This window comes from Pantoea sp. JZ29 (assembly GCF_035190385.1).
Classification (GTDB): Bacteria; Pseudomonadota; Gammaproteobacteria; order Enterobacterales; family Enterobacteriaceae; genus Pantoea; species Pantoea stewartii.
The window spans coordinates 4204622-4262292 of the sequence record NZ_CP045241.1 but is presented as its reverse complement, the minus strand read 5'-3'; the positions used below and the strand labels follow the sequence as shown (position 1 = coordinate 4262292).

Annotated in this window: 44 protein-coding genes and 4 tRNA genes (2 of these 48 running past the window's edge); 39 read left to right on the top strand and 9 right to left on the bottom strand. The window is 53.9% G+C overall.

Going from position 1 to position 57671, the window contains the following annotated elements; genetic code table 11:
• From bcsO to GC090_RS19675, 10 genes are all read left to right on the top strand, one after another.
• A protein-coding gene (gene bcsO / locus GC090_RS19720; RefSeq protein WP_324020656.1) for a cellulose biosynthesis protein BcsO crosses the window boundary here: on the top strand, nucleotides 1–528 show its 3' portion. It extends 51 nt beyond the left edge of the window; only the last 528 of its 579 coding nucleotides appear in the window; its start codon lies beyond the left edge, outside the window; the stop codon is at nucleotides 526–528.
• Nucleotides 519–1322: a cellulose biosynthesis protein BcsQ gene (gene bcsQ / locus GC090_RS19715; RefSeq protein ID WP_033737319.1), complete on the top strand. Its 804-nt coding sequence runs from the start codon at nucleotides 519–521 to the stop codon at nucleotides 1320–1322. The genes bcsO and bcsQ overlap by 10 nt, the downstream gene beginning before the upstream one ends.
• Nucleotides 1323–1375: 53 nt before the next feature.
• Nucleotides 1376–3484, top strand: a complete 2109-nt coding sequence (gene bcsA, locus GC090_RS19710; protein WP_324020655.1) for a UDP-forming cellulose synthase catalytic subunit — start codon at nucleotides 1376–1378, stop codon at nucleotides 3482–3484.
• Nucleotides 3481–6453, top strand: coding sequence for a cellulose biosynthesis cyclic di-GMP-binding regulatory protein BcsB (gene bcsB / locus GC090_RS19705; RefSeq protein ID WP_324020654.1), 2973 nt, complete (start codon nucleotides 3481–3483; stop codon nucleotides 6451–6453). Before bcsA ends, bcsB begins: the two co-directional genes overlap by 4 nt.
• Before the next feature lie 11 nt (nucleotides 6454–6464).
• Nucleotides 6465–10271: a cellulose biosynthesis protein BcsC gene (locus GC090_RS19700; RefSeq protein ID WP_039339203.1), complete on the top strand. Its 3807-nt coding sequence runs from the start codon at nucleotides 6465–6467 to the stop codon at nucleotides 10269–10271.
• Nucleotides 10271–10717 (top strand): cellulose biosynthesis protein BcsD, encoded by a 447-nt coding sequence (gene bcsD / locus GC090_RS19695; protein ID WP_039339205.1) that lies wholly within the window; start codon nucleotides 10271–10273, stop codon nucleotides 10715–10717. Before GC090_RS19700 ends, bcsD begins: the two co-directional genes overlap by 1 nt.
• 9 nt (nucleotides 10718–10726) lie before the next feature.
• Nucleotides 10727–11734, top strand: coding sequence for a family 8 glycosyl hydrolase (locus tag GC090_RS19690; protein ID WP_033737323.1), 1008 nt, complete (start codon nucleotides 10727–10729; stop codon nucleotides 11732–11734).
• 186 nt (nucleotides 11735–11920) lie between these two features.
• Nucleotides 11921–13930 carry a biofilm formation regulator HmsP gene (gene hmsP, locus GC090_RS19685; RefSeq protein WP_263757234.1) on the top strand — a complete coding sequence of 670 codons (2010 nt, stop codon included), beginning with the start codon at nucleotides 11921–11923 and terminating at the stop codon, nucleotides 13928–13930.
• 215 nt (nucleotides 13931–14145) lie between these two features.
• Nucleotides 14146–15435 carry a dicarboxylate/amino acid:cation symporter gene (locus GC090_RS19680; protein WP_172677667.1) on the top strand — a complete coding sequence of 430 codons (1290 nt, stop codon included), beginning with the start codon at nucleotides 14146–14148 and terminating at the stop codon, nucleotides 15433–15435.
• A 246-nt stretch (nucleotides 15436–15681) separates the two neighbouring features.
• Nucleotides 15682–17190, top strand: coding sequence for a M16 family metallopeptidase (locus GC090_RS19675; RefSeq protein ID WP_033737328.1), 1509 nt, complete (start codon nucleotides 15682–15684; stop codon nucleotides 17188–17190).
• A 4-nt stretch (nucleotides 17191–17194) separates the two neighbouring features.
• Here GC090_RS19675 and GC090_RS19670 read toward each other — a convergent pair whose 3' ends face one another.
• Both GC090_RS19670 and GC090_RS19665 read right to left on the bottom strand, forming a co-directional pair.
• Entirely contained in the window at nucleotides 17195–18067 is an 873-nt protein-coding gene (locus tag GC090_RS19670; RefSeq protein WP_006121422.1) for an alpha/beta hydrolase, read from the bottom strand.
• 899 nt (nucleotides 18068–18966) lie between these two features.
• A complete protein-coding gene (locus GC090_RS19665) occupies nucleotides 18967–19899 on the bottom strand; it encodes a 2-dehydro-3-deoxygluconokinase (protein ID WP_039339208.1) in 933 nt (310 codons plus the stop codon).
• A gap of 268 nt (nucleotides 19900–20167) precedes the next feature.
• On the opposite strand from GC090_RS19665, the gene pdeH reads away from it, so the two are divergent.
• Both pdeH and GC090_RS19655 read left to right on the top strand, forming a co-directional pair.
• Entirely contained in the window at nucleotides 20168–20941 is a 774-nt protein-coding gene (pdeH, locus tag GC090_RS19660; protein ID WP_172913517.1) for a cyclic-guanylate-specific phosphodiesterase, read from the top strand.
• 63 nt (nucleotides 20942–21004) lie between these two features.
• On the top strand, nucleotides 21005–23065 hold the full coding sequence (locus GC090_RS19655; protein ID WP_039339211.1) for an AsmA family protein: 2061 nt from the start codon (nucleotides 21005–21007) through the stop codon (nucleotides 23063–23065).
• On the opposite strand, the gene ppiC is transcribed toward GC090_RS19655, so the two are convergent.
• Entirely contained in the window at nucleotides 23066–23347 is a 282-nt protein-coding gene (gene ppiC, locus GC090_RS19650; protein ID WP_039339212.1) for a peptidylprolyl isomerase PpiC, read from the bottom strand. It abuts the gene before it with no gap.
• A gap of 141 nt (nucleotides 23348–23488) precedes the next feature.
• Here ppiC and rep point away from each other — a divergent pair, with 141 nt between their 5' ends.
• Nucleotides 23489–25510, top strand: coding sequence for a DNA helicase Rep (gene rep, locus GC090_RS19645; RefSeq protein WP_033737343.1), 2022 nt, complete (start codon nucleotides 23489–23491; stop codon nucleotides 25508–25510).
• A gap of 28 nt (nucleotides 25511–25538) precedes the next feature.
• On the opposite strand, the gene gppA is transcribed toward rep, so the two are convergent.
• Together gppA and rhlB are read right to left on the bottom strand one after the other, a co-directional pair.
• Nucleotides 25539–27023 (bottom strand): guanosine-5'-triphosphate,3'-diphosphate diphosphatase, encoded by a 1485-nt coding sequence (gene gppA, locus GC090_RS19640; protein WP_324020653.1) that lies wholly within the window; start codon nucleotides 27021–27023, stop codon nucleotides 25539–25541.
• A 7-nt stretch (nucleotides 27024–27030) separates the two neighbouring features.
• Complete coding sequence (rhlB, locus tag GC090_RS19635) at nucleotides 27031–28323, bottom strand: ATP-dependent RNA helicase RhlB (RefSeq protein ID WP_033737345.1); 1293 nt, start codon at nucleotides 28321–28323, stop codon at nucleotides 27031–27033.
• Nucleotides 28324–28440: 117 nt separating this feature from the next.
• On the opposite strand from rhlB, the gene trxA reads away from it, so the two are divergent.
• From trxA to GC090_RS19555, 16 genes are all read left to right on the top strand, one after another.
• Nucleotides 28441–28773, top strand: a complete 333-nt coding sequence (trxA, locus tag GC090_RS19630; RefSeq protein WP_006121430.1) for a thioredoxin TrxA — start codon at nucleotides 28441–28443, stop codon at nucleotides 28771–28773.
• A gap of 341 nt (nucleotides 28774–29114) precedes the next feature.
• Nucleotides 29115–30374 (top strand): transcription termination factor Rho, encoded by a 1260-nt coding sequence (rho, locus tag GC090_RS19625; RefSeq protein ID WP_006121431.1) that lies wholly within the window; start codon nucleotides 29115–29117, stop codon nucleotides 30372–30374.
• 279 nt (nucleotides 30375–30653) lie between these two features.
• Nucleotides 30654–31730: a UDP-N-acetylglucosamine--undecaprenyl-phosphate N-acetylglucosaminephosphotransferase gene (gene wecA, locus GC090_RS19620; protein WP_039339214.1), complete on the top strand. Its 1077-nt coding sequence runs from the start codon at nucleotides 30654–30656 to the stop codon at nucleotides 31728–31730.
• A gap of 25 nt (nucleotides 31731–31755) precedes the next feature.
• A complete protein-coding gene (wzzE, locus tag GC090_RS19615) occupies nucleotides 31756–32805 on the top strand; it encodes an ECA polysaccharide chain length modulation protein (RefSeq protein ID WP_033737408.1) in 1050 nt (349 codons plus the stop codon).
• Nucleotides 32806–32815: 10 nt separating this feature from the next.
• A complete protein-coding gene (gene wecB / locus GC090_RS19610; protein ID WP_110268649.1) occupies nucleotides 32816–33946 on the top strand; it encodes a non-hydrolyzing UDP-N-acetylglucosamine 2-epimerase in 1131 nt (376 codons plus the stop codon).
• Nucleotides 33943–35202: a UDP-N-acetyl-D-mannosamine dehydrogenase gene (wecC, locus tag GC090_RS19605; protein ID WP_054634728.1), complete on the top strand. Its 1260-nt coding sequence runs from the start codon at nucleotides 33943–33945 to the stop codon at nucleotides 35200–35202. Before wecB ends, wecC begins: the two co-directional genes overlap by 4 nt.
• 35 nt (nucleotides 35203–35237) lie before the next feature.
• Nucleotides 35238–35945, top strand: a complete 708-nt coding sequence (rffC, locus tag GC090_RS19600) for a dTDP-4-amino-4,6-dideoxy-D-galactose acyltransferase (protein WP_006121436.1) — start codon at nucleotides 35238–35240, stop codon at nucleotides 35943–35945.
• On the top strand, nucleotides 35932–37062 hold the full coding sequence (rffA, locus tag GC090_RS19595) for a dTDP-4-amino-4,6-dideoxygalactose transaminase (protein WP_058708550.1): 1131 nt from the start codon (nucleotides 35932–35934) through the stop codon (nucleotides 37060–37062). Before rffC ends, rffA begins: the two co-directional genes overlap by 14 nt.
• A complete protein-coding gene (gene wzxE / locus GC090_RS19590; protein ID WP_039339227.1) occupies nucleotides 37062–38312 on the top strand; it encodes a lipid III flippase WzxE in 1251 nt (416 codons plus the stop codon). The genes rffA and wzxE overlap by 1 nt, the downstream gene beginning before the upstream one ends.
• Nucleotides 38309–39376, top strand: a complete 1068-nt coding sequence (locus tag GC090_RS19585; protein WP_058701513.1) for a TDP-N-acetylfucosamine:lipid II N-acetylfucosaminyltransferase — start codon at nucleotides 38309–38311, stop codon at nucleotides 39374–39376. Before wzxE ends, GC090_RS19585 begins: the two co-directional genes overlap by 4 nt.
• The gene (gene wzyE / locus GC090_RS19580; RefSeq protein ID WP_006121440.1) at nucleotides 39373–40716 is read left to right on the top strand and encodes an ECA oligosaccharide polymerase; all 1344 of its coding nucleotides are present in this window, start codon (nucleotides 39373–39375) and stop codon (nucleotides 40714–40716) included. Before GC090_RS19585 ends, wzyE begins: the two co-directional genes overlap by 4 nt.
• Nucleotides 40717–40758: 42 nt before the next feature.
• Nucleotides 40759–41499: a lipopolysaccharide N-acetylmannosaminouronosyltransferase gene (gene wecG / locus GC090_RS19575; protein WP_324020652.1), complete on the top strand. Its 741-nt coding sequence runs from the start codon at nucleotides 40759–40761 to the stop codon at nucleotides 41497–41499.
• A gap of 157 nt (nucleotides 41500–41656) precedes the next feature.
• A tRNA-Arg gene (locus tag GC090_RS19570) sits at nucleotides 41657–41733 on the top strand.
• Between the two features lie 95 nt (nucleotides 41734–41828).
• Nucleotides 41829–41904: transfer RNA gene (locus GC090_RS19565), tRNA-His, on the top strand.
• A gap of 16 nt (nucleotides 41905–41920) precedes the next feature.
• Nucleotides 41921–42007, top strand: a tRNA-Leu gene (locus tag GC090_RS19560).
• 21 nt (nucleotides 42008–42028) lie between these two features.
• Nucleotides 42029–42105 (top strand) — tRNA-Pro (locus GC090_RS19555).
• Nucleotides 42106–42906: 801 nt separating this feature from the next.
• Here GC090_RS19555 and hemY read toward each other — a convergent pair.
• From hemY to hemC, 4 genes are read right to left on the bottom strand one after another with little or no spacing between them, the layout of a single operon-like run.
• Nucleotides 42907–44103, bottom strand: coding sequence for a protoheme IX biogenesis protein HemY (gene hemY / locus GC090_RS19550; protein WP_033737352.1), 1197 nt, complete (start codon nucleotides 44101–44103; stop codon nucleotides 42907–42909).
• A gap of 2 nt (nucleotides 44104–44105) precedes the next feature.
• Nucleotides 44106–45239, bottom strand: coding sequence for a uroporphyrinogen-III C-methyltransferase (hemX, locus tag GC090_RS19545; RefSeq protein ID WP_058701511.1), 1134 nt, complete (start codon nucleotides 45237–45239; stop codon nucleotides 44106–44108).
• A 24-nt stretch (nucleotides 45240–45263) separates the two neighbouring features.
• Entirely contained in the window at nucleotides 45264–45992 is a 729-nt protein-coding gene (gene hemD / locus GC090_RS19540; protein WP_006121445.1) for a uroporphyrinogen-III synthase, read from the bottom strand.
• Complete coding sequence (gene hemC, locus GC090_RS19535) at nucleotides 45989–46930, bottom strand: hydroxymethylbilane synthase (protein WP_054634795.1); 942 nt, start codon at nucleotides 46928–46930, stop codon at nucleotides 45989–45991. Before hemC ends, hemD begins: the two co-directional genes overlap by 4 nt.
• Before the next feature lie 311 nt (nucleotides 46931–47241).
• Here hemC and GC090_RS19530 point away from each other — a divergent pair, with 311 nt between their 5' ends.
• The 10 genes from GC090_RS19530 to GC090_RS19490 all read left to right on the top strand — a co-directional run.
• Nucleotides 47242–49800, top strand: coding sequence for a class I adenylate cyclase (locus GC090_RS19530; RefSeq protein ID WP_033737355.1), 2559 nt, complete (start codon nucleotides 47242–47244; stop codon nucleotides 49798–49800).
• Between the two features lie 135 nt (nucleotides 49801–49935).
• Complete coding sequence (gene lptM, locus GC090_RS19525) at nucleotides 49936–50145, top strand: LPS translocon maturation chaperone LptM (RefSeq protein WP_033737356.1); 210 nt, start codon at nucleotides 49936–49938, stop codon at nucleotides 50143–50145.
• 29 nt (nucleotides 50146–50174) lie between these two features.
• A complete protein-coding gene (gene dapF / locus GC090_RS19520; protein WP_033737412.1) occupies nucleotides 50175–50999 on the top strand; it encodes a diaminopimelate epimerase in 825 nt (274 codons plus the stop codon).
• Nucleotides 50996–51700, top strand: a complete 705-nt coding sequence (locus GC090_RS19515; RefSeq protein ID WP_006121450.1) for a DUF484 domain-containing protein — start codon at nucleotides 50996–50998, stop codon at nucleotides 51698–51700. The genes dapF and GC090_RS19515 overlap by 4 nt, the downstream gene beginning before the upstream one ends.
• A complete protein-coding gene (xerC, locus tag GC090_RS19510; RefSeq protein WP_033737359.1) occupies nucleotides 51697–52602 on the top strand; it encodes a tyrosine recombinase XerC in 906 nt (301 codons plus the stop codon). Before GC090_RS19515 ends, xerC begins: the two co-directional genes overlap by 4 nt.
• Nucleotides 52599–53315, top strand: coding sequence for a 5-amino-6-(5-phospho-D-ribitylamino)uracil phosphatase YigB (gene yigB / locus GC090_RS19505; RefSeq protein WP_033737361.1), 717 nt, complete (start codon nucleotides 52599–52601; stop codon nucleotides 53313–53315). Before xerC ends, yigB begins: the two co-directional genes overlap by 4 nt.
• A gap of 54 nt (nucleotides 53316–53369) precedes the next feature.
• Nucleotides 53370–55532 carry a DNA helicase II gene (gene uvrD / locus GC090_RS19500; protein WP_039339236.1) on the top strand — a complete coding sequence of 721 codons (2163 nt, stop codon included), beginning with the start codon at nucleotides 53370–53372 and terminating at the stop codon, nucleotides 55530–55532.
• Between the two features lie 67 nt (nucleotides 55533–55599).
• Nucleotides 55600–55656, top strand: a complete 57-nt coding sequence (gene ysgD / locus GC090_RS23290) for a YsgD/CorL family protein (protein WP_349887138.1) — start codon at nucleotides 55600–55602, stop codon at nucleotides 55654–55656.
• Nucleotides 55657–55823: 167 nt separating this feature from the next.
• A complete protein-coding gene (gene corA / locus GC090_RS19495; RefSeq protein ID WP_006121454.1) occupies nucleotides 55824–56777 on the top strand; it encodes a magnesium/cobalt transporter CorA in 954 nt (317 codons plus the stop codon).
• Nucleotides 56778–56874: 97 nt separating this feature from the next.
• A protein-coding gene (locus GC090_RS19490; protein WP_054688546.1) for an AbrB family protein crosses the window boundary here: on the top strand, nucleotides 56875–57671 show its 5' portion. The gene runs 256 nt beyond the window's last position; only the first 797 of its 1053 coding nucleotides appear in the window; its start codon is at nucleotides 56875–56877; its stop codon lies off the right edge, out of view.

The following is a 57671-nucleotide window of genomic DNA, read 5'->3' as shown; positions in this document are numbered from 1 at the left end:
GATATCGCCTTTCAGGATATGTCAGGCCAATCGCAGGAAGCGGCGGAGAAAAGTAAATGGTCTCTCATTCGTCAACTGGCGAGTGACGATCAGCAAATGCCGTTTAGTGGTGGCCAGCGTATTGATTTACCCCAGCCACAACCGATTCAGGGTGATGAGTTTAGTCTGGACATGGGTTCAGCGTTAACTCAGAGCGCGCAGGTGTCGACGCCTGCATCTGCCTCTTCCCGTTCCCTCATAAACAGCCTGTCAGCCAGCGAGCCGCTTCCTGACGTGACTGAGCCTGCTTCACACGCTTCCTCTTCCCTGTTCCCGACATCCTCAGCAACGCCTCAGGCCGGGGCCGCTGTACAGAAGACGCATGCGCCGGTAACGGCACCTGACACTGCCCCCTCAATCCCGGCACGTCCTGAAGCAGAGAACGGTCGCTTCAGCGATCTGTTCCGTGCGCGTAACAGCGCGTCAGAGAATTTACCTAAAGAAACGTTATTAAAACCGTTACTGGAGAAGATTGCCTTATGCCGTTAGTTTGTGTGTGCTCGCCCAAAGGTGGGGTGGGAAAAACTACGTTGGCAGCCAATCTGGCCTGGAGTCTGGCCCGATCGGGTAGCAAGGTATTGGCAATTGATTTTGATGTACAGAATGCATTGCGTCTTCATTTCGGCGTTCCCCTGAATGACGGACGGGGTTTCGTTGCTCGCTCAGAAGAGCAGGCTGACTGGAGCCAGTCTATTTTGACGACCGGAGGGAACATTTTTGTTCTGCCTTACGGCAATGTTACCGAAGCCCAGCGTGAGCGGTTCGAAGAGAATCTGACTAAAGACCCGCATTTTCTCAAGCGAGGCCTTGATACGTTACTGAACTATCCCGGCCTGGTGATGGTAGCGGACTTTCCTCCCGGACCCGGACCTGCGCTTAAAGCCATCAGGGCATTAGCCGATATGCATTTGGTCGTTATGTTGGCGGATACCGCCTCCGTGTCACTGTTACCCCATATTGAAGAAAACCGCCTGATTGGGCAGCCGCTGAACAGCCGGCACGGTCACTATTTTGTCCTCAACCAGTGCGACAATCGCCGGAATATCAATCGCGATGTGACCGCTTTTCTTCAGCAACGGCTGGGCGATACGCTCCTGGGGCAGATTCATCGTGATGAAAGTGTGGGTGAGGCCAACGCCTCGCAGCAATCCGTTTATGATTTCAGCCCTGCCTCTGCTGCTGCCTTTGATATCGAACTGATCACCAAGCGTGTCGCCAGTATTCTGAATATCACGGTGGGGAATGGCGAAGTTCAGGCGCAAATTAACACCGGTAACTACTAAATGTAATGACCTGCTCCGGCAGGTTAAAAAAAACAGCTCTTTCAGGGTGGGTCATGGGTAAACTTGGGTTTTACCTGCTGCTGCTGGTGCTTGCACCTGTTGCTGCGGTGATTATTATCACGCCGATGGATAGTCAAAAACAGTATATTTTTGGCTTGATTAGCATTGGTATGGTGTTTTTATTGGGGTTCAGTAAAAGCCGTAAAATAACGGTAGTGATGGTTATTCTTTCTGCCCTGATGTCATCCCGCTATATATGGTGGCGGACGACGGAAACACTGTATTTTAATTCTGAAATCGAAGCGATTCTTGGCATTGGCTTATATATTGCGGAACTGTATGTCTGGCTGATCCTTATACTCGGCTTCCTGCAAACCACATGGCCATTAAAGCGAACGATTGAACCCCTGCCGGAGGACACCAGCCTGTGGCCAACGGTTGATGTCTATATCCCCACGTATAATGAAAGTCTTGATGTCGTACGTGACACTGTTCTGGCCGCACAGTGCATTGACTATCCGCGTGACAAGATAAAGGTTTACCTGCTTGACGATGGAAAACGCCGGGAGTTTGCTGTATTCGCGGCCGACGTGGGTGTGGGCTACATCACGCGCGACGATAACAGCCATGCCAAAGCCGGTAATCTTAATCACGCAATGAAGATCACAAAAGGTGAACTGATTTGCGTGTTTGACTGCGACCACGTAGCGACCCGCACATTTTTACAGGCAACGGTGGGCCCGTTCCTGAAAGATCCTAAGCTGGCGCTGTTACAGACGCCGCACTATTTTTATTCGCCCGATCCTTTTGAACGCAATCTGCGCGCAGCGCGCAGCATTCCTAATGAGGGTGCGCTGTTCTATGGTCCGGTGCAGCAGGGTAATGACAACTGGAACGCGACCTTCTTCTGCGGTTCCTGTGCCGTCATTCGTCGTTCTGCGCTGGAAGAGATTGGCGGTTTCGCCGTCGAAACGGTGACCGAAGATGCCCATACGGCGTTGAAAATGCAGCGTCGTGGGTGGGGATCGGCCTTTCTGGCCATTCCTCTGGCTGCAGGCCTGGCGACTGAACGTCTGGGCCTGCACGTAATACAACGTACCCGCTGGGCCCGCGGAATGACGCAGATTTTCCGCGTCGATAACCCACTTTTGGGTCGTGGCTTAAAGTGGCAACAGCGGCTTTGCTATCTCAATGCCATGCTGCATTTCCAGTTTGGTCTGCCGCGCGTCATCTTCCTGACCGCCCCGCTGGCTTATCTGTTGTTCAATCTGAATATTATCCATTCGTCAGCATCGCTTATTTTTGCTTATGTCCTGCCTCATCTGGTGCTGTCGTTGTCGGTAAACTCGCGTATGAATGGCCGTTTCCGCTACACCTTCTGGGGGGAAATTTATGAAACCGTCATGTGTTTCCACCTGGTGATTCCGACGATTTTGACATTGCTGTCACCTAAGCATGGCAAATTTAACGTAACGGACAAAGGCGGCGTACTGGATCAGGGCTTCTTCGATTTCCATATTGTTCGCCCGCACGTCATCGTTGCGCTATTGCTCAGCATTGGCATCGTAGCGGGTATCGTGCGTGCGACGATGCATGACTATTTTGGTGTCGATCCTTACGTGATTGCCCTTAACGTAGGCTGGGCGATCTTCAGCTTAATTATTTTAATGGCCGCGATTGCGGTCGCGCGTGAAACCAAGCAGGTACGAAAAACGATTCGTATCGAGGTGCAAATTCCGGCCATTATTCATTACGCCAGCGGTATTTCCTCGCGCACTATGACCAGCGATCTCTCAATGGGTGGCGCGCATCTGGACGCACCGGATAACCGTCATGAGCATGACACGATTGAAGAGATCGATCTGTTGCTGAAATCCGGCACGATTACTATCCCGGCAAGCAAAATTTCCGGCGATGAAGAGAGCATTCGTCTCAGCTTTGGCGCAATGCCGCTGTCGCGTCGTCGCGAACTGGTGCGTGTGGTACTGGCGCGAGCGGATGCATGGATTCAGCCTGAATATAAGCAAGATAACCCCCTTACTTCTTTGGGTACCATTATTCGTACTGTTTTCGAACTGTTCTGGCTGACCTGGTTAGATCGCCGTGAGAAACGTAAAAGCGGAGCGCAAAACGTGGCGGTGAAAGAGGACAGTGCAGTATGAGAATGTTGATACAGTTGATGCTTGCAGGGTCGCTTTCGGCTGCATTGTGGGCTCTGCCGGCGTCGGCAGAGGCGCCCGTTGCCGGTAATAACGCCAGCCTTACTGCGGTAAATAACGGCCAGATCACGGACAGCAATGCGGTGTTAAACAACAGCGCGGCACCAGAAAGTGGCGCGGTGCCGAATAACAGCGCAGTAATCAACAACAGCCCTGCGACAGGTAACAGTGCTGCCCCGATCATGAGGACTGCAGCGGATGGTAATACCACCCTCAACAACAGCGCCGCACCTGGCAGCAACGCAGTAATCAACAACAGCCCTGTGCCAGATAGCAGTGCTGCCCCGATCATGAGGACTGCAACGGATGGCGATACCACCCTCAACAACAGCGCCGCACCTGGCAGCAACGCAGTAATCAACAACAGCCCTGTGCCAGATAGCAGTGCTGCCCCGATCATGAGGACTGCACCGGATAGCAATACCACACCAAACAACAGCCCAGCGCCAGACAGCAATGCCGGGCTGAATAACAGCGCAGCCCCAGCAGCCAGCACCGGGGCAGAGAACCCTGCGGTATCAACCTCAACTCATGAGGCGGCTTCCGGATCGGCGATGCCGAATGGCGGGACAGCCGCTGCGCCGTCTGCCAGCAGCCCTGCTACCGTCACCCATGACAGCAGCGCGCTGTCGAGCGTACCGCCACCGGCGGGGCTTGATAACGCAGAACCGGCCCTGGAAGCGGCGGCGGGTGCAACCCCTTATGCACCGGGTCAGGCTACGGCGACCGCGATGGCCAGCAGCATGCTCAATCAGCCCGTCAGCAGCACGCTGAGCGTGGCGCAAATGGGGCAGCGGCAGGGGATTACGCTGACCGGTGGTCAACTGCAATCGGGTATCCTGTTTACGTTGCCAGGCGATGAGGTAGTGACCAACGCACGCCTTAACCTGTCGCTGCGCGTTTCCCAGGCGCTGGCGGCACGTAATACCTCTCTGCAGTTAATGTTAAACGGCCAACCGCTCGGTACGCTGCCGTTAGGTTCGGGCGACAGTGATGAAAGCGATTACCAGCTGGACATTCCGGCGGCCATGATCGTGTCCAACAACAACCTGAGTTTTAAAATTAACGACGCCGATAAGCTGTTGTGCGAAAAAGACAGTGCGGAACAGTATCAGGTGACTATTCTGCCCAAAACGATGTTGAGCCTTGAAGGCCAGCAGTTAAATATTGGTACCAGCCTGCGTAACTTCCCGCGGCCATTTATTGACCCGCAACGTATGACCGCAGCGGATGTCACGTTTGCCTTTACCAACAGCGTTTCACCCGACACGGTCACTGCGGCAGTGCTGGTGGCATCCTGGTTGGGCATTCAAAGTGATTACCGCGGCATCAGCTTCCCGGTCGTCCGCGGTACGCTGCCGGAAAAAAACGGCATCTTGTTTGGTCATCCCGGTGACAAGATTGGCACACTGACCTTTCCTGCCGGTTCAGGGCCCACCCTGCAAATGGTCGATAATCCAGGCAATCCGGTGTATAAGCTGCTGCTGGTGAGTGGCGCAGACGAAAATCAGTTGCGCCAGGCCGCGAATCGTCTGACAACCCAGCCCCTGACTACCGATGGCAGCATGTTACAGGTTAAGCCGCAATCCATTGCCAGTCGCAGTCCTTACGATGCGCCTCGCTGGATCAATACGCTCCATCCTGTCCGTCTGGGTCAGCTGTTGCGCAAAGATCAAAGCCTTACCGCGACCGGTATCTGGCACGATGCGATGCGGGTTAATTTCCGCGCAGCGCCCGATCTGTTTTTGTGGGATGGGGATACGGTTCCGCTCCATTTGCATTACCGCTTTCCGTCAGAGACCTGGATTGATGAGAAAAACTCACTGCTCAATGTCACCCTGAACGGAACCTTCCTGCGTAATCTGACCGTCAATAAAGAGGGGCTTCTGGAAAGCGTCTGGCACCGCCTGGGTGGCGATGCGCGTCAGGAGCATTACCAGATTAACCTCGATCCCTATCTGATTTACGGCGATAACCAGCTGGCGCTCTATTTTAATATTAAGCCCAAAGCGGATGCGCCCTGCGGCGTGTTACTCAACAACAATATTAAGAGCCGAATTGAAGAGGACTCCTGGATCGATCTGAGTCACACGCGGCACTTTAGCATGTTGCCTAACCTGTCCTATTTTGTGGGCGCTTCGTTTCCGTTTTCCCGTCTGGCGGACTTTTCACAAACCACACTACTGCTGCCCGGGCAGCCCAGCGATGCGGAAATTTCCACGCTGTTAAATCTGTCCGCTCGCGCGGGAAATGCGACGGGTGTTGTCCTGGCACAGAATCAGGTGTTGTTTGGTCTGCCAAACGGCGGCAATAACCTGGCACGGGTTCAGCAAACGGATTTACTGGCCGTGAGCACGACCGGAAACAGCGCATTCAATCAGGCAATGCTCGAAAACTCGCCTTATGACGCTAACGGCAGCGCGCTGGGTGTGAAAGAACCGACCACGCTTGAAAAACTGCGCAGCTGGCTGATGGGTGACTGGTATCGTCAACCACTGGATGCCGATCGCTATTTCTCTTCGAATGAGTCCTGGCGTGGTTTTCTGAGTTACCGCTCGACATGGAACCCGGATCGTCTGGTCGTGATGGCGGTTGCTACCAGTGACGACCAGTTGCTGAGATTACATGGTGACCTCAGCTCTGCCCGCATTAATGCGGCGGTAAGAGGCGATACTGCCATTATTACCGATGAGAATGGCATCCGAAGCTTCCGGGTTGGGCCGCAGTTTCCCAGTGGGGAAATGCCGTGGTACATGATGGTGGTATGGTATGCCAACCAGCACTCGGTATTAATGGCGCTGGCTGCACTGCTGTTTTCCGCCGTGGTGGGCAGTGCCGCGTGGGCCATGTTGAAACGACATGCCTCGCGTCGACTGCAGGCAAATGATAATCGCGATGCCGGTAAGAAGTAAGGGCCATAATAATGAATAAAAACCAAATCAGTGCCGGGATCTGTCGCGCGTTAGTGCTGGGCGGGACAATCGCCTTATCTCTGCCGCTTCAGGCAGCGGAGAGCAGCAATCCTGCGCTGCAGGCGTTATTTGATCAGGCAACCTACTGGCATCAAAAAGCGCACGATGATCTGGCGAAGGCGTCCCTGCAGAAAGTGTTAATGGTGGAGCCTGATAACACCCAGGCACTTTACCTGCTGGCGCTCTATTCTCAGCAAAGTGGCGATAATGCGGGCGCGATGCAGTACCGTGCGCGCCTCAGCCAGGTTTCGCCCAACGATCCGCACCTGGCTGAACTGGATAACGCTCGCCAGCTGCAAAGCATTCCTCAGGCACAGCTCTCCCTGGCTCGCCAGCAGGCGCGGAGTGGCAATATCGCGGCGGCCTTGCAAACCTGGCGCAATACCTTTAGCGGCAATGAGCCGCCCCCCAGCGTTGCTGCGGAATATTACCTGACCATGGCGGGTGACCGTGCCCTGCTGCCGCAGGCGATTGAAGCATTGCGCCAGTTTTCGGCTCAGCATCCGCAGGATATGGGGGCCAGACTGGCGCTGGGAAAAGCACTGACATATCAGGATTCAACCCGACGTGAAGGGATTGAGCTGCTCAGTACACTGGCCAGCGGCAATCAGGATGCCGATCGCTCTCTTCGCCAGGCACTTTTATGGCTGGGGCCCCAGGCTTCAGATGCGCCGCTTTACCAAACCTGGCAGCAGCGTCATCCCCAGGATACTGCGGTGATGGACTATTACCGTAAAAATGTCGGCGGCGCGGAGAAGGGGGCAGGTTTTAGCGCGCTGAACAGCGGTGATGTGAACAGCGCAGAAACCAGTTTTGGCAAAGTGCTGCAGGCGAACCCCCAGGATGCGGATGCGCTGGCTGGCATGGGTTATGTGGCTCAACGAGAAGGCCGTTATCAGGAGGCGGCGGACTACTTGCAGCGCGCGGCACAACTGGGCGGCGATCAGAGCGCCGATCGGCAGAAGCAGGCTGCTGATGCGCGTTTTTATGCCCAGTTAGCCAACGCCCAACAGGCATTTAAAAACGGTGACAGTGCGCAGGCACTGGCACTCAGCGCCCCCCTTACTCAGGCGGAAGGCGAAAAAGGCGTGGCAGCAGGCTTATTCCGCGCTGATGTGTTACGTCGAAGCAATCAACCTGAGCAGGCTGAGCAGGCTTATCGCACGATCTTAAAAAACGATCCGGATAACCGCAATGCGCGCGAAGGGCTGTTCTATGTGTTACGCCAGCAGAATCGCACTGCGGAGGCCAATACATTACTGGCTTCGCTGCCAGAAAGCGTCAGACAAAGTGTGGCGCCGCGTGGCAGCAGCGTCGATCCTGTTCGCCAGTTGGCGAAGCGGCAGGTAGCAGCGGGCAACATCAGTGCGGCTATCGCCACCTTGCAGCAGGGCATTCAGCGCTATCCGCAGGATGGCTGGTTACGCCTTGATTTGGCGCGACTTTATCGGCAGCAAGGTGATTCAATCCAGGCGGCGAGCGTGATGCAGCCAGTGATGCGCGACGGCGCCAGCACGGCTGAGCTTTATGCCGGTGCGTTAAACGCCAGCGAAAGTGGTGCCTGGCAGCAGGCAAGCGCATTGCTGGCCCGTATTCCTGCCAGTGCACAAACGCGTGATATGCGAGAACTGGCACAGCGGGTAAATTTTAATCTGCAAATGGCCACGGCCGATCAGTATCTGGCTCAAGGATCTGATGCGGCGGCGGCGAATACGTTAAAAGCCCTTGCCGTCAACCCGCCGGATAATCCGGTTGATGCGGGAAATCTGGCACAGAAACTGGCAAAAGCCGGCGATCTTGCCGGTGCCGTAGCGGTCGTGCGTGGCAATATGCAACGGGGTGTTCAGGGCAATGCCGGTGACTATGCTGCACAGGTGGCCGTGCTTAACCAGGCCGGACTTGAGAGTGAAGCACAACGTTTTCTGAGCACGCCTGCGCTGCAGGCACGCAGTACGCCTAAGCAACTGGCCGACTTGCGTGAAGGCTATTTGATTAACGAGGTGGATCGTCTGCGTCAGCAGAAACAGTACGCCGCCGCGTACGATAAGTTAATTGGCGCGCTGCAGCGCGATCCACAAAACCGCGATTTAATGTTTGCCATGGCCCGTCTCTATCAGGACGGCAAAATGAATAAAGACGCGGGCGTCGTCTATGACTACTTAATGACGCAGGATACGCCGTCGCAGGACGCGCGCGTTGGCGCGATCAATGTTGCCCTGGCGCAAAACGATGTGCAGCGTGCCAATGAACTGGCCCGTGGCCTGACGCCCGACCCGACGCCGCAACGTCAGTTGCTCCTCGCGCAGGTGGCAGAAGCCAATGGCGACCATAGCCAGGCCATGCGTTATCTGCGAACGGCGCGGGGACAAATTATCGGTCTGCAAGGTGCGCAGCCCGGCACCACGCCAACCATCGGCGGACTGGCACTCGCCGACAACCCATTTGTGAACCGCAGCACCTCGCCTGTTGGGCGCACGCCGTCGACGTATGGCACGGTATTGCCCTGGCAGGTTGCGCCGGCCTCATCAGGCACATCGCCGGATGCCACCGTGGCCAGTACGACGAATGTTCCCTCTCAGCAGGCTCAGACGTTACATGATATTGATGCCATGATGGAAACCCTCCAGGAAAAAACGGGCACCTGGGCACAGGGCACGGTACAGGTACGCGGACGTGACGGTGAGTCGGGCCTGAGTCAGCTGACGGAAGCGAAAGCTCCACTCACTTTCTCAACTGTGCCGTTCGGCGACGCACGGTTCGACTTTACCATGACGCCAGTGTCACTGACGGCGGGCAGCGCTGCGGGCGATGCATGGCGGCGTTTCGGCACCAACGCGCTGGAACAAGGCAAAGTGGTGGCGGCCAATGGCGCAAAAGTGGACGATGTGCCGACGGCCTCGACCAATTCGCAAACGGCCTCTGGGGTTGAGCTAAGCCTGGCGCTTAAGGGCGACAGCTACAAAGTGGATTTAGGCAGTACGCCGCTGGGCCAGGACCTGAATACGCTGGTCGGTGGTGTGCAGTGGTCGCCCAAAATCACGGACTTCCTGACGCTTATCCTGACCGGGGAACGGCGTGCGATTACTGACAGTCTGCTGTCCTATGTCGGGACTGAAGATAAATCCAGCGGCAAGCGTTGGGGGAACGTCACCAAAAACGGCGGTAATGCCTTACTGAGCTACGATAATGGCGACGCCGGCATGTATGTCGGGGCTGGCGCTTACAGCTATGTAGGTGAAAACGTAGCCAGTAACAACAACCTGCAAGCCAATGCGGGCGTCTATGTTCGTCCATTCCATGCTGACGATCGTGAACTTAAAGTCGGTATGAGTTTATCGTGGATGGATTTCTCAAAAAATCTCAGCTACTTCAGCTACGGACAGGGTGGCTATTTTAGCCCGCAGGATTATGCGTCCATCTCCTTCCCGATCGACTTCACGCGCACCTTCGATGACCTGAAGGTGAATATTGGCGGCGCGTTGGGTTACCAGAGTTACAGCCAGGATAAGAGTGCGTACTTCCCGAACGATCCGTCCCGTCAGGCACAGCTGGAAGCGCTGGCCGCCAACGGGCATGTCAAAAGCGCCTTCTACGAGGGCAACAGTAAAAACGGTGTAGGTTACAACCTGCATGCAGGTGCCGATTATAAAATCGATAAAGATGTCACGATTGGCGGGCAACTGGGTTATGACACCTTTGGTGATTATAACGAAAGCAGCGCGCAGCTCTATTTCCGCTACCTGTTCGGAGACAACTAATGAGTGAAGCTTTGAGTGGGCCGAGCCACCCACATCAGCCTGGCTGGTTTGATCTGGTCAGCGTTCTGGTCGAAGGCATGATTGCCAACGCGGGCCAGGAGCAGGCCACGGCTTTTTTATATAACATGGGTGAATCACTTGCGGCACGTTATGCGTTGCCCGCAGCCCGTACCGTGCAGGATCTGGAGCGTGAATGTAACCTGCAACTGGCCCGCTTCAACTGGGGGTTTGTTCAGTTACAGCCTCAGGATAGTGCCATCTTAATTAAGCACCACGCTGCACCCGCAGGCGACAGTTATCAGCCTGCCGCCGACTGGCAGACGGCATTTGCTGCCATTCTCGCGGGGCTTTTCTCCGGCTGGCTTCAGGGGCAGGGCGGCAGTAAAGCCGTACCGGTGACGCTGGAGCTTAATGACGGCAATACGTTGCATTTCCGATATCAATAAGGTGCTCTGATGAGACTTAAGTCAGTGTGGTCAGGAATTCTGGTCTGTTTTATGGTGATGTTTTTTAGTGCTCAGGCGATGGCCAACGGGTGGGATACCTACAAAAGCCGCTTCCTGCAGTCAGACGGGCGCATTATTGATACGGGAAATAATAATGTCAGCCATACCGAAGGGCAGGGTTACGGCATGTTGCTGGCGGTCGCCTACGATGACCGCGCGGCTTTTGACCGGCTCTGGAAATGGACGCGCACCACGTTGCGAAATCCGCAAAACGATCTGTTCTACTGGCGCTATATTCCCGGAGCACAGGATCCGGTAGCGGATAAAAACAATGCTTCTGATGGCGATGTGTTAATTGCCTGGGCCTTACAGCGTGCGGCGCAAAAGTGGAACGTCGCAGATTACCAACAGGAATCAGACCGCATTCAGCGTGCCATTGTAAAACTGGATGTGGCGAATTTCGGCGGTTACACCGTGTTGATGCCCGGTGCGCAGGGTTTCAACAAAAACAGCTATGTGGTGCTGAACCCGTCTTATTTTCTGTTTGTTGCCTGGCAGGAGTTTGGCCAGCGCAGCCATCTACAGGTATGGAATAAGCTGATTGACGGTGGAATGGCCTTGCTGGGCAAAATGCATTTCGGCAACAGCGACCTGCCGCTGGACTGGGTAGCGCTGAATGCGGATGGTTCCGTTGCGCCAGCGGTGGGCTATTCAAACCGATTCAGTTATGACGCGATTCGCGTCCCGCTCAACATCTGGTGGTACGATCCGCAAAGCCTGGCGCTGGGCCCCTTTCAGCGCCTCTGGCAAGGTTATAGTCGCACGAATACGCCAGCCTGGTTTGATGTTCTGGCCAATACGGCGGCCCCTTATAATATGGACGGCGGCTTACTGGCGGTACGGGATTTGGTGCTGAACCAAACCGGCTACCTGAGCGACAAGCTGTCGCCCGGGCAGAACTACTTTTCTGCCAGTCTCCAGTTGCTGACCTGGACAGCCTGGCAGGAGAAGCACTAAGCGCCTGATGCCCGCTCTGCGGCATGCTGTTCCGGCATGCCGCTTTTCATGTGGTCACTGACGTGACCGCAATTCCGATTCGTCTGCTTCCGCCCCCTTAAGCCACAAATACATCTTGCGATAGGATATACTTGACGCGCTTTTCTTTTCTGATGTCTACGCTCGTCACGAGCCGGGAGTGAATTTTTGCGCGTAAGCCGATCGCTGACGATAAAACAGATGGCGACAGTCTCGCTGATTGCGACAGTGACCATCAGCATTTTTATCGTTATCCAACTGTTTCATTTTGTGCAACAGCGCAGAATCGACTACGCCCAGCAGATGGAGAATATCGCGCATACCGTGCGTCAGCCGCTGTCTGAAGCGGTGCTGAAAGCGGACATCCCTCAGGCTGAACGCATTCTTAATTCGTTAAAACCTGCCGGAATTTTGTCGCGTGCTGATGTGGTGCTGCCGAATGCGTTCCAGGCGCTGCATGCGAACTTCGAAAACGAGAAACCCGTTCCCAGACTGATCGCCAGGATCTTTGAACTGCCGGTGCAAATCACCTTACCGCTCTACTCTGTTGAGCATACCGGTTTACCGAAGCCGCTGGCTTATCTGGTACTGCAGGCGAATTCATTTCGTGTTTACCAGTTTATTCTGAGCACGTTCTCCACGATGATCATCACCTATTTGCTGCTGGCACTCATCCTGTCCGTTTCAATTAGCTGGTGTATAAACCGGTTGGTGGTGCATCCGCTGCGCCGTATCTCCCGTGAAATACAGGAACTGCCACCGCAGGCGATTCTGACCCACAAACTGTCTGTGCCAGCCGATCACCGTGACGATGAAATCGGTATGTTGATTCGCAGCTATAACCGCAACCAGCAGGTGCTTGAGTCCATTCATGATCAGATGAGTCGGTTAACAACGCATTTCGACGTCACCGATCTGCCGAATCGGGCGCTGTTTTTAGCTTTACTGGAACAGTTTATCCGCGCTCGTCGCCATGCTTTTAGTGTGATGGTGATACGCATCGAAACCCTGCAGGAAGCGAATGGTGTACTGAGTGATGAACAGCGCGATACGTTGATGCTGACGCTGGCCGAGAAAATTCGCAGCACCATTGATGATCAGACATTGCTGGCACAGACTGCTACCAGTGATTTTGTCTTACTGATGAAATCAGCCAGCAACCCCTTTCGCGCGATGCGACTGGCCCGCAATCTGATGATTCGCCTTAATCAGCCTGTCACTCTGCATCAGCTACAACTGCGACCCAATGCCAGTATCGGTCTGGCGTTAAGCGAAGAAGATGAAACGACGGGGGCTAATGAGATGCTGGATCGTGCGACCTCCGCAATGATGTCAGCCCGTCGTCAGGGCAAAAATCAGATCCTGTTTTTTGATGCCGCCCTCACCGAACGGGCGCAAAAGCGCTTAACTCAGGAACACGATATCTTACAGGGCTTGCACGACGAGCAGTTTGCCCTCTATTTGCAACCCCAGATTGATATGCGCACCGGCAGGCTGGCGGGTGCGGAGGCACTACTGCGTATGCGTCAGGCGGACGGCCGGTACGGATTACCCGAAGAGTTCATCGCCAGCGCGGAAGAAATCGGGGTGATTTCAGCGATTGGCCGCTGGGTATTTGAAGAAGCATGCCGCATTCTGGCTGGCTGGCAGCGCCATGGGGTGAGGGTCCCGCTGAGTATCAATATTTCTGCCGTTCAGTTACGCGATGTCAGCATTGTGAATCATCTGCAATCCTTGCTGGTGCGCCATTCAATTGCGCCAGGCACATTAGTGCTGGAGATTACCGAAACCGCGCAAATGGGCGATGCTGAGCAGGCTATTTCCCTGCTGCGGATGTTGCAAAAAACCGGCGTTGCCGTTGCACTGGATGACTTTGGGATGGGCTATTCCAATCTTAACTACCTGCATCAGTTTAAAGCCTTACCGGTTAACAAACTGAAAATGGATCGCAGCTTTGTTGCCGCGTTGCCTGAGGACGACACGATGGTGCGTATCGTGGCGGCCATTGCTGACATTATTGACCTGGATGTCATTGCTGAAGGGGTAGAAACCAGTGAACAGCGTGACTGGCTGCTGGCCCGCGGTATCACGATTGGTCAGGGCTATCTTTATTCTGAAGCCGTGCCGCTGGCGCAATTTACTCATCAATGGCTGGATAATGCCCTGGAGGAGGAATAACGACCTGATTCCTTGATTTTGCGAGAAATTTAGTTACAAAACCCCTTGCTGAAGCGTTTCAGTTCAGAATTACGCGCCTATCATTTCCCCTGACTTTGCAGCCCTGTATTAATCACGTAAACAGAGTGTTATTTTCTGTCCACTGCCTGACCTGCCAGCCCTGTCAGACAGTCACAATAAAAAATCCGACAACATTACCTCTCGTTAGTGGATACCTGTTTATGAAACTATTTAAAAGCCTTTATTTCCAGGTTCTGGTCGCCATCGCCATCGGCGTGCTTCTGGGCCATTTCTATCCTGATTTAGGGACGCAGATGAAGCCGCTAGGGGATGGCTTTGTTAAACTGATCAAGATGATCATCGCCCCCGTGATTTTCTGCACAGTCGTTACCGGTATTGCCGGAATGGAAAGCATGAAAGCCGTGGGTCGCACCGGTGCGGTTGCGCTGCTTTACTTTGAAATCGTCAGTACCCTTGCGCTGATTATCGGCCTGATCGTCGTTAACGTTGTGCAACCTGGCGCGGGAATGAACGTTGATCCTGCGACGCTGGATGCCAAAGCGGTTGCCATCTATGCGCAACAGGCTGAGCAGCAAGGCATTGTGGCCTTTTTACTGGATGTGATTCCGGGTAGCGTGATTGGCGCCTTCGCCAGTGGCAATATCCTGCAGGTATTACTGTTTGCCGTGCTGTTTGGCTTCGCATTGCATCGTCTGGGCAACACGGGCACATTGATTTTCAATGTGATCGAGAGCTTCTCAAAGGTCATTTTCGGCATTATCAATATGATTATGCGCCTGGCGCCTATCGGGGCCTTTGGTGCCATGGCCTTTACCATTGGTAAATATGGCGTAGGTTCACTGGTGCAGCTTGGCCAGCTCATTATCTGTTTCTATATTACCTGTGTGCTGTTTGTCGTCGTTGTGCTGGGGCTGATTGCCCGCCTCTTCGGTGGCTTTAGCATCTTCAAATTCATTGCCTACATTAAAGAAGAACTGCTGATTGTTCTGGGAACGTCCTCATCCGAATCGGCGCTGCCGCGTATGCTGGATAAGATGGAGCGGCTGGGTTGTAAGAAATCCGTGGTGGGACTGGTCATTCCCACAGGTTACTCCTTTAACCTGGACGGTACCTCTATCTACCTGACGATGGCGGCCGTTTTCATTGCTCAGGCAACAAATGCGCATATGGATATCTTCCATCAGGTTACCCTGCTGGTGGTATTACTGCTCTCTTCTAAAGGGGCGGCGGGCGTTACAGGCAGCGGCTTTATTGTTCTGGCTGCAACACTGTCGGCAGTGGGACATTTACCCGTTGCCGGCCTGGCGCTGATTTTGGGTATCGACCGCTTTATGTCAGAAGCCCGTGCGCTGACGAACCTGGTAGGTAATGGCGTAGCAACCGTTGTGGTCGCGAAATGGGTTGATCAACTGGATAAAAAACAGTTGGGTGAGACATTAGCGGGAAAAAATGGCGCAAAAGACCCGTCTGAATCCACGATTTAATCCTTGAATGTGATTTAATCCTCTCAAATGCCCGCTGTCACTTGCCCTGACAGCGGGCATTTGGATAATAACCCCACTTGTTTTTTTTCAACGTTTTTCACTTCGTTGCGTGACATCCCGGTCTTCCTGTGGTCAAACCTGTTGTTAATGATCGGCAGCGCGAATCGGCAATGACCGGTTCGCTTATAAACGCGGCTAAACGTGCCAGTGATAACGATTTTTTGAATTGTTTGAGTAGGGGTTCACATGCAGGGCACCAGAATTCGGCTTTTGGTTGGTGGACTAGTGCTGGCAGCGACCAGTTACGGTGCATCCGCTGAAACGCTGCAACCTGATCCAGCCTGGCAACAGGGAAAACTGGACAACGGATTTAGCTGGCAACTGTTGGCAACACCGCAACGGCCAAGCGACCGCATTGAATTGCGTATGGTGGTTAACACAGGCTCACTGGTAGAAAGTGCGCAGCAAACCGGTTTTAGCCACCTTTTGTCACGTCTGGCGCTGGTTCATAACACCGCACTGGATACAAATCAGCAGCGTGCTTTATGGCAGCAGGGCATCGATCCACAGCGCCCGTTACCGCCCGTCATCACATCGTATGATTACACGCAGTATAACTTAAGCTTACCCAATAACCGTCCAGACCTGTTAAAGGAAGCCCTGAACTGGCTGGCTGCGACGGCTGGCGATATGGCGATCACTAATCAGGTGGTGGACACCGCGTTATCTGCTTCCGATCCGGTTAAAACCTGGCCAACGGATACGCAGGATGTCTGGTGGCGCTACAGACTGAAAGGGTCCGCGCTATTAGCACACGATCCGGCAGAGAAACCGCGCGCGCCGGTGGATATCGCACAGCTAAAAAGCTTTTATCAGCAGTGGTACACGCCGGATGCCATCACTCTGTATGTGGTCGGCAATGTCGACAGCCGTAGTTTTTCTGAGCAGATCAATAAAGCGTTCTCCTCGCTGGAAGGCAAGCGCAGTTCGGCTGCGCCGGTGCCGACCTTGTCCCCGTTACCGCATGATCCAGTGAATCTGGTAAGCGGCAGTGGTGCGCAGGACCGCCTTTCTCTGGTGTGGGATACACCCTGGCAGCCTATCCGTGATTCACAAAACCTCCAGCGTTACTGGCGGGGCGACCTGGCGCGTGAGGCGCTGTTCTGGCACGTTCAACGTGCGTTGAGCAACAGCAAAGCGCAGGGCGTTCAGGTTGGCTTTGATTGCCGGGTGCTTTATCAACGCGCCCAGTGTTCCATTAATATGGACACGCGCAACGACAGCCTGGAACAGAATATGAATCTGGTGGCACGTGAGCTGGCCGCCGTACGCGATAACGGTTTGCCTCAGGAAGAGTTTGACGCGCTGATGGCTCAGAAGCTGCTGGAACTGAATAAGCTGTTTACCACCTATGCTCGCACTGATACGGACGTGCTGATCAGTCAGCGCCTGCGCTCGCAACGTAATTCTGTGGTGGATATCGCGCCGGAACAGTATCAAAAGTTGCGGCAGGATTTCCTGGCAGGTCTGACACGTGATCAGATGAATCAGGAATTACGGCAGCAGCTCAGTCAGGAACTCATGATGGTGCTGATTCAGCCGGAAGGCGAAACAGAAACCAATGTGAAAAGCCTTAAAGCTGACTGGGACAAACTGATGGGGGAACCTGCTCCGTCGGCAGCGCAGTCAGGCGGCACTGACGTCAGCCAGCCGGAGAGCAGCCCCGCAGGTGACGCTGCCCCACCGGCCTCCTGATTGATCAGGTTTTTGCCCTGAGCCATTCGGTCACCAGCATCGGCCAGCTGGCAAGGGGCAAATCCGCTACACCACGAATGCCGAAGCCGTGCCCGCCTTTCTGATAAAAATGCACTTCCACGGGGACGTTATGTTCCCGTAACGCGCTAAAAAATACCATGCTGTTATTCACTGGCACGTCATCATCATCGGCGGCATGAATCAGCAACGTAGGCGGCACCTGACTGTGAACCCGGGTCTCGAGTGAATAAGCATCAATAGTTTTTTGATCGGGCCAGGCACCTAATAAGCGTGTGCGTGATCCTTCATGGGCCAGACCATCGCGCATACTGATGACCGGATAAACCAGAACCATTGCATCCGGCCGAGGCGACAGGTTTTCTGCACTGTCCTGAACGGGATAAAGTTTTTCGCCGAAACGCGTACCCAGGCTCGCGGTGACGTGGCCGCCAGCAGAAAAGCCCATCATCACAATATATTTTCCGTTTAGCCCGCGCTGTGCCCGTTCACGTAGTACGCGCACGGCGCGCTGTGCGTCGGCCAGCGGTGCATCTGGTCCTTCGTGATGTCCATCATAGGGCAGGCGATAAGTCATTACCGCCAGGGTATAACCCATCGAAGTAAAGAACGTTGCCAGCGCACTGCCTTCACGATCAATCATGATGCGCTGGTAGCCGCCCCCTGGCGCAACCAGCAAGGTGATGCCATTGGATTCAACAGGATGCCAGATAGCCATTTCCGGGCAGCGTACACCGGTTGCTACGCGGTCGTAGGGTTCATACTCTTTTGCGGTATCCACAATCTGGGGCTGAGCACGAGAATCGCTGGCACCTGGCGCATCACCATTTGGCCAGATATTAATAATTTCTGTATTCATAGCAGTGTCCTGATGCGAGAAATGTTGTCGTTGTTTTGTTCGCGGCCGTGAGAACAGCATCCTGCTGTCGCTGTTTAAAAGATGGCCTGTTTTAATGTAATCGTCCAACCTAAAAGCGGTTTATACATGAGATTCGGACTATGCCTGGCGTTGAAGCTGCCTGGCTAACTTGATAATTTAAAAGGAATAAAAACGCATTAAGATTAGAAACCGTTAACAGATGAGGACCAGAGGCGACGGCGTTAAAACGGCTGAGCTGACTTAAGCTAAATGAACGGTTTTTCATGTTGTCCTGACGGAAATAGCAGGAATTTATTCCCCTGTGATGTTTCAGGAAACATAATGTCTGGATGCCGGACGGTACGATGCCATTGCGGCTCAATATATCGTCCCGCTTCATGGGGGCTTATTAATCGTCAGTGTATCCTGACCGTCAACTCTCCAGAAGGCGTTCAGGTGGCGTTTCAGTAACAGCCCTCCGGATCACGGAACTGTCCCCTTGAGTTACCTTCGTGAACAGTTTTGGCGGCTTTACTACGGTGTCCCACGGTTGTCTGCCAAGGCTGTTAGCGCATCGACGTCATTCTGCGCCTTTGCGTTGATGGCAAAAGCCATGCCATCGAAGCTCCCTTCAGCGAGCGCAGGCGGTACCGTATCGTTGAATATCCTTTGCCTGCGGATAACGTCTGGGCTTCGTACCGCGGTTTTTGAAAAACAGGATGGGGGGATTTGGCTCAATAATCTGCGTCTTACACCCACTCGCTTTGTAAAAGCCTGACGCTTTTTCCCTGTCGCGTATACCAGACAGAACAGATTAATGTGCTTCGTATCCACCCCCGTTTTCCTTCAGGCACAGACATGCTGCCTGTACCGGTGTCCCCGTTATGAGCGACTGGCAATCATTCCGGCATTGCCGAACGCGGAATGATCGCACCGCGGTACTGAATCACTGTGCTGGCGGTGAGATGACCGCGCCGTGCCGCTTCTTCTGTCGTCGCGCCGACAAGTCGCCTGGCCAGGTAGCCCGCACTGAATGAATCGCCGGCGGCCGTGGTATCGACAATCTTTTCTGTTGGCAGCGCGACGGAAGGCACCTCGGCCAATGGCTGGTCTTCAAACGCAATCAGGCACGATTCTGCCCCGCGTTTGATGACGACTTCCTTTACGCCCGCATCACGTGCGCGGGCAATGACGTCCTCAACAGACTGTTCGCCCCATAACTGGTGCTCGTCATCCAGCGTCAGGAACGCCATATCCGTGTTTTCGAGCATTGTCTGGTAAGCCTGGCGAGTAGTGACCTTATCTTTCCACAAGCGCGGGCGGTAATTATTATCAAATATCACTTTCCCCCCGTTTGCCCGACAGTCTGCGAGCAGTTGCATGAGCCGGGCGCGACTGTCGTCAGGCAGGATAGCCAGGCTGATTCCGCTCAGATAAAGATAGTCGTAATGTTTAAGCTGTTGGCAAATGTCGTCGGCACCCGGGCCATCAAGCCAGTAACGGGCTGCCGCATCACTGCGCCAGTACCAAAAGGAGCGTTCGCCCTGATCGTCGGTTTGGATCATGTACAAACCCGGCATTTTGTTTTCAAGGCGCTGGATCAGTGCAGTATTGACGTTTTCCGCCTGCCAGCGAGTCATCATCTCTGCGCTAAAGGGATCAATGCCCAGTGCGGTGACATAATCAACCCGTACATCCTGTTGACTGACCTGCCGGGCCAGATAAACCGCAGTATTCAGCGTGTCACCGCCAAAGCCGCGTTTGAGGTTCTCACCCTTCTCGGACAACTCAATCATGCACTCACCAATAATAGCGATCTTTATCTGCGTCATGGTTTCAGGCCTGTAGTAAAAGTTCGCTTCAGTCTCGCGTTTGTAAGGCCTGTCGTCAACTTTTTAAAACAGTGTTTTAATTTAATTTAGGGCGCTAAAACATGATAATTAACCCGATAACGCGCCCTGTTTCGGCGATTGTCGTGTCAAAACTCGCGTAGACTCGTGGCTCCTATGTGGCCAGATTTTCACTATGTATCGAAATACAAACGATAATTGCCGCTAAGCCGCCCAAATGAAGGCGCTTACTATCAACCAGGAAAAGACCATGGTTATGGAGAATATTAGTCAATGGCTACCTTCTTCAGTTGACATCACTCCCCAGCAGAAAAAGCGCCTCTTCTGGCGACAGTGTCAACGCCAGTATACCTTTCAGCCTATCTACAAAGTCTCTGGGCGGCTGTTGGCGATTGAGTTGCTGACGGCGGTCATGCATCCGTCTGAACCTGAAAAAAAACTCTCCCCGGAAGCGTATTTTGCTGAGCTGGAGATAGCAGAGCGCCTTGACGTTGTGCAGGAGCAGTTAACGTTGCTTAGCCAGTGGGAAGCTTTCTTTGCCGATAATGAGGTCATGGCATCAGTCAATATTGACGGCCCCTCTCTGTCATTAATACAACACCATCTGCCGATTCGCAGCCTTATCACCCGATTGCCCTGGGTGCGCTTTGAACTGACCGAGCACCACGTTTTGCCTCAGGAAGAGATGGTGGCGCAAATGCCGGAGTTGGGGCCGCTCTGGCTGGATGATTTCGGCTCAGGGATGGCAAATTTTTCTGCCCTGACGGAGCTGAAATACGACTACATCAAGTTGTCGCGCGAATTGTTTATTTTGTTGTGTGCATCGGGGGAAGGGCGAACACTCTTTCCTATGCTGTTGTCGCTGATTAACCGCTACTGTAACGGCGTTATTGTTGAAGGCGTGGAAACGCAGGATGAATGGGAGCAGGTAAAAGCCTCTCCGGCCATTGCGGCGCAGGGATATTTTTTCTCACGCCCCGCCCCTTTTTCGGAACTGGTGTACCTGCCTGTCCAGCTTGATTGATCCCTTCCGGCTCGCTCTCGACTATCTTTAACGGAGACCGTGAAAGAGCAGGGAGGATGCCTAATGTCACGCGCTGGAAAAATAGTCAGTTGGATAGCGGGAATTTTAGTCCTGGTGATCGTCGTCGTGGTCATTGTCATTGCCACATTCGACTGGAATCGCCTGAAGCCGACCATCAACAAAAAAGTCTCAGCAGAACTGAACCGACCTTTTGCCATTCGTGGTGATTTGGGTATCGCGTGGCAACGACAACGCGACGAACCGGGATGGCGCAGTTTTATCCCCTGGCCGCATCTGCATGCCGAAGACATCATGCTGGGCAATCCGCCTGATATTCCCGATGTCACCATGATTCATCTCCAGCGCGTCGACGCAACGCTTGCGCCGCTGGCACTGCTGCACAAACAAGTCTTTATCCCCTGGATAAAGCTACAGCAGCCGGATGCCCGGTTGATTCAAACCGCCGACAAGAAAAACAACTGGACGTTTACGCTCGCTGAGAGTGACAGCAAAGACGACAATGCGCCGCCTTCCGCCTGGTCATTTCGGCTGGACAATATTCTGTTCGATCAGGGAACCCTGCTTTATCGCGATGCGGTTAACAAGGCTGATGTCACTGTAAAACTCAATTCGCTTGGCAAACCTGTGCCTTTCGCGCAAATCGCGGGTGGAGACGACAGCCAAAAAGGGGCGGGCGACTTTGTTTTCGGCTGGCAGGCCGAAGGGCGCTATAACAATGAAAAACTCACGGGCCAGGGTAAGCTCGGCGGCATGTTATCACTGAGAAGCCAGACGACACCGTTCCCGGTGCAGGCGGATGTCCGTAACGGTACTACACGGGTACAGCTTTCTGGCGGTGTGCAGGATCCGTTAAATCTGGGCGGACTGGATGTGCGTTTGCGTTTTTCTGGCGACACGCTGGCGAATCTGTATGGCCTGACGGGCGTGTTATTACCGGATACGCCGCCCTATGAAACAGATGGTCGCCTTATTGCTAAATTCACTGGTAAAGATGGGTCTGTTTTCCGCTATCAGGCATTCAATGGGCACATTGGCGATAGCGATATTCATGGCTCCCTGACCTACAGCCAGGGCAAACCTCGCCCTAAACTGGTAGGGGAACTGCGATCTGACCAATTGCGTATGGCAGATTTGGGGCCGCTTATTGGCGTTGACTCCGGCAAAGGCAGTGAGAAAACGCAACAGGCTAAGGCAAAGCGCGGCGAAAAATCGACACAGCCTGCCGATCGTGTTTTGCCTCATGATCAATTCGATACGAAAAACTGGTCGGTGATGGATGCTGACGTGAAGTTCAGTGGCAAACGTATCGAACACAGTAATTCCTTGCCGTTAAGCGATCTTTACACGCATTTGCAGCTTGATAACGGTAATCTACTGCTCGATCCGCTGCGTTTTGGTATGGCCGGGGGCAACCTGAACAGCACTATTCGTTTAGAAGGCGATCGCTCTCCCATGCGAGGCCGCGCGGATATTCATGCGCGCAAACTTCGCCTGCGCCAGTTGTTTCCCAATGTACAGGCAATGCAAAACAGTCTGGGACAGCTTAACGGTGATGCCAGCTTGACGGGCACGGGCAATTCTGTGGCTGACCTGCTCGCAACCAGTAACGGCCAACTCAAGCTGCTAATGAACGACGGGCTGATTAGCCGCAATCTGATGGAGATTGCCGGATTAAATGTCGGTAACTATCTGGTTGGTAAGCTGTTCGGTGATGATGAGGTGCGCATCAACTGTGCGGCAACGGATCTGAAATTGCAAAACGGTCTGGCCACGCCAAACCTGTTTGTGTTCGATACGGAAAATGCGGTCATCAACGTGACGGGAAATGCGAATTTCGCCACTGAACGTCTGGACCTGTCTGTGAATCCAGAGAGTAAAGGCATTCGTATCGTGACCCTGCGCTCACCGCTGTACGTCCGTGGTACGTTTAAAAATCCGGATGCCGGTGTGAAGACCGGGCCACTACTGGCGCGTGGTGCGGCAGCCGTTGCCCTGGGTGCCGTGGTAGCACCGGCGGCGGCCTTACTGGCACTGATTTCCCCCAGCGATAATGATGAAAATCAGTGCAGCCGGGTATTGCAGCAGATGAAAAGCAAAAAATAATCAGTTGCGATAGAGCACTTTGATGATGTGGTAACCAAACGCGGTTTTCACCGGCCCAAAGGGTTGTAACAGTGGGCAGGTGAAGGCCGCTTTATCAAATGCAGCTACCATCTTTCCCCGCCGGAATTCACCCAGATCGCCGCCGTTTCGGCCTGAAGGGCAGATGGAGTGTTTTTTAGCAAGCTGCTGGAAATTCTCCCCTTTTTTCAACTTCTCCAGCAAGACTCTCGCCTCTGCCTCCTGTTTCACCAGAATATGTAAAGCCGCGGCAGTTTTCGCCATGATGGTGTCTCTGTTGTGTATAATTGCCCTCCATTATAAACCCGTCTTTTCAAATCGCAGAGACGTTAACGGCACCGCGTTCATGCCGTTGGCACGCGTGTGAGGCGAAGCGGGTATCTTTTTCCAACAGAGCGATTCCCTATGCGTTTAAACTCCAGCCAACAACGTGCCGTCGAATTTGTCACCGGTCCCTGTCTGGTGCTGGCGGGGGCTGGCTCGGGTAAAACCCGCGTTATCACCAATAAGATCGCACATCTGATTCGGGAGTGCGGTTACCAGGCGCGCCACATTGCGGCCGTGACGTTCACGAATAAAGCCTCACGTGAAATGAAAGAGCGCGTCGCGCAAACGCTGGGGCGTAAGGAGGCGCGCGGCCTGATGATCTCGACATTCCATACCCTGGGACTGGAGATTATTAAGCGCGAATATGCGGCGCTGGGAATGAAGTCTAACTTTTCCCTGTTCGACGACCAGGATCAACTGGCCCTGCTTAAAGACCTGACCAGCCAGTGGCTGGAAGAGGACAAGACCTTACTGCAGCAGTTGATTTCCACCCTTTCCAACTGGAAAAATGATTTGGTTGATCCGCCCAAGGCGGCGGCATTAGCCCGTTCGGAGCGCGATAACGTTTTCGCGCACTGCTATGCCCTGTATGATCAGCACCTTAAAGCCTGTAATGTGCTGGATTTTGACGACCTGATCTTGTTGCCGACCCTTCTGCTACAGCGTAATCAGGAAGTGCGCGAGCGCTGGCAGCAACGTATTCGCTATCTGCTGGTCGATGAATATCAGGATACCAATACCAGCCAGTACGAACTGGTTAAATTGCTGGTGGGTGCCAGAGCGCGTTTTACTGTCGTTGGCGATGACGATCAGTCGATCTATTCCTGGCGCGGAGCGCGTCCGCAAAATCTGGTCCTGCTGAATGAGGATTTCCCGACGCTGGAAGTGGTGAAGCTTGAGCAGAATTACCGATCTTCACAGCGTATCCTTAAAGCTGCCAATATCCTGATTGCCAACAATCCGCACGTGTTCGAGAAGCGCCTGTTTTCTGAACTGGGTATCGGTAGTGAACTGAAAGTGCTGAGCGCAAACAGTGAAGAACACGAAGCCGAGCGGGTAACGGGTGAACTGATTGCTCATCACTTTATCAATAAAACGCAGTATAAAGATTACGCCATTCTGTACCGGGGGAATCACCAGTCCCGGGTATTCGAAAAATTCTTGATGCAGAACCGTATCCCTTACCGGATTTCAGGTGGCACCTCCTTTTTCTCACGGCCAGAAATAAAAGATCTGTTAGCGTATTTACGCGTACTCACTAACCCCGACGATGACAGCGCCTTTTTACGGATTGTGAATACTCCCCGGCGTGAAATTGGCCCGGCGACGCTGCAAAAACTGGGTGAATGGGCCACTATCCGCAGTAAAAGTCTTTTTAACGCCAGCTTCGATGTGGGACTGGGGCAGACCCTGACCGGCCGCGGTCTTGAGCATCTGCAGCGCTTCACTCACTGGCTCAATGAGATTATCCAGCTCAGTGAGCGGGAACCCGTGAACGCTGTCCGTGATTTGATTCGCGGCATCGATTATGAAAGCTGGCTGTTTGAAACCTCCGGTAGCCCTAAAGCCGCTGAAATGCGCATGAAAAACGTCAATACGCTGTTTCAATGGATGACGGAAATGCTGGAAGGGAGCGATCTGGATGAGCCGATGACGCTGGCCCAGGTCGTCACGCGGTTTACGTTGCGCGACATGATGGAGCGCGGCGAAAGTGACGACGAGTCAGACCAGGTGCAGCTGATGACGTTGCATGCGTCTAAAGGGCTGGAATTCCCCTATGTTTTCCTGGTTGGCATGGAAGAAGGATTGCTCCCGCATCAGAGCAGTATTGATGAAAATAACGTTGAAGAAGAGCGCCGTCTGGCCTATGTCGGTATCACCCGTGCGCAGAAAGAGCTGACGTTCACCTTATGCCGTGAGCGCCGTCAGTACGGTGAACTGGTTCGCCCCGAGCCCAGCCGCTTTTTGCTGGAGCTGCCGCAGGATGATGTGGTGTGGGAAACCGAGCGTAAGGTGGTCAGTGCTGAAGAGCGAATGAAAACCGGCCAGAGTCGGGTGGCCGGATTACGGGCGATGCTGGAAAAGGCGAAAAAGGGTTAATGCGCCGATCGGGCGTAACCGCAAGTACTCAGGTCAGCGATAACTGCCAGTGTACATAGGACTGGTAATGACTTTCCTGTTCAAGCAGTTCCGCCCGAAGCGGATGTACATCCAGCCAGCCCGCCGGCAATGTGACATTCAGCGCTTCATCATCGGCCTGCATACGTACGGCAGGCAGGGTGTCATCGCGACGGCGACTGGAAAAGATAATCGACAGGCGCAGCAGGCGACACAGGCGCTCTGCCAGACGCGGCGGTACGGCATTTTGTTGGGTCAGTAACGCAAGATCGATGCTGCCGCTTTGGTTTTGCAGTAAGCAGGCGATCAGCTTTTTTTGCGCGGGCGTAAAACCCGGCAGATCAAGATGGCGAACCAGGTAGGCAGCATGCTGAGGTGCCTGACGAAAATCGACGCTCAGCCCGATTTCGTGGATAGCACAGGCGCTCAGCAGTAATTCCCGACAGCGCTGATCCAGTTTCCAGACCACGCTGACCTGGCGAAAAAAACTTTCAGCCAGCTGACGTACCCGATCGGCCTGGCACACATCGATGTTGAACCTGCGCTGAACATTTTGCAGAGTACGGCTGCGAATATCACGATCAACAGGTAAGTGCAGCATTCCGTACACCAGCCCTTCGCGCAGTGCACCACCGGCCAGCGTCATGCTGTCGATATTGAGTTCCTGAAAAATGGCGATCAGGATTGAGAGCCCACTGGGGAACACAAGCGCACGTTCCAGCGTCAGTCCTTCGATTTCAAGCTCTTCCAGCTTGCCACATTGAATAGCGCGCTGCTTTAACTGCTGGAGTTTGCTCAGGGTGATGCGCTCATCCATGCCCTGTGCCACCATGATTTCCTGTAACGCCTGCACGGTGCCGGATGCACCGACGCAAACCTGCCAGCTCTGTTTGCGCAGTTCTGCCGAAATGGGCTGCAGCATGGCTTTGGCGGCCTGTTCTGCCTGGTCAAAATTTTCCTGCGCCAGGTGACGATCGCCAAAGAAGCGTTCCAGCCAGGTGACACAGCCCATCTGCAAACTAAACAGCACGCTGGCATGGGAGCCGTCACCGGTGGCTAACTCGGTACTGCCGCCGCCGATATCGACAACCAGACGTTGATCGGAGCCGCCGGTGGTGTGCGCCACGCCTTGATAAATCAGACGGGCTTCTTCTTCACCGCTAATCACATTGACGGCGCAGCCCAGAATCTGTTGAGCCTTATTCAGAAAGACCTGTGCATTTGCTGCAATACGCAGCGTAGCCGTCGCCACCACCCGAATCTGGTCAGGCGGAATATCCTGAAGTTGTTCCGAGAAAAGCCGCAAACATTGCCAGCCCCGCGCCATCGCTTCAGCTGACAAATGATTGGCGCTGTCCAGGCCAGCAGCCAGGCGCACCTTGCGTTTGATTTTGGCGATAGTCTGAATACTGCCAGACACTTCGCTGACTACCAGCATGTGGAAGCTGTTAGATCCTAAATCAATCGCAGCATAGAGTGTCGATGCGCTTAGCATGGTGAACTTAACCCGAACGTTTACGGTTGTTATGACGTGGAGCACCGCGACGACTGGCGTTATTTCCGCCACGACGCTGACCGTTGCCTGTACGATTACGCGTCAGACGTTTCGGCGGCGGGAGTTCACTTAACAGCGCATCGCTGTTGTATTTGCTCACCGGAATACTGTGACCAATGTACTCTTCAATACCCGGCAGATTTAACGCGTACTCTTCGCATGCCAGGCTGATTGAGTGGCCGCTTGCCCCTGCGCGTCCTGTACGGCCAATGCGATGAACGTAGTCCTCGCGGTCATCAGGCAGATCGTAGTTAAAGACATGTGTCACTGCGGGAATATGCAGGCCACGTGCCGCAACATCGGTCGCTACCAGGATATCGATGTCACCTTTGGTAAAGTCATCCAGAATGCGTAAACGCTTCTTCTGAGCCACATCGCCGGTCAGCAAGCCGACACGGTGACCGTCCGCAGCCAGATGGCCCCAGATATCTTCACAGCGATGTTTCGTATTGGCGAAAATAATCGCGCGATCGGGCCATTCTTCTTCCACCAGCGTTTGCAGCAAACGCATTTTCTCTTCGTTGGAAGGATAGAAAAGCTCTTCTTTAATGCGGTGGCCCGTTTTTTGTTCCGGCTCGACTTCAACGTATTCGGCGCTGTTCATGTGCTCAAAGGCCAGTTCACGCACGCGATACGAGAGCGTGGCCGAAAACAGCATGCTCAGGCGTTGAGTTGCGGGTGGCATGCGGCGGAACAACCAGCGAATATCTTTAATAAAGCCGAGATCGAACATGCGATCGGCTTCGTCCAGCACCATGACCTGTATGGCGCTGAGGTTGACGTGATTCTGCTTCGCATAATCAATTAAGCGACCCGTGGTGCCGACCAGAATATCGACACCGTTTTCCAGAACTTTTAACTGCTTGTCATAGCCGTCGCCACCGTAAGCCAGGCCTAGTTTCAGGCCGGTCGATGCCGCCAGCGGTTCTGCATCCGCATGAATTTGCACGGCAAGTTCACGCGTAGGTGCCAGAATTAACGCGCGTGGTTGGTTAACCTGGCGTCCCTCTGGTGCAGGGTGAGAAAGAAGATGATGAAACGTTGACGTTAAAAACGCCATCGTTTTGCCGGTACCGGTTTGCGCCTGACCTGCGACATCACGCCCTGAAAGCGTAAATGGCAGTGCTAACGCCTGAATAGGCGTGCAGTTATGAAACCCTTTTTTATCAAGGGCTTCCACTACCTGTGGGTGCAGGGCGAAGTCGGAAAACTTCTGTTCAGTTAAGTGTGTTTTGCTCATAGTGTGGTAGAATATCAGCTTACTATCGCTTTACGAAAGCGTATCCGATGAAATAAAGTCAACCAACATTGGTTTATATTACGCCAATTCGCCAGGCATAATCTTGTGGAGTAAAACATGAGCAGCGATAAAATCGTTCATCTGACCGATGACAGTTTCGACACCGACGTGCTGAAAGCCGACGGCGTTATACTGGTAGATTTCTGGGCTGAATGGTGTGGTCCTTGTAAAATGATCGCCCCAATCCTTGATGAAGTTGCAGAAGAGTATGATGGCAAGCTGACCATCGCTAAGCTGAATATTGACGATAACCCAGGTACCGCACCGAAATACGGCATTCGTGGCATCCCGACGCTGCTGCTGTTTAAAAACGGTGAAGTCGCTGCAACGAAAGTGGGCGCATTGTCCAAAGGTCAATTAAAAGAGTTCCTGAACGCCAACCTGGCGTAAGCGGGCTGAACGTTCGGCAGTGGTTAAATTTTTTCCTCCTGCTGGACGTTCGCTTTTAAGCGTGCTAACTTATTTTCACTGCACTATGATCATACCTTGTAGTTAGCATTCAAAGTTTTCCCTTGTTAAACCCTGTCGCACTGTACCTACCAGCGGTTTAGCAATCTAACGACTAGCTCTACTCTGACTTAAATCGACCGACTCCTCGCTTCCAGTCATCATTCAAGACAACGATCGTTGAGAAGAGTTGAAAAGTCATTAACAGAACAGGCATGGATTAACTGCCATACCATTCACGACAAACATTTCGAGTATTACCCCGAGTTTAAGAACCCATCACTATGAATCTTACCGAATTAAAAAATACGCCGGTTTCTGAGCTGATTACCCTCGGCGAGAATATGGGGCTGGAAAACCAGGCTCGTATGCGCAAGCAGGACATTATTTTCTCAATCCTGAAGCAGCACGCGAAAAGCGGCGAGGACATCTTCGGTGATGGTGTGCTGGAGATATTGCAGGATGGATTTGGATTCCTCCGCTCTGGAGACAGCTCCTACCTCGCCGGTCCTGATGACATCTACGTTTCTCCCAGCCAAATTCGCCGCTTTAACCTCCGCACTGGTGACACCATCGCCGGCAAAATTCGCCCACCAAAAGAAGGTGAACGCTATTTTGCGCTGCTGAAAGTTAATGAAGTCAACTACGACAAGCCTGAAAACTCGCGCAACAAAATTCTGTTTGAAAACCTTACGCCGCTGCACGCTAACAGCCGTCTGCGTATGGAGCGCGGTAATGGATCAACCGAAGACTTAACGGCGCGCGTACTGGACCTGGCGTCGCCCATTGGCCGCGGTCAGCGTGGCCTGATTGTTGCTCCGCCAAAAGCCGGTAAAACCATGCTGCTGCAAAACATCGCACAGAGCATTGCCTATAACCATCCTGACTGCGTGCTGATGGTGTTGCTGATCGATGAGCGTCCGGAAGAAGTGACAGAGATGCAACGCCTGGTCAAAGGCGAAGTGATTGCCTCAACCTTCGATGAGCCGGCTTCGCGTCACGTTCAGGTTGCAGAGATGGTGATCGAAAAGGCTAAGCGCCTGGTTGAGCATAAAAAAGACGTCATCATTCTTCTCGACTCCATTACGCGTCTGGCCCGTGCCTATAACACCGTGGTGCCGGCCTCCGGTAAAGTGCTGACAGGTGGTGTGGATGCTAACGCCCTGCATCGTCCTAAGCGTTTCTTTGGTGCGGCGCGTAACGTGGAAGAGGGCGGCAGCCTGACCATTATCGCGACTGCGCTGGTGGATACCGGTTCGAAAATGGACGAAGTGATTTACGAAGAGTTTAAAGGCACCGGTAACATGGAGCTTCATCTCTCACGTAAGATTGCGGAAAAACGCGTCTTCCCGGCCATTGATTACAACCGTTCCGGTACACGTAAAGAAGAGCTGTTAACCTCTCAGGAAGAACTGCAGAAAATGTGGATCCTGCGTAAAATTATTCACCCAATGGGCGAAATCGACGCGATGGAGTTCCTGATCAACAAGTTGGCCATGACCAAAACCAACGATGAATTCTTCGATATGATGAAGCGTTCCTGATTCTTTTAAGCGTCATCTGAACAGGATGACGTTTTTTTACTTTAAAAGATCATAAAATAGCTCTGACGCCACGTTCTGACGTGGCGTTTTTCATTTACGGGCTATAGGATTGTGGTCTGGCAGGCGTAATAATAATGACGGTGGAAGTGGTGGACGGTTGACCGTTCGTACACCGCTTAATGCCGAATTCGGAATCTGGGACGGTAATATGCGCCTTCTTTCGCGTATTGTGTGTATCCAGGATGATAGCTGAGAGCGTTTAACGTGAATTTACTCACTATGAGTACTGAGCTTGGTTTAGTTTTTGTCTTTTCCCTGGCGTTTCTTTTCCTTGCTCGTAAAGCAGCCAAAAAGGTAGGGCTGGTTGACTCACCCAACTCGCGTAAACGCCACCATGGCGATATCCCCTTAGTCGGTGGTATTTCTGTTTTTGCAGGCATTACGTTTGCCTTTGCCATTACGAACTATTATCTGCCCCATGCCACGCTCTATTTAAGTTGCTCGGCAATCTTAGTCATTGTCGGCGCACTCGACGACCGGTTTGACATCAGCGTTAAAATACGTGCGGTGATACAAGCTGCGGTGGCCATTGTGATGATGGCGGGCGCAAAACTTTATCTACTGAGTCTGGGTTTTATCATCGGTCCGGTGGAGTTGATCGTCGGGCCGTTCGGCTATGTGTTGACCCTTTTTGCCGTCTGGGCAGCGATTAATGCTTTCAATATGGTGGACGGTATTGATGGTCTGCTGGGGGGGCTTTCCTCCGTCACCTTTGGTGCAATGGGAATTATTCTCTTACTGGACGGACAGTACAGCCTGGCGATGTGGTGTTTTGCAATGATTGTCGCCATTCTCCCGTATATCATTCTCAATCTTGGTTTGCTGGGAAGACGCTATAAAGTTTTTATGGGTGATGCCGGCAGTACGATGATTGGCTTCACCATCATCTGGATTTTGCTGGAAACCACTCAGGGATTAAGTCATCCCATTTCACCGGTCACTGCATTATGGTTAATCGCCATTCCATTAATGGATATGGTTGCCATCATGTATCGTCGTCTGCGTAAAGGCATGAGTCCTTTTTCAGCTGACCGTCAGCATATCCACCATCTGTTAATGCGTGCGGGGTTTACCTCACGTCAGGCATTCGTGCTGATTACGCTTGCTGCGGCCTTGCTCGCAGGTATTGGCGTATTAGGCGAATACCTCGCCTTTGTACCTGAATGGGTAATGTTGGTTCTTTTTCTGCTGGCGTTTATGGCTTACGGCTATTGCCTCAAGCACTCCTGGCGCATAGCAAGACGAATCCGGCGTTTTAAGCGTCGTATGAATGTCCCTGCTGATACTGACAAATAAAAGACTTAAAAAGGATGACGCTGTGATGCCTGCAAACGTTGTGGAGAACGAACTGGATATTCGCGGCCTGTGCTGCCGCTTGTGGCGCGGAAAGCACTGGATAGTCGGTTGCGCAGTGCTGTTTGCAGTGGCAGCCTGGCTGGCGACGCTACTGATGAAACAGGTATGGAGCACAACAGCGATTACAGGACGTCCAACGGTGAATATGCTGGGCTCGTACTATTCACAGCAGCAGTTTCTCAATAACCTGGATGTACGCAATGACGCCGTGACGTTAACCAGCGCGTCTCCCAACGTGATGGATGAGGTTTATCATGAGTTTCTGGTGCAGCTTTCCTCCTGGGATACTCGTCGCGAGTTCTGGCTGCAAACCGACTATTACAAAAGCCGGAAAAGCGGCAATGCGCACAATGATGCGGTCCTGTTAGATGAGCTAATTGATAACATCCAGTTTACGCCAGCGGATACCGCGCGTAACACGTTCGACAGCGTCAAACTGAAAGCGGAAACGGCGAGCGATGCCAACAACCTGTTGCGTCAGTACATTGCCTATGCCAGTGAGCGCGCAGCACGTCATCTCAACGCGGAGCTAAAAGGTGCGTGGCAGGCACGAGATGCGCAACTTCAGGCACAGGTCAGGCGTCAGGAAGCTGTGGCGAATGCCGTCTTCCAGCGTCGCATTCATCGTCTGGAACAGGCGCTGAAGGTGGCCAGCCAAAAAGGAATTACTGAAAAACAGACGAATGAAGTCAGTGAGAGTCTTGCTGACAGCGATCTGTTTTTAATCGGTCAGCCGCTATTGCAGGGGCAACTCGACACCCTGCGTGCGACGGGACCGAGCTTTGATATAAGCTACGATCAAAATAAAGCGATGCTGACGACACTGGATGCAGGACCTGCGTTAACCAATAAATTTCAGACCTACCGTTATTTACGTACACCGGAAGAGCCGGTGTCACGTGACAGCCCACGCCGGGTATTTATGATGGTGATGTGGGGCGCGGTAGGGGCACTGGTTGGCGCCGGTGTGGCACTGGCACGTCGTCGGCGACCCATGTCAGATACACAAGATTGAGAGAAACAGTGTGAAAGTTCTGACAGTTTTTGGCACCCGACCTGAAGCCATTAAGATGGCACCACTCGTTCAGGCCCTGGCACAGGATCCAGCTTTTGAATCACGGCTGTGCGTAACCGCACAGCACCGTGAAATGCTCGATCAGGTGCTGAGCTTATTTCAGCTTCAGCCTGACTACGACCTCAATATTATGCGGCCTGAACAAGGATTAACGGAAATAACCTGCCGTATCCTGCAAGGCATGCACACCGTCCTTCTCGATTTCAAACCCGACATTGTTCTGGTTCACGGTGACACCACAACCACGCTGGCGGCCAGTCTGGCTGCGTTCTATCAACAAATACCTGTCGGCCATGTTGAAGCGGGTTTAAGGACAGGCGATCTGGCATCGCCGTGGCCTGAAGAGGGCAATCGTAAACTGACAGGCCATCTGGCACGGCTGCATTTCACGCCAACCTCCCGTTCCCGACAGAACCTGCTGGATGAAAATCTGCCCGATGACAGCATTGTGATTACCGGCAATACGGTGATTGATGCCCTGCTGTGGGTGCGCGATCGGGTACTGGATGATAACGCCATTAATGCGCAACTGGCTGCACGTTATCCGTTTCTGGATGAAAACAAAAAGCTGGTACTGGTAACGGGCCATCGGCGGGAAAGTTTTGGCGAGGGGTTTGAGCGTATTTGTAGCGCTTTAGCCGAAATTGCGCGTCAGCACCCTGAGGCGCAGATCGTTTATCCTGTGCATCTCAACCCGAATGTCCATGAGCCCGTTAACCGCATTCTGCGCGACATCAAGAACATTGTACTGATTGAGCCGCAGGAGTATCTGCCGTTTGTCTGGCTCATGAATCGTGCCTGGCTCATTCTCACCGATTCTGGCGGAATTCAGGAAGAAGCGCCTTCACTGGGTAAACCCGTTTTGGTGATGCGTGAAACCACGGAACGGCCAGAGGCGGTTGACGCGGGAACGGTAAAACTGGTGGGAACGGATACGGCGAAGATTGTTGCCGAAGTCAGCGCATTACTGAATGACGACGAGGCCTGGCAGACCATGAGCCGCGCCCATAATCCCTATGGGGATGGCAATGCCTGCGGGCGAATCTTACAAGCCTTAAAAGATAACAGAGCCAACTTATGAGTTTTGAAACCATTTCCGTCATTGGACTGGGTTACATTGGGCTGCCTACCGCAGCCGTTTTTGCCTCAAAGGGAAAAAAAGTGGTGGGCGTTGATATCAATGCCCGGGCTGTTGACACCATCAACCGCGGTGCCATTCATATCGTCGAACCCGATCTGGAACAGGTGGTGCAGGCAGCCGTTGCGCGTGGCGATTTACGTGCCACCACGCAACCGGAAGCGGCGGATGCCTTTTTGATTGCCGTCCCTACGCCCTTCCAGGCCGATCGCCAGCCCGACTTACGTTTTGTGCAGGCGGCCGCAATATCCATCGCACCGGTTTTGAAAAAAGGCGATCTGGTGATTCTGGAGTCGACGTCTCCGGTAGGCAGTACCGAGCAGATGGCGGAGTGGCTGGCTGCCGAGCGGCCTGATTTACGTTTCCCCCAGCAGGGCGATGAACCGGACGTTTTTATTGCTTACTGCCCTGAGCGTGTTTTGCCCGGCCAGATCATGGTCGAGCTGATTAAAAACGATCGTGTTATTGGCGGCATGACGCCAGCCTGTTCTGCCCGTGCCAGCGCGTTATATCGTATTTTTCTCCAGGGCGAGTGCGTGGAAACTCATGCCCGTACCGCCGAAATGTGCAAGCTGACCGAAAACAGCTTCCGGGACGTAAACATTGCGTTTGCCAATGAGCTGTCCCTGATCTGTGCTGAGCAGCAGATTAATGTCTGGGAGCTTATTGCGCTGGCAAACCGTCATCCTCGTGTGAATATTTTGCAACCCGGTCCCGGCGTAGGCGGACACTGCATTGCCGTCGACCCCTGGTTTATCGTGGCGCAGAACCCTGACTTAGCGCGACTGATCCGTACCGCCCGCGAAGTGAATGATGCCAAGCCACACTGGGTACTGGAGCAGGTAAAAAAAGCACTGGCAGACTGTCTGACGCAAACCGATAAGCGCGCCAGCGATCTGACGATTGCCTGTTTTGGCCTGGCGTTTAAGCCAAATATTGATGACCTGCGTGAAAGCCCGGCGATGGAAGTCGCCCATTTGATTGCAGACTGGCATCAGGGCCGTACCTGGGTGACTGAACCGCATATTGAGCAGATTCCCGAACGTCTGGAAGCGCAGGCCACGCTGGTGTCAACAGAGCAGGCGCTGCAACAGGCCGATATTCTGGTGATGCTGGTCGATCATCAGGCGTTCCGCGCCATTGATGCGGCGCACGTGACCCAGCAATGGGTCGTTGATACGAAAGGTGTCTGGCGCTGAAAACAGACGCTGATTAACAAAGCTCTGAGGAACACATGTCCGTTCACGTTAAGGTCAATCCCCTCGACTGGGAGAGCCAGTTTTTTGGCATCCAGTCTGTCAGACTGGAAACGGGTGGAACATTGCCGCTGGAAAGCGCGCTTCAGCATCCTTGTGCGTTGTTTCAAATTAAAGTGCCCGCTGATCAGACCGCCACTATTGACGCCCTGAATCAACATCAGTTCCAGTTGGTGGAGGGCGAGGCGGAGTTGTCCCTCACGATTAAACGAACCGAGCGGCAAACGGGGGTTCGTATTGCCCGTCAAGGCCAGATCCCCGCACTGCGTGAGGCGGCTTCTCAGGCCTTCCGCCAGAGTCGGTTTCGTTCGCCGTGGTTTGCGCCAGAAGAGAGCGGACGTTTTTACGCGCAGTGGATTGAAAATGCGGTACTTGGCACCTTTGATCATCAGTGTCTGGTGGCCTGCGATGACAGCGGTGCGCTGCAGGGATTCGTGTCTTTGCGTGAGGTAGATGGCGATGCCCGCATTGGCTTACTGGCTGTCGTGCCTGCGGCGCAGGGGCAAAGCATTGGTCAGCGCCTGATGCTGGCGGCAGCTGACTGGGGACGTGTACGCCAGCTCGATCGGCTGCGCGTCGCAACACAAATCAGCAATCTCACGGCGATGCGTCTTTATTTACGCAGTGGTGCACGACTGGAAAGCACGGCGTACTGGTTTTACAGGAGAGGTCATGATTCCCTTTAATGCGCCCCCGGTTGTGGGCAGCGAAATCGACTATATGCAGTCGGCCATGAGCAGCGGCAAGCTCTGTGGCGATGGTGGTTTTACGCGCCGTTGCCAGCAGTGGATGGAACAGCGTTTCGGCAGTGCAAAAGTGTTACTGACGCCTTCCTGTACCGCATCACTGGAAATGGCGGCATTGCTGATCGATATTCAACCCGGCGATGAGGTCATCATGCCGAGTTACACCTTTGTGTCCACTGCGAATGCCTTTGTACTCCGGGGCGCAAAAATCGTGTTTGTGGATGTGCGCCCTGACACGATGAATATGGATGAAACGCTCATCGAAGCCGCCATCACGGATAAAACGCGTGCTATCGTACCGGTACATTATGCCGGCGTTGCCTGTGAGATGGACACGATCATGGCGCTGGCGGCCCAGTACAAGCTGTTTGTCATTGAAGATGCTGCGCAGGGCGTGATGTCACGTTATAAAGGGCGGGCCTTAGGCACTATCGGTCATATCGGCTGCTTTAGTTTTCACGAAACCAAAAACTACACGGCGGGCGGAGAAGGCGGTGCAACGTTGATTAATGATGCCAGCCTGGTTGAGCGTGCGGAAATCATCCGTGAAAAAGGCACCAACCGCAGCCAGTTTTTTCGTGGTCAGGTAGATAAATATACCTGGCGCGATATGGGATCCAGTTATCTGATGGCGGATCTACAGGCGGCTTATCTTTGGGCGCAACTGGAAGCCTCCGAGCGTATTAACCAGCAGCGGTTGCGGTTATGGCAGCGCTACTATAATGCGCTAAAACCGCTGTCAGAAAGCGGCCACATTACCTTGCCCACGGTTCCGGCCGACTGCCAGCACAACGCGCACATGTTCTATATTAAACTGCGCGATCAGGAACATCGTCAGGCGTTGATTAACTGGCTTAAAGAGGCCGAAATCCTGGCCGTTTTCCATTATATTCCGTTGCACACTTCACCTGCTGGCCTGCAGTTTTCCCGTTTTGCGGGCGATGACCGCTTCACCACGGCCGAAAGTGAGCGCTTATTGCGGCTGCCGCTGTTTTTTAACCTGTCAGATAATAACCAGAGCACGGTTATCAGCTCACTGCTGAGCTTCTTTTCCTGATGTCATTAGCCAAAGCCTCTGTATGGACGGCCTCTTCAACTCTGGTCAAAATTGCCGTGGGCCTGCTGGTGGTCAAGCTGCTGGCGATCAGTTACGGCCCGGAAGGCGTTGGTCAGGCGGGGAATTTTCGACAGTTGATCACGGTGCTGGGCGTTCTGGCGGGGGCCGGGATTTTCAACGGCGTCACAACCTTTGTCGCGCAATATCGCCAGCAACCGCAGCCGTTGCGCGCGCTGGTTGGAACGGCCTCGGCGATGGTGACAGGCTTTTCAACACTGCTGGCGCTGGTTTTTTTGCTTGCTGCAGCCCCTGTCAGTACCGCCTTGTTTGGGCACGATCGCTATCAAAACGTTATCCGTATCGTTGCTTTTTTGCAGTTCGGCATTGCCTGGGCCAATCTCATTCTGGCTTTAATTAAAGGCTACCGGGATGCACAGGGTAATGCGTTGGCGCTGATGACAGGCAGCGTGACTGGCGTAGCCGGTTATATGCTGTGCTGGGGGCTGGGAGGGTACGCGGGCGCATTAACCGGTTTAGCGATGGTGCCGGCATTACTGGTTATTCCTGCCCTGGTGATATTCAGGTATCGTGTGCCGCTGCCCTTAAGCTGGCTGCGTCCGCAGTGGCAGCCTGAGATGGCGCGTCAGCTGGCAAAATATACGCTGATGGCACTGATCACCGCCGTCACGCTTCCGGTTGCCTGGGTCATGATGCGAAACCAACTTGCCGCTCACAACGGCTGGGCTCAGGTCGGTTTATGGCAGGGCGTAACCAGTATTTCCGATGCTTACCTGCAGTTTATTACCGCAACCTTTAGCGTCTGGCTGCTGCCCACGCTGGCCAGGTTAGAAAACAAAACAGAGATTGCACGAGAGATCGGACGGGCATTGCGCTTTGTGTTGCCGGCTGTCGCGGCGGCCAGCCTGATCGTGTGGATAATGCGGGATATCGCTATCCGCCTGCTGTTTTCTGCCGCATTCCATGATATGCGGGATCTGTTCGTCTGGCAGTTGTGTGGGGATGTTTTTAAAGTGGGGGCTTATGTTTTTGGCTATCTGGTCATCGCGAAAGCATCGTTACGTTTTTATGTGCTGACGGAAATCAGTCAGTTTGCGTTACTGACCCTGTTTTCCCGTTGGCTGATTCCGTTACACGGTGCCAGTGGCGCAGCGCAAGCCTATATGTTCACGTACATTACCTATTTCGCGCTCTGCTGTGGCGCCTTTATTCTCTACTGCCGAAGAAAATGACTTTGATTCACGTTTTGGGATCGGATATTCCCCATCACAATCTCACGGTGTTGCGTTTTTTTAATGACGTGATGAGCACCGAACTGCCTGCGCCTGTGGCGCGTCACTTTATGGTGGTCACCAGGCAGCCGGAAAGCCTTATTGGCTTTGATGCATTGCGCATTGAAACGTTTAGCAGCAAGAAAGCGCTCTCTGAAGCACTTTTACGCCGGGCTAAACAGCGCGAGCAGCGTTTCTTTTGCCATGGACAGTTTAATCCCTGGCTGTGGCTGGCGTTACTGAGTGGCAGGCTGCACCGGTCTCAGGTGTACTGGCACGTCTGGGGCGCCGATTTATATGAAGACTCGCGCAGCCTCAAATTCCGCCTGTTTTATTTTCTGCGTCGTATTGCGCAGGGGCGAATTGCACGTGTCTTCGCGACTGAAGGCGATCTGTATCATTATCAGCAACGCCATCCTTCGGTACCGCGCACCTTACTTTACTTTCCAACCCGTTTACCCACCGCGGCGATAACGCCCCGCCCGGATGACATCCTGACGGTGCTGCTGGGGAATTCAGGCGATGCCAGTAATCGTCATACAGAAGGGCTGGAGGCGATTCGGGCGCAGTTTGGCCAGAATGTGCGTATTGCGGTGCCGCTTGGCTATCCGCCCAATAACGATGAGTATATTGCCCGGATTCAGAATGCCGCTGACAGGCTTTTTCCTCAGGGGCAGGTAACGTTACTGCGTGAAAATTTGGCCTTCGATGATTATCTGGCATTGTTGGCGCGCTGCCATTTAGGCTATTTTATGTTCGAGCGGCAGCAGGGCGTAGGCACGTTGTGTTTGTTGATTCAAGCCAATATCCCCTTCGTGCTGACGCGTAAAAATCCTTTCTGGCGTGATGTCACCGCGCAACAGCTTCCGGTCCTGTTCAGCGATGATGCGCTGACGCCTGCTATCGTTGCAGAAGCGCGCCGACAGCTCATGGGATGCGACAAGCAGCACGTTGCGTTTCTGGCGCCGGGCTATCTCGTGGGTTGGCAGGCGGCGTTGCGCCTTTGCGAAGGAGAGCCTTCATGAGTCTACTGGCGTTTAGTGGTCTGCTGTTAGTCTACGTGCTGTCACTCATGATCATCGTCACGCTGAATGTACGCGAGATGAAACAGGAACGATTTAACTTTCACCTGTTTTTTACCTTGCTGTTTCTGCTGACCTTTTATTTTGGGTTTCCGCTTACCAGCATTCTGGTGTTTCGTTTTGACACTCAGGTGGTGCCGGCCGATTTTTTACTGCAGGCGATGCTGTCTGCCACAGCGTTTTATGTCATTTACTTTGTCAGTTACAAGGTCCGTCTCAGGCCGATGGCGACATCACCTGCCCGGCCCTGGCTACAGATGAACCGTGTGGAGACGCATTTGACCTGTGGCCTGCTGGCGCTGGTCGCCATCGCGACCGTGACGGTTTTTTTCATCCATAACGGCTTTTTATTATTTCGCCTCACAGCCTACAACCAGATCTTTTCCAGTGAGGTTTCCGGTGTCGCTCTGAAGCGCTTTTTCTATTTCTTTATTCCGGCGATGTTGATCCCGTATTTTTTACATCCTACACGCCGTAACTGGCTGCTCTTTCTGATTGTCACCGTCAGTTTTGGCTTGCTGACCTATGCGCTGGTTGGCGGGACGCGTGCCAATATCATCATCGCTTTTGCGCTGTTTCTGTTTATCGGAATTACGCGTGGCTGGATAACCTTATGGATGCTGGCCGTCGCTGGCGTGATGGCCATTGCCGGTATGTTCTGGCTGGCGCTGCGACGCTATAACCTGGACGTAATGGGCGCAGAAGCGTTTTATACCTTTCTTTATCTGACCCGGGACACTTTTTCGCCCTGGGAAAATCTGGCGTTGCTGCTCGAAAATTACCATAAAATCGATTTTCAGGGTTTAGCGCCCATGTGGCGTGATTTCTATGTATTTATCCCGTCATGGCTGTGGCCCGATCGTCCTCTGACCGTCCTCAACAGTGCCAACTATTTCACATGGGAGGTGCTTAATAACCATTCAGGTCTGGCGATCTCTCCTACCTTAATCGGTTCACTGCTGGTGATGGGCGGTATTGGGGCGATAGTGCCAGGTGCTGTGGCTGTGGGCTTAATAATTAAAGGCTTTGATAGCTTGTATAAGCGCGGACGCAGTGAGTCGAATCGCTATACGGGGGCCATTCTGCAAAGTTTTTGTTTTGGTGCGGTATTCAACATGATTGTACTGGCGCGTGAAGGGCTGGATGCATTTGGCTCCCGCGTGGTGTTTTTTTGCCTTATTTTTGCGGCCTGCCTGGCGGTAGCGAAACTGCTTTACGGATTACTGAATCATGTCGGTCTGATTCGCAGCCGTAGAGAACGTCCGCTGCATAGCCCATCCTGACGCTGATGCACCTCTGGTATGAAAGGGAAAAACAATAAAGATATGAGTACGCACACCGGTACACCACGCTACGAGATTCGCGGTATCACCCTGTACGGTTTCGACAGCATGACAGCGTTTGTCGATTTTTTGATGCCTCCATCCGGTATCCGTACAGGTACGTTGGTGGCCATTAATGCGGAAAAGGTTTTGAGTGCTGAACGGGATGCGGCGTTGAGCGCCCAAATCCAGCAGGCCGAATTCAATTACCCTGATGGCATCAGTATTGTACGGTCGATTCGAAAGAAATATCCCCAGGCCTCCGTGCAGCGCATCGCGGGTGCCGATCTGTGGGAAGCCTTAATGCAACGCGCTGGCCGCGAGGGGACACCGGTGTTTTTGATTGGTGGCCGTGAGGCGGTATTAGATGAAACGTGCGCGAAGCTGCGTCGTCAATGGAACGTCAACATCGTCGGTGCCCAGAACGGTTACTTTGTCCCGTCTGAACGTGAGGCGCTGTGTGCCCGCATTGCAGCGAGCGGCGCAAAGCTGGTGACGGTAGCGATGGGCTCACCACGCCAGGAGCTTTTCATGGCGGATTGCCAGAGGCAGTGGCCAGAGGCGCTGTATATGGGCGTAGGCGGCACCTACGATGTCTTTACGGGACACGTAAAGCGTGCGCCTGTCTTCTGGCAAAAACTGGGGCTGGAGTGGCTCTATCGCTTGCTCGTGCAGCCCAGTCGCTTGCGCAGGCAGTTAAAGCTGGTGAAATACTTGGGTTATCACTGGCGTGGCGATCTGTGATATCGCTGATTAATGCCAGAATTTCGCGTCCGCACAGGCGTAAATGCGTTATTTGTCGACGAAATGCACAAAGCGTAATCAAACGCGCTATTTTCTTTAAAAAGCACTAGACAGGATGGGCGCTTATCTCTAGTATGCACATCCGCAACGGCGCTACGCGCCCGTAGCTCAGCTGGATAGAGCGCTGCCCTCCGGAGGCAGAGGTCTCAGGTTCGAATCCTGTCGGGCGCGCCATTTAGTTTGTGCGTATGAGCTTCGGTGGTATCAGTACCGCGTTAGGTAGAAAGATTTAAATGCTGTAGGTTTGACTTACAACATTCAGTACAGTGGTGGCTATAGCTCAGTTGGTAGAGCCCTGGATTGTGATTCCAGTTGTCGTGGGTTCGAGTCCCATTAGCCACCCCAGATTTTGCTGGGATACGCGAAGGTGGCGGAATTGGTAGACGCGCTAGCTTCAGGTGTTAGTGTCTTAACGGACGTGAGGGTTCAAGTCCCTCTCTTCGCACCAGGCAAAACAAATTAAAAAAATCGGCGAGTAGCGCAGCTTGGTAGCGCAACTGGTTTGGGACCAGTGGGTCGGAGGTTCGAATCCTCTCTCGCCGACCATTTTTAGAAACCTGTCTGAGAAGACAGGTTTTTTTTCGTCCGAACAAAAGAGGGTGAAGACCACCGAAGGCGGTTTGTGCCGGGCGAAGCGAGGCAACGTTGCGAATGCAAAAACCTGCACAGGAAGCATAGTCTTCTCTCACCAGAACGGTCTGCACAAACAGGTTTATCGTCTTGCCGAAAGGGAGACGTGCATCTGTGAGAGCGGTTTCTGGTCAGATGTGGTGAGAAAGAAATTTGGTTTGCGTTTCCGCCGTAAGCGGCGCTATTGCTCGTCTGTCCAGCCTGATTTGCTTACGGTAGTTCTGCGGAAACAGGGATTACGCGGTTGTCGCAGAATTGAGACGCATAACTCATTGTTTTAAATGAAGTTGACGCGCCTTTACTTTACGTGTCGCTTATTTGCGACGTAAAGCGAGTGCTGTGTCGCATTATCCCGACAATTCCCAGGCAGCGCGCAAAGAGTGATAAAATTATTTATTGCTAATTCCTTGTTTTAATTTAATAAAAAAATAAAAAGCGCAACTGGCATGGATTATGCAATAATTAACGCGTAGATGCTCATTCCACCTCTTATGTCTGCTTCGGCTACATAAACCTGGGAATGACGCAGAGCCAATTTTGGGTACCTGTTGTCTGCCTGCCTGTATCGCGAAAGCCTTACAGGATTAACAGACACCACGTTGAGTCGGGTACCTCTCGGTTGTCAAACCGACCTGATTTTACACCTGCTTTCGGCAGGTGTTTTTTTTGTCTCAACCTGTGGGCGTAAAAAAACCGGGCGAACCCGGTTTTAACAGATCAGGCATCGGGATTGTTCTTTAGCGTCAGTAACAGACCTTCACGACGCATTTTTGCGGCGTCTTCCGGACGGCGCAGACGATCATACACATCCGCCAGCCAGGCGTAGTCAAAAGCGTCGGGGCGCTGTGCCAGCGCCTGTTGCAGGGCTTCCGCTGCCTGCTGCCATTCACCATGGCGCATCAGCAACTGACCCAGGGTGCTGTGCAGTAAAGGCGTGGCACCATGCTGCTTAATTTGCTGACGTAACGCTTTTTCCAGCGCTTCCGGGTTACCGCTTTTAAGGCGCGGCATCAACAGGACAAGACGATCGTCGTAATGACGTTTCAGCCCATCCAGCAGAATCTCCTGAGCGGTATCGTGATCGTCACACTCAATCAAATGGTCAATCATCGCCACCTGCAACGAGGTCTCATGGCGTGTTTTACGGCTCAGATTTCCCCACCAGCGTTTTAATCCCTCACTGCCCTGATCGGCCATCGCCTGATTCATCAGACCCAGCCAGGCCTGTTGTTGCAGTGCAGCGCGGTGCTCTTCACTGCCAATCTGCGTTTTTTCCATGGACGGGAGGATATCGAGCAGGGCGCTCCAGGCACTTGTACGAATATAAGCCTGCTCGGCCAGGCGCAGGACCTCCGGATGACGCGGAGCCACTTCGAGTAAACGATCAATACTGTGGCGGGCAGCGTGATCTTCATGTCGCGCCAGCTGGATGCGGGTTCGGGTAATCTCGACCGGGATAACATCATTACCAGCCAGTTCAGCCGCCCGTTCAAGATGCTGATTAGCCCGCATTTCGTCGCCTCGTTGCTGAGCCGCTTCTGCCGCGAGCAAATAGTTTGCGACAGGAACATCAGCATGGTCGGCGTCTTTGGACAGCAGCTTTTCTACCTGCCTGAAATCACCTTCTGCCAGTTTAAGCAGGGCGTTTTGTGTCTGGCGCTGTGCACGACGGCGCTTGCGTCCGGTAAACCAGCCACGGGTACGGGCACCCGTCCGAAACAGGCGACGCAGCAGCCACTCCACCGCCAGAATCACTAACAAACTGATAATCAGGATAATGGCAAGGCCGGTCACACTGGTTTCCACATTCCAGTTGTCGGTCTGGATCAGCACATAGCCCTGATGGCCGGCAATCATCGGCCCCAGCACAATCCCTGCAATCAACAGGACAAAGAGGATAAATACCTTAAGCATGATCAGCCTCCCTGCTGGTTTGCGGCGGCAGAGGGTTGTGCCATCAGGTTACGCACGCGCGTTTGCATCAGTTGTTCAAGCAACGGCTGGCTTTCCAGACTGTCTGGCAGATCCATATTGATATCTTGCTGGCTAAGTTCATCCAACTGGGCCAGAAACGCTTTTGTCGAGGCATCGTTCGTATCATACCAGGCACGCACCCATGTTGAGACGGTTTCCAGCGACTGCTTGTAGATCTCCTCCTGATGACGCGGCACGGCCTGGGCCGCGATCAGCAGACGAGAACGAATGTTTTCGCGAAGGTAAACGTCCTGATTCGGGGCCAGTAAGGGCTGGGCAGTGTTGTCCCGGCGACGGATGGTAATAAAGTCATCCATAAAATTGTGCCAGCTCTTCACCAGGTTCTGACGCCATTCGCGAATAGAGCCAGAAAGTTCACCGTTGTCGCTGTCCATCGGCGCGTCATCGCTGTCGTTATCGGCCAGACGTAAATTATCCACGTTGTTTGATAGCTGATTAAGCTTCAGGATAATGCCGTCGTAGTCCACCTGGGAGATAGCCGAAAGCGTACTGATATCCTGCGTCAACGCGCGACGCACATTCATGACGCTGGGATCGTTCATATCTGCCAGGCTGGCATCAGCGCTTTTCAGCAACGCTGCGGCCGTGGTGACATCCTGATCGCTCCACAACTTACGACCCGCCAGTTTCACCAGATAATCTGCCTGAGCCACCAGCCAGCTGCGCACGTCGTTTCCTGAAATGGAGGCTAACTTTTCGCGCAACGCCTGCAGCGCTTTCTCAGAAGCCACCTGTTGTGCCTGAGCGGTCTCTAACGCTTTTTCTGTGGTGCTCAGCTGCTGAGAAAGCTGCTGTTTATCGCTGTTTGCCTGCTGCTGTAGCTTGGCAAGCTGTTCGCTCAGACTCTGATTGGTTTGTGCCTGCAATTCGGCCTGGTGTTTATCGTTCAGGTATAAACCTGCGCCAATCGCCAGAGCGATGACGATCGCGACCGCTCCCAGGACCATGCCGCCGTTCTTTTGCTTGCGGGGTGGTTGTTCCTGAAGAGAAGCATCGCGATCAACCGCTGGTGTAGTTTCTTCAACCACGGCGGAGGTGTCTTTTTGTTCCGTCATATCTGGCACATCCCATTGTTAAGTTCAACATAACGCGCGCAGTAGCGCATCGTTATCGGCACCTTCGGCTACGTGAATATCCTGCCAACCAAGATTGGCGGCCACAGAAGCCAAACGTTCGCTGACGACAATCAGTCGGCAGCGGAGCAGCCATTCCTCGCGATCAACCTCGGGGAACAGCGAATACAGTTGATGCAACATTTCGCCGCTGGTGACGACCAGCGTAGAAACATGACGATCGCGCCAGCGGCGGCCTTCGATTGCACCGTCATAATGTTTTTGGCAGCGCTGATAACACTCGGCATAGAAGACCTGCGCGCCCCGTGCCGTCAACGTTTCTGACAGCAGTTCGCGGCCCTGATTGCCACGCAGGATAAGCGCGCGTTTACCTGACACCTGCTGCAACGTGGCCAGCTTGATCAGCGCCTCGCTGGTTTCCTGTGCATGAGGCCAGGTCACCTGTAAGCCACTCACTGTATGAAACGCTAACGCGGTACTGCGACCAATTGCATAATAGTCCAGGTCTGCGGGCCATGCTTTGACAGCATGCTGTGTATAGTGGATAACCTGCTGCGAGAGCAGAAAGACCATATCGCCCCGGCGCAGCGTGGTTAGCGAAGCCGGTAATGAGGGCAGGTCAGCTCCCGGCGCGAATTCGATCAGGGGCAGGCTCCACGCCTGTTTACCCTGGGCGTGCAGTCGGGAGACCAGCTCTGCCGCTGCGGGTTCCGGGCGCGTGACCAGAATCGTCATACGGGGGGTTGTCCCTGATAAACGTCGTGCAGAATTTCACGCGCGCCGTTGTTAAGCAGTTCTTCGGCCAGCGAGATTCCCATCTGCTCGGCCTGAGACCGTGGCCCGCGGCGCTCGCCGCTTACAACGGTACTGCCGTCCGGCGCGCCAACCAGACCCCGGAGCCAGAGCTCATCACCATTCAGCACCGCAAAACTGCCGATAGGTACCTGACAGCCGCCTTCCAGACGGGTATTCATGGCGCGCTCAGCTTTGACACAGACAGCCGTATCATCATGATTCAGTGCCTGTAGTAACCCAATTAAGGTGCTGTCATCCAGGCGGCATTCAATGCCCACCGCACCCTGGCCGACGGCTGGCAGTGAAATTTCAGCCGGCAGTAGCTGGCGAATTCGCGCTTCCAGCCCCAGGCGGTTAAGGCCGGCGGCGGCAAGGATAATGGCGTCATAGTCGCCAGCATCAAGCTTACTTAACCGCGTGCCGACATTGCCGCGCAGCGAGCGAATGACCAGGTCGGGACGGCGTGCACTGATCTGACACTGACGGCGCAGGCTGGACGTACCAATCACCGCGCCATGAGGAAGATCGTCAATCGACGCGTAATGATTTGAGACAAAGGCGTCGCGTGGGTCATCACGCTGGCAAATGGTGACCAGGCCCAGTCCTGCCGGGAACGCTACGGGCACATCTTTCATCGAATGCACGGCCAAATCGGCACGGTTCTCCAGCATCGCCTGCTCAAGTTCTTTGACAAACAGCCCCTTACCGCCCACCTTAGCCAGCGGCGTATCCAGGATGATGTCGCCTTTGGTCACCATGGGCACCAGTTCAACCTGCAAACCCGGATGGGCGCTCATCAAACGCTGCTGTACATATTGTGCTTGCCACATGGCAAGAGGGCTTTGTCGTGTAGCAATTCTGAAAATTTTGTTTAACATGCCGTTAACCATTTAGATCGTTCATCGAATATCCTATCATCGTTGAGGGAAGGCTGTCAGTTTCAACGGATTGAAAAGAACCGCCCGCAGATTAAACCTGAGATATCAGGCAGTAATCGCAGGCCGCTCGTTGGGTGTGCGAAAAGTAGACGAAACCGTGCTAAAATAGCGGTAGCGTAACTTTCTTTACGGTCAATCCGGCGAGTGATAGATTGATCACGTTTCCAGCAATAATCTGCACGACATCTTTATAATAAGTGGCAGAGAGCGGAAGCAGGGTGCTTAACTCCAGGACAACCAGGCGAAACGTCTTGTACCTCTATATTGAGACACTGAAACAGAGACTGGATGCAATTAACCAGCTGCGCGTAGATCGCGCGCTGGCTGCAATGGGACCCGCTTTTCAGCGAGTCTACAGTCTGCTGCCAATCTTATTACATTATCAACATCCGCTGATGCCGGGTTACCTCAAAGGTAACGTTCCACATGGCATCAACGTCTTCACGCCTGATGAAAACCAACTTCAGCTACTGGCCGAGTTAACAGGCGAGCAAGAACTTACCCTGGTTGACGCGCCAAAAGGCGAACTGCCCATTACCGGTATTTACTCGATGGGCAGTACCTCCTCTGTTGGACAAAACAGCGTGTCCGATCTGGATATCTGGGTGTGCCATCAATCCTGGCTGGATAATGAAGAGCGCCTCAATCTGCAGCGCAAATGTGCGCTGTTGCAAAAATGGTGCGCCTCCATGGGCATCGAAGTCAGCTTCTTCCTGATCGATGAAAACCGCTTCCGCCATAACGAAAGCGGGAATCTTGGCGGTGAGGACTGCGGTTCCACTCAGCATATACTGCTGCTGGACGAGTTCTACCGCACAGCCGTGCGCATGGCAGGTAAACGTATCCTGTGGAATATGGTGCCGGGCGAAGAAGAGCATCACTATGATGACTATGTGATGTCGCTCTACGCGAAAGGCGTGCTCACGCCCAACGAGTGGCTTGATTTAGGCGGCCTCAGTACCCTGTCAGCGGAAGAGTATTTTGGTGCCAGCCTGTGGCAGTTGTATAAAAGTATCGACTCACCTTACAAAGCAGTCCTGAAAACGCTGCTGCTTGAAGCCTACAGCTGGGAATACCCGGACACTAAACTGCTGGCGATGGACATCAAACAGCGACTGCACGATGGCGAGATCGTCTGTTTCGGTCTGGATCCTTACTGCATGATGCTGGAGCGCGTTACGCATTATCTCACCAGTATCGACGATCAGCCGCGGCTCGATTTAGTACGCCGCTGCTTCTATCTGAAAGTATGCGAAAAACTCAGTACGGATGACCATCAGCAACGTAGCGGCTGGCGTCGTGAAATTCTGTCGCAGCTGGTGAAATCCTGGGGTTGGGACGATGAAAAGCTCGCCATTCTGGACAACCGTGCCGAATGGAAAATCGAACGCGTCCGCGAAGCGCATAATGAGTTGCTCGATGCCATGATGCAAAGCTATCGCAATCTTATCCGCTTTGCCCGCCGCAACAATTTAAGCGTCAGTGCCAGCCCGCAGGATATCGGCGTGCTGACCCGTAAATTGTACGCTGCCTTTGAGGCTTTGCCGGGCAAGGTGACGCTGGTTAATCCGCAGATTTCCCCCGACCTGTCCGAATCCAACCTGACCTTTATTCATGTGCCGGCGGGCCGCGCCAATCGTCCAGGCTGGTATCTGTATAATCAGGCGCCGGATATGAGCTCGATCATCAGTCACCAGCCGCTGGAATATAATCGCTATCTCAATAAGCTGGTGGCCTGGGCATGGTTCAATGGTCTGCTGACCAGCAAAACCCGTCTGCATATCAAAGGCAACGAGTTGTGTGATCTGGCGCGCCTGCAGGAGCTGGTTGATGATGTCTCCAGCCATTTCCCGCTGCGCCTGCCTGCACCCACGCCCAAAGCGCTCTACAGCCCCTGCGAAATTCGTCACCTGGCGATCATCGTTAACCTTGAGCACGATCCGACCTCGGCGTTCCGTAACCAGGTGGTGCATTTTGATTTCCGTAAGCTCGATGTCTTCAGCTTTGGCCAGCAGCAGCAATGTTTAATTGGCAGCATTGACCTGCTGTACCGTAACTCATGGAATGAAGTGCGTACGCTGCACTTTAGTGGCGAGCAGGCGATGATAGAAGGGCTGAAGACCATCCTGGGTAAAATGCATCAGGATGCCTCACCGCCAGATACGGTGGAGGTTTTCTGCTATAGCCAGCATTTGCGCGGCTTGATTCGTACCCGTGTGCAGCAACTGGTGTCTGAATGTATTGAACTGCGCCTTTCCAGTACGCGTCAGGAGCCGGGCCGGTTCAAGGCATTACGCATGGCCGGCCAGACCTGGGGTCTGTTCTTTGAACGCATGGGGGTTTCGGTGCAGAAACTGGAAAACGCCGTTGAGTTCTATGGCGCCATATCCAATAACAAGCTGCACGGTTTGTCGATCAAGGTTGAGTCCAATCAGACGCCTTTGCCGCCGGTGGTCAATGGCTACGCCAGCGAAGGGATCATTCAGTTCTTCTTTGAAGACACCACTGACGATCGCGGCTTCAATATCTATATCCTGGATGAAAGTAACCGCGTTGAGGTCTACCACCACTGTGAAGGCAGCAAAGAAGAGCTGGTGCGGGATGTCAGCCGTTTTTACTCGTCGTCACACGATCGTTTTACCTACGGCTCAAGCTTTATCAATTTCAACCTGCCGCAGTTTTACCAAATCGTGAATGTGGGCGACCGTTATCAGGTGATTCCCTTCAGGAATCAGACATTAACGGCGCTGTGCGCCTCACAGCCCGATAACGACAACAACGACTATCAACCACGCTATCAGATGCACTGAGTTCTGCCGGAGGCTTGTGGCGCTCTGCCAGGGCCTGCCACAAGGCTTGCGTGAATTGCTGGGATTTCCTGTTGCTTTTCCAACTTCAACTGCGATGATAAGCATCCAGGACACAGGACATGAAGAGCATAAAGAATGAAGAAAGCGATAAGCCTGTTAGCAATGACACTGGCATTAACAAGCCTTGCAGGCTGTGGATTGAAAGGACCGCTCTACTTCCCACCGCAGGAAACGCCAAAACAAGCCGCGCCCACGTCAGCGCCCACGCAAAAGCAGAAAGCCGAGGCCTCTAAAGCGGATGTGGGCGGTCTGGTGACCGGTGATTCAAGCTCACAAATGAAATAATTCTTATGGCGTATCCGGCGGAGCAAAAAATGCAGTTCTCCAAAATGCACGGTCTCGGCAACGATTTCATGGTTGTGGATGCTGTGACGCAAAACGTCTTTTTCTCGCCGGAACTGATCCGCCGGCTGGCCGATCGCCATTTAGGGGTGGGTTTTGATCAGCTACTGATCGTCGAACCGCCTTATGATCCCGATCTTGACTTCCACTACCGTATTTTCAATGCGGACGGAAGCGAGGTGGCGCAATGCGGTAACGGGGCGCGCTGTTTTGCCCGCTTTGTCCAGCTGAAAGGCCTGACCAATAAAAGCGACATTCGCGTCAGCACCCAGGCGGGCAGAATGGTGCTCAGCGTTACGCCCGACGAGCTGGTCCGCGTGAATATGGGGGAGCCCAATTTTGAGCCCCAGCAGGTGCCTTTCCGCGCTAACAAGGCTGAAAACCTGTACCTGCTTCGCGTGGCGGAGCAGACGGTCATGTTTGGTGCCGTCTCCATGGGAAATCCCCATTGCGTGATTCAGGTCGAAAGCACCAAAACCGCACAGGTCGAGCTGCTGGGACCGATACTGGAAAGCCACGAGCGTTTTCCTGAGCGCGTCAACGTTGGCTTTATGGAAATCATCAACCCTGAACATATCCGGTTGCGTGTTTACGAACGTGGTGCGGGCGAAACGCAGGCGTGCGGCAGCGGTGCCTGTGCAGCGGTGGCCTGTGGCATTCAGCAGGGGATTCTGAGCCAGAAAGTGCGCGTTGATTTGCCAGGCGGTACGTTACACATCGCCTGGAAAGGTGCCGGACAGCCGCTGTTTATGACCGGCCCGGCCACACATGTCTACGATGGGTTTATTCACTTATGAAAAATGTCGAAGAGCAGGTGGAAAACACACCTCTGCTGGACGATGAGGCCGTCAGTGATTATCTGCGACAGCATCCTGATTTCTTTATGCGTAATGCGCGCCAGGTCGAACAGATGGCCGTACCGCATCCGGTTCGCGGCAGCGTTTCGCTGGTGGAATGGCACATGGCGCGCCAGCGCAACCATATTCAACGGCTGGAAGAAGAAATCACCTTGCTGATGGAGCAGGCCACGGCGAACCAGCAACTTTTTGCCCGCCTGCTTGCACTGCAAAGCCATCTTGCCGCCGCGAGTTCACTGCAGGATATGCTGAACCGCTTGCATCGCTGGGCGCGTGAGCTGGGCCTGGCCGGGGCCAATATCCGCCTGTTTAACGATAAGTGGCGGCTGGGTGCGCCCTCTGATTTTGTGCAGCTTGGCCTGGCGCGCCAGGCCTTTGAACCGCTGCGCATTCAGCGCTTCGGTAATGAACAGCACTATCTCGGCAGTATTAATGGCCCCGAACTGCTGCTACTGCTGCCCCAGGCGAAAGCCATCGGCTCGGTGGCCATGTCACTGATGGGCGAACAGGGTGAACTCGGCATCATCATGTTCAGCAGTCGCGACAGCCTGCATTATCAGTCGGGCATGGGAACCTTACTGCTACAGCATCTTTCGCAGATGATGCCGGAATTACTGGAACGTTGGGTGGAGCGCGCATGAGCAGCGTGCTGCAGGAGGCCGTTGACGGATTTCTGCGCTACCTGAAGGTTGAGCGCCAGCTCAGCCCGTTAACGCTGAGCAGCTATGCGCGCCAGCTAGAGGCGTTGGTGAGCATCGCCGATGAAATGAAGGTCGGCGCATGGTCGCAACTCGATCCCGCCATGGTACGCAGTATGGCTGCCCGCAGCCGTCGGGCAGGCCTGGCCGCCAGCAGTCTGGCGCTACGGCTTTCGGCGCTACGCAGTTTTCTTGACTGGCAGGTGAGCCAGGACATGCTGCCCGCCAACCCGGCGAAAGGCATTGCCACACCGCGTAATGGCCGCCATCTGCCCAAAAATATCGACGTCGATGAAGTTAATCAACTGCTGGAAATCGATCTTAACGATCCGCTGGCAATACGCGATCGTACCATGCTGGAAGTGATGTACGGCGGAGGGCTTCGCCTGTCCGAACTGGTCAATATGGACTGCCGACATGTTGATCTTGAGGCGGGAGAAGTCTGGGTATCAGGAAAAGGCAATAAAGAGCGGCGCGTACCGATTGGACGCACGGCGGTCAACTGGATACAGCAATGGCTGCCGCACCGTCTCGCCTTTAACGCCGACGATGATGCGCTGTTTCTCTCCAGCCGGGGCAAGCGCATCTCTGCCCGTAATGTTCAAAAACGTTTTGCCGAATGGGGCATTAAACAGGGCGTGAACAGCCATATTCATCCGCACAAGCTGCGTCACTCCTTTGCAACCCATCTGCTGGAATCCAGTGGCGATCTGCGCGCGGTGCAGGAACTCCTTGGTCATGCCAACCTGTCGACGACGCAAATTTATACCCACCTTGATTTCCAGCACCTGGCTTCGGTGTATGATGCTGCGCATCCCCGCGCCAAACGAGGAAAGAGTGAATGAAGTTCTATCGCCCGCTGCGTGCCATCAAAGCGATCACCTTTGATTTAGACGACACGCTGTATGACAACTATCCGGTCATACGTAAAACCACAGAAGCATCGCATGCCGCTCTGCAGGCTTTTCATCCTGCACTGCGTGACGTGACGCCGGATGATGTGGCGACGCTGCGCAATCAACTGCGACTTCGTGAACCTGACATTTATCACGATGTGACAGAATGGCGCCGTCGTACGATAGAGCTGCTTATGACTGACGCGGGCTTAACGGCAGCAGACGCGACAGCGGGCGCCGCCCAGATCATGGAGGTGTTCCATCACTGGCGCAGCCAGGTGGCGATGCCGGCGGAAACCCATGACACGTTGAAAGCGCTGGCGAAAAAAGTCCCGCTGGTAGCGATTACGAATGGTAACGCGCAGCCTGAAAAGCTCGGCCTGTCAGCCTACTTCCAGTTTTCACTGCGTGCTGGCCCAGACGGGCGCGCGAAGCCGTGGCAGGATATGTATCACCTTGCCGCGCAACGCCTGAATATCGCCCCGGGCAGTATTCTTCACGTCGGTGACGATCTCACTACGGATGTGGCAGGCGCGTTACGTTATGGCATGCAAGCCTGCTGGATTAACCTGCGTGAGGGGAATCTGATGCACATTGACGATGCCCGTCTTCTGCCCCACGTTGAAATTTCACAGTTGGCATCACTGACCTCGCTGCTATAATGGCTGTGAATTTATCCAGTCTTATGCTTCGCATTCTCTGACTTATTGGTGCTTATGGACGTTTCTGAACTGCTCGACGGGTTGAATGACAAACAGCGTGCTGCCGTTGCGGCACCGCGCAGCAACCTGCTGGTGCTGGCGGGCGCGGGCAGTGGAAAAACACGCGTTCTGGTGCACCGCATCGCCTGGCTGCTGTCCGTTGAAAACTGTTCACCTTATTCCATTATGGCGGTGACCTTTACCAACAAGGCGGCGGCAGAGATGCGTCACCGTATTGAGCACCTGATCGGCACCAGTCAGGGCGGTATGTGGATTGGCACGTTTCACGGCCTTGCGCACCGTCTGCTGCGTGCGCATCATCTCGACGCGGGCCTGCCGCAGGATTTCCAAATCCTCGACAGTGAAGATCAACTGCGCCTGCTCAAACGCCTGATTAAGGCGATGAACCTGGATGAGAAGCAGTGGCCTGCGCGTCAGGGCATGTGGTACATCAACGGCAAGAAAGATGAAGGTTTACGGCCGAAGCACATTGAAAGCTATGGCAACCCGGTAGAACAGACCTGGCTGCGCATTTATCAGGCCTATCAGGAAGCCTGCGATCGTGCCGGGCTGGTCGATTTTGCCGAGTTGCTGCTGCGGGCCCATGAACTGTGGTTAAACAAGCCCCCTATCCTGAATCACTACCGTGAGCGTTTCAGCAATATTTTGGTGGATGAATTTCAGGATACGAACAACATTCAGTATGCCTGGATTCGTATGCTGGCGGGCGACAGCAGCAAAGTCATTATCGTCGGTGATGACGATCAGTCCATCTATGGCTGGCGCGGGGCGCAGGTTGAAAATATTCAGCGCTTCCTGACGGATTTTCCCGGTGCCGATACCATTCGTCTTGAGCAGAATTACCGCTCCACCAACACGATTCTGAAAGCCGCTAACGCCCTGATTGCCAATAATAATGGCCGACTCGGCAAAGAGCTGTGGACCGATGGCAGCGATGGCGAGCCGGTCTCGGTTTACTGCGCCTTCAACGAGCTGGATGAGTCGCGCTTTGTCGTCAATCGCATTAAAGCCTGGATGGAAAATGGCAATGCGCTGGCCGATTGCGCGATTCTTTACCGCAGTAACGCCCAGTCGCGCGTGCTGGAAGAAGCCCTGCTGCAGGCCAGTATGCCCTACCGGATTTACGGCGGCATGCGCTTCTTCGAGCGCCAGGAAATTAAAGACGCGCTGGCCTATCTGCGTCTGATAGCCAACCGCAACGACGATGCGGCTTTCGAGCGCGTGGTCAATACGCCCACACGTGGCGTGGGCGATCGTACGCTGGATGTGGTGCGTCAGACGGCCCGCGAACAGCAGATCACCTTATGGCAGGCAACGCGTGAACTCCTTCAGTCACGCGCGCTCGCCGGCCGTGCCGCCTCTGCCCTGCAACGTTTCTGTGAGCTGGTGGATTCACTGGCAAGCGAAACCGCCGAAATGCCACTGCACGTACAGACCGATCGGGTCATCAAGGATTCCGGTCTGTGGCTGATGTACGAGCAGGAAAAGGGTGAAAAGGGCCAGGCGCGTATCGAAAACCTTGAGGAGCTGGTGACAGCCACGCGCCAGTTTAGCTATCAGGATGAAGATGAAGACCTGATGCCGCTTCAGGCCTTCCTGTCGCATGCCGCGCTGGAAGCCGGCGAAGGGCAGGCGGACAAATGGCAGGATGCGGTGCAACTGATGACGCTGCACTCTGCGAAAGGGCTGGAGTTCAGTCAGGTATTTATCGTCGGCATGGAAGAAGGCATGTTCCCCAGCCAGATGGCGCTGGACGAAGGTGGACGGCTGGAAGAAGAGCGCCGCCTGGCTTACGTTGGCGTCACACGTGCCATGATGAAACTGACGCTGACGTACGCGGAAACCCGCCGTCTGTACGGAAAAGAAGTTTACCATCGCCCCTCGCGATTCATCGGTGAGCTGCCCGAAGACTGTATTGAAGAAGTCCGGTTACGCGCCAGCGTTACGCGGCCAGTCAGCCATCAGCGCATGGGCACACCGATCAGCAAAAGCGACACGGGGTTCTCTCTGGGACAGCGCGTTCGTCACGCGAAGTTTGGTGAAGGCACCATCGTGAATCTGGAAGGTAGCGGGGAACACAGCCGCCTTCAGGTGGCATTTCAGGGGCAGGGGATCAAGTGGCTGGTGGCTGCCTACGCCAAACTGGAAACCGTCTAGCCGCCGGTTGACGACTTTTTCGTCTCAGCGTAACATGCGCGCACTATTATCATGAGAGGACAATGCCTTGGACACGCCCAGTCGATGCTGGCTCATTAACCTGGTTTTCAGGAATAACATCTAAGGCTATCTCATTACGCTGGTAGCCTTAGCGGTTATCAGCGACCTCCCTTTTTGATCCGTCGCACGAGTCAGCACTGATTTATCGTTTCTCCGTGTTCAGGTTCGCGGTTATCTGTTCCGACCGCCTTACAGCGTTGTCCCATAAAGTCTGCAATGGGGAGTCTTGCTATGCTGAGCGCATTTAAACTTGATAACAGTCGCCTGACGCGTCTGGAACTGGAAGAAGAAAGCGATAAACTGACCACGTCAGTGTGGGTTGACCTGGTCGAGCCTGAGGAAGGCGAGCGCGACCGTGTTCAGTCCGAGCTGGGGCAGAGCCTGGCCACGCGCCCTGAGCTGGAAGATATCGAAGCCTCAGCGCGTTTCTTCGAAGATGAAGATGGCCTGCACATCCACTCCTTTTTCTTTTTTGAAGATGCCGAAGATCATGCCGGCAACTCGACGGTCGCCTTTACGATTCGCGAAGGACGCTTATATACACTGCGCGAGCGGGAGCTTCCTGCCTTTCGTCTTTACCGCATGCGAGCCCGCAACCAGACGCTGATTGACGGTAACGCCTACGAGCTGCTACTCGACCTGTTTGAGACCAAAATTGAACAGCTGGCGGATGAGATTGAAAACATCTATAGCGCGCTGGAAAAGCTTAGCCGCGTGATTATGGAAGGTCAGCAGGGCGAGGAGTACGATCAGGCGCTGTCGCGGTTAGCTGAGCTGGAAGATATCGGCTGGAAAGTGCGCCTGTGCCTGATGGATACGCAGCGAGCGCTTAACTTCCTGGTACGAAAAGCCCGTTTGCCAGGCAATCAACTGGAGCAGGCGCGCGAAATCCTGCGGGATATCGAATCGCTGCTGCCTCACAATGAGTCCCTGTTCCAGAAGGTCAACTTCCTGATGCAGGCGGCGATGGGCTTTATTAATATCGAGCAGAACCGCATCATCAAGATCTTCTCGGTGGTTTCCGTGGTTTTCCTGCCGCCAACGCTGGTGGCCTCCAGCTACGGCATGAACTTTGAGTTTATGCCTGAACTGAAATGGAGCTTTGGCTATCCCGGTGCGATTTGTCTGATGATGCTTGCCGGTCTGGCGCCTTATCTTTATTTCAAACGCAAGAACTGGCTGTAATCGTCTGTCAGGGCCGGTCCAACCGGCCCATTTCGCTGGCCTGCTGGCACAATTCTGCGTAATCTACCCGCTCCATTTTCACAAAAAATTAACTTTTATGGCCTCTCTTTCATTGCGCGTGCAGTGGTTACTGTTGTTGGTCGCATCGGTATTACTTGGCGCGCTCTTCCAGTATTTTCATGTTCCGGCCGCCCTGTTACTGGGCCCGATGATTGTGGGCGTGATGATGGGGTTATCCGGTGCCACATTGCGCATCCACAAGCGGCTGTTCCTGCTGTCGCAGGCGGTACTGGGCTGTATGATTGCACAGAGCCTGTCACCGTCCATTTTAACGCCGCTGTTACAGGACTGGCCCGTCGTGGTAGCGGTACTGCTGCTGACTCTGGCGGCCAGCGGTGTGTCGGGCTTTTTGCTGGTTCGGTTTAGTCAGCTTCCCGGCCCGACCGGCGCGTGGGGATCGTCACCTGGTGGTGCTTCTGCCATGGTGGCGATGGCGGGAGAATTCGGCGCGGATGTGCGTCTGGTCGCCTTTATGCAGTATCTGCGCGTTCTGTTTGTGGCGGGCGCGGCAGCAATGGTGGCTCGCATCGGCCTGGGCGATGGCGCTCATGCGGGATCACTGGTGTGGTTTCCTGCACTGAACAGCGGTTTTCTGCTGACGATTTGCCTGGTGATCGGCAGCGCCTGGCTGGGCCCCTGGTTACGCATTCCGTCCGGCGCGTTGCTGGTGCCTGCGCTGATTGGCGCTACGCTGCACGCTACCGGAACAGCCGTGCTTCAGATGCCTGAATGGCTGCTTGCCCTGGCGTACGCCCTGATCGGCTGGAGCGTCGGGCTGCGCTTCACCCGACCCATTTTCAAACTGGCGCTGAGCACCCTGCCGCAAATGCTGCT

Coding starts and splice junctions, on each gene's coding strand:
- bcsQ (WP_033737319.1), top strand. CDS start 519: ATGCCGTTAGTTTGTGTGTGCTCGCCCAAAGGTGGGGTGGGAAAAACT.
- bcsA (WP_324020655.1), top strand. CDS start 1,376: ATGGGTAAACTTGGGTTTTACCTGCTGCTGCTGGTGCTTGCACCTGTT.
- bcsB (WP_324020654.1), top strand. CDS start 3,481: ATGAGAATGTTGATACAGTTGATGCTTGCAGGGTCGCTTTCGGCTGCA.
- GC090_RS19700 (WP_039339203.1), top strand. CDS start 6,465: ATGAATAAAAACCAAATCAGTGCCGGGATCTGTCGCGCGTTAGTGCTG.
- bcsD (WP_039339205.1), top strand. CDS start 10,271: ATGAGTGAAGCTTTGAGTGGGCCGAGCCACCCACATCAGCCTGGCTGG.
- GC090_RS19690 (WP_033737323.1), top strand. CDS start 10,727: ATGAGACTTAAGTCAGTGTGGTCAGGAATTCTGGTCTGTTTTATGGTG.
- GC090_RS19675 (WP_033737328.1), top strand. CDS start 15,682: ATGCAGGGCACCAGAATTCGGCTTTTGGTTGGTGGACTAGTGCTGGCA.
- GC090_RS19670 (WP_006121422.1), bottom strand. CDS start 18,067: ATGAATACAGAAATTATTAATATCTGGCCAAATGGTGATGCGCCAGGT.
- GC090_RS19665 (WP_039339208.1), bottom strand. CDS start 19,899: ATGACGCAGATAAAGATCGCTATTATTGGTGAGTGCATGATTGAGTTG.
- pdeH (WP_172913517.1), top strand. CDS start 20,168: ATGGTTATGGAGAATATTAGTCAATGGCTACCTTCTTCAGTTGACATC.
- GC090_RS19655 (WP_039339211.1), top strand. CDS start 21,005: ATGTCACGCGCTGGAAAAATAGTCAGTTGGATAGCGGGAATTTTAGTC.
- ppiC (WP_039339212.1), bottom strand. CDS start 23,347: ATGGCGAAAACTGCCGCGGCTTTACATATTCTGGTGAAACAGGAGGCA.
- rep (WP_033737343.1), top strand. CDS start 23,489: ATGCGTTTAAACTCCAGCCAACAACGTGCCGTCGAATTTGTCACCGGT.
- gppA (WP_324020653.1), bottom strand. CDS start 27,023: ATGCTAAGCGCATCGACACTCTATGCTGCGATTGATTTAGGATCTAAC.
- rhlB (WP_033737345.1), bottom strand. CDS start 28,323: ATGAGCAAAACACACTTAACTGAACAGAAGTTTTCCGACTTCGCCCTG.
- trxA (WP_006121430.1), top strand. CDS start 28,441: ATGAGCAGCGATAAAATCGTTCATCTGACCGATGACAGTTTCGACACC.
- rho (WP_006121431.1), top strand. CDS start 29,115: ATGAATCTTACCGAATTAAAAAATACGCCGGTTTCTGAGCTGATTACC.
- wecA (WP_039339214.1), top strand. CDS start 30,654: ATGAGTACTGAGCTTGGTTTAGTTTTTGTCTTTTCCCTGGCGTTTCTT.
- wzzE (WP_033737408.1), top strand. CDS start 31,756: ATGCCTGCAAACGTTGTGGAGAACGAACTGGATATTCGCGGCCTGTGC.
- wecC (WP_054634728.1), top strand. CDS start 33,943: ATGAGTTTTGAAACCATTTCCGTCATTGGACTGGGTTACATTGGGCTG.
- rffC (WP_006121436.1), top strand. CDS start 35,238: ATGTCCGTTCACGTTAAGGTCAATCCCCTCGACTGGGAGAGCCAGTTT.
- rffA (WP_058708550.1), top strand. CDS start 35,932: ATGATTCCCTTTAATGCGCCCCCGGTTGTGGGCAGCGAAATCGACTAT.
- wzxE (WP_039339227.1), top strand. CDS start 37,062: ATGTCATTAGCCAAAGCCTCTGTATGGACGGCCTCTTCAACTCTGGTC.
- GC090_RS19585 (WP_058701513.1), top strand. CDS start 38,309: ATGACTTTGATTCACGTTTTGGGATCGGATATTCCCCATCACAATCTC.
- wzyE (WP_006121440.1), top strand. CDS start 39,373: ATGAGTCTACTGGCGTTTAGTGGTCTGCTGTTAGTCTACGTGCTGTCA.
- wecG (WP_324020652.1), top strand. CDS start 40,759: ATGAGTACGCACACCGGTACACCACGCTACGAGATTCGCGGTATCACC.
- hemY (WP_033737352.1), bottom strand. CDS start 44,103: ATGCTTAAGGTATTTATCCTCTTTGTCCTGTTGATTGCAGGGATTGTG.
- hemX (WP_058701511.1), bottom strand. CDS start 45,239: ATGACGGAACAAAAAGACACCTCCGCCGTGGTTGAAGAAACTACACCA.
- hemD (WP_006121445.1), bottom strand. CDS start 45,992: ATGACGATTCTGGTCACGCGCCCGGAACCCGCAGCGGCAGAGCTGGTC.
- hemC (WP_054634795.1), bottom strand. CDS start 46,930: ATGTTAAACAAAATTTTCAGAATTGCTACACGACAAAGCCCTCTTGCC.
- lptM (WP_033737356.1), top strand. CDS start 49,936: ATGAAGAAAGCGATAAGCCTGTTAGCAATGACACTGGCATTAACAAGC.
- dapF (WP_033737412.1), top strand. CDS start 50,175: ATGCAGTTCTCCAAAATGCACGGTCTCGGCAACGATTTCATGGTTGTG.
- GC090_RS19515 (WP_006121450.1), top strand. CDS start 50,996: ATGAAAAATGTCGAAGAGCAGGTGGAAAACACACCTCTGCTGGACGAT.
- xerC (WP_033737359.1), top strand. CDS start 51,697: ATGAGCAGCGTGCTGCAGGAGGCCGTTGACGGATTTCTGCGCTACCTG.
- yigB (WP_033737361.1), top strand. CDS start 52,599: ATGAAGTTCTATCGCCCGCTGCGTGCCATCAAAGCGATCACCTTTGAT.
- uvrD (WP_039339236.1), top strand. CDS start 53,370: ATGGACGTTTCTGAACTGCTCGACGGGTTGAATGACAAACAGCGTGCT.
- corA (WP_006121454.1), top strand. CDS start 55,824: ATGCTGAGCGCATTTAAACTTGATAACAGTCGCCTGACGCGTCTGGAA.